This is a genomic window from Herbaspirillum sp. CF444, assembly GCF_000282135.1.
GTDB lineage: Bacteria > Pseudomonadota > Gammaproteobacteria > Burkholderiales > Burkholderiaceae_D > Herbaspirillum.
On sequence record NZ_AKJW01000009.1, the window covers coordinates 1 to 48,011 of the forward strand.

Here is a 48,011-nt window from a genome sequence, read left to right on the forward strand (position 1 = left end):
AGGCTGGCGCAGCCGCCAGCACACGTGGCGTACTGGCCAGTTTACGCACCGTGATGGCGGAGTCGGGTTCGAATTCGCGCGTGCGGATGGCGATGTCGATGCCGCTTTCAATCAGGTCGAAGTAACGATTGGCGGCGACAATCTGGACCTCGATGTCGGGATAGCGCTGCGTGAATTCCGGCAGCAAGGGGGTGATGTGTTTCAGGCAGAACGATAGCGAGGCGGTAATGCGCAAGGTGCCGCTGGCGGCAACCGTGTTGGCGTTGACGGCGGCTTCGGCGTCGCTGATCTCGGCCAGCACGGCCTTGCAACTGCGGCAAAAATGTTCGCCTGCTTCGGTCAACAGGAGACGACGCGTATTGCGTTCGATCAGCCGCGCGCCCAGGCGCTGCTCCAGCGAAGCGAGATAACGGCTGGCCGTGGCGTTGGAAATGTCCATCTGCTCGGCGGCCTTGGAGAGGCTGCCGAGTTCAGCGGTATTGACGAACAATTCGTATTCGGTCCAGCGATCCATGATGAGGTCTTTGTGCTCGTGGTTGGCGAATTTAGTTTTTCATATTCAGTTTTTCATAAAATGAAAATAAGAATTTCAAACAAGGCATTCTTTTTCATTATTTGATCAACTATATTACCCAAAAACCATGAGGCCCATGAGGCAATAATGAAAGTGAGACACATCGTGATGTGGGACGTCGCCGGTACGCGCGGCAGCCCCGAACACGCGGCCAACCTGGCCGCCCTGAAGCAGGCCTTCGAGCCGCTCGCCGCAAGCGGCGTGATTCCCGGTTTGCTCAAGCTGGAAATCGGTATCGACTACAGCGCAGTGGACTACGCGTGCGACGTCGTCTTGCTGAGCGAATTCGACAGCGCCGAGGCGCTCGCCGTCTATCAGACGCATCCAGCCCACGCCGCCGCCAAACAACAGATAGGCGACATCCGCATCGCGCGGCACCAAGTGGACTATTACTTCAACTGATCCGATGGCGCCCATCTGGAGTAGCGCACCATCGGATTGCTCCCTGAACGGACAGCATCATGACCCAGACCTTTACCTATAGCGCCGCACCGGCGCGCATCCTGTTCGGCGCCGGCCGTGCGGCGGAAATCGCCGACGAGCTGCGCCGCCTCGGATGCCGGCGTGCACTGATTTTGTCGACGCCGGCACAGCAGCAGCTGGCCGAACAAATCGCGCAACAATTGGGCGAGCTCTACGGCGGCAGCTTCACCGAAGCGGTCATGCATACGCCGGTCGCCGTCACTGAAAAAGCCCTGGCCTACCTGCAAGCGCAGCAGTGCGACAGCATCGTGGCGTTGGGCGGCGGCTCCACCATCGGCCTGGGCAAGGCGCTGGCCTTGCGCACCGATTTGCCGCAAGTCGTGTTGCCAACCACTTACGCGGGCTCGGAAGTAACCGCCATCCTCGGCCAGACCGACAATGGCGTCAAAACCACGCAACGCTCGCCGCGCATCTTGCCGGAAGTAGTGATTTACGACGTCAACCTGACGCTGACGCTACCGCCCGCCTTGTCCGCCACGAGCGGCATGAACGCATTGGCGCATGCGGTCGAAGCACTGTACGCCAAAGACGCCAACCCCATCGTCTCGCTGATGGCCGCCGAAGGCATACGGGCGTTGGCGCGCAGCTTGCCGCGCGTGGTCGCGCAACCCGACGACCTTGCCGCCCGCAGCGATGCGCAATACGGCGCCTGGCTATGCGGCACCTGCCTGGGCGCGGTCGGCATGGCCTTGCATCACAAGATTTGCCACGTGCTCGGCGGCACCTTCGATTTGCCGCATGCGCCGACCCACACCATCATGCTGCCGCATGCGCTGGCCTACAACGCGCCGGCGGCGCCGCAAGCGATGCGCGTGATTGCCGATGCGCTCGGCGTGGACGATGCCGTGAGCGGCATGCATGCGCTGGCGCAGAACCTGGACACGCCGCTGGCCTTGCGCGATATAGGCATGCCTGAAGGCGGGATCTTGCGCGCAGCGGAGCTGGTCATGCAAGACGCCTACTGGAACCCGCGCCCGCTGGAACAGCAAGCCATCGCCGCCATGCTGGCGCGCGCCTGGGCCGGCGAGACGCCGGCCAGCTGAGCTGAGTTGAGTTGACAGGAAAAGACCATGCGAAATTTTGATGAAAACAATATCACCCGCGCCGTGCTGGAGCGCCTGCAAAACGCTGCCTCGCCGCGCATGCGCCAGATCAGCGAAGCAGTGGTGCGCCATCTGCACGCACTGATCCAGGAGGTCGAACCGAACCAGCAAGAGTGGCTGGCGGCGATCGAATTTCTCACCGCGACCGGACAGATGTGCAGCGACACGCGCCAGGAATTCATCCTGCTGTCCGATACGCTGGGCGCCTCGATGCTGGTCGACGCCATCAACCACCGCCATCCCGGGGACGCCACGCAAACCACGGTGCTGGGCCCGTTCTACGTCGAGAATCCAAAGCAACATGCACTGGGCGACATGATCTCGCACGATGCCGACGGCGCACCGTTGCTGGTCGAAGGCAGCGTCGCCGCGCTCGACGGGACGCCCATCGCCGGCGCCGTGGTCGATGTCTGGCATTCGGACAGCGACGGCTACTACGATGTACAGCGCCAAGATGGTTTGCAGCACCTGAGCGACCGCGCGCGCTTCGTTACCGATCGCGAAGGTCGTTTCTGGTTTCGCTCGATCGTGCCGGCGTTTTATCCGATTCCCAACGACGGCCCGGTCGGCAAGATGCTCGATGCGCAAGGACGCCATCCTTACCGTCCGGCGCACGTGCATTTCATGATCAGCGCACCGGCCTGCGATACGCTGGTGACGCACCTGTTCCTGGCCGACGATCCTTACCTCGACTCGGACGTTGTGTTCGGCGTCAAAGACGCCTTGATCTGCAAGCTCGAAACACAAGCCGCGGGCGTCACCGCGCGCGGCAACACAATTGCGGCGCCAATGGCCGCCTTGCGTTACGACTTCATGCTGGCGCCGGCTTGACCGGCACTTGACTCATTGCCGCTGATGATGCGTCCCTGCATCGCCTGAACGAAAAAACGCCCTTCAACGAAGGGCGTTTTTTTACATCGAACGATTCAGACAACAGGCAGACGGCTTATACCAGTGTCAGTGTGACGTTGATGTTGCCGCGTGTCGCGTTCGAGTAAGGGCAAACCTGGTGTGCCTTGTCGATCACCGATTGGGCAACGGCGCGGTCCAGGCCCGGCAGGGAAATATTCAGCGCCACTTCGATGCCGAAGCCGCCTGGAATGGTGCCGATGCCGACAGTGCCGGTGATGCTGGTGTCGGCAGGGATGGCGATCTTTTCCTGGCCGCCGACGAACTTCATCGCACCGAGGAAGCAGGCCGAATAACCGGCTGCGAACAGTTGTTCAGGATTGGTGCCGTTGCCGCCTGCGCCGCCCAGTTCCTTCGGCGTGGTCAGCTTGACGTCCAGGATGCCGTCGGACGACTTGGCGGAACCTTCGCGGCCGCCGGTTGCAGTTGCAGTCGCTTGGTAGAGTGCTTTTTCGATTTTCATTTTGATTCCTTTCGAGTGGTATGAAGAATGATGCAGGGGATGCATCGATTAAAAAACATAAGGATAAATAAATTTTAAACAATAAAATTGCTAACAATATAAATAATATGCGGTGAAACTCACTTCTGCTGCTTAACGAACTGCTGTCACTTATGCAACTGCGACAGCGACAAAAACCGTGGCATTACTCGTCTGCATCATCCAGCAAACCCTTGCGCAACTCTTTGAGCTGTTCTCGCAGATTAGCAACCTGTTCCAGCGGTGGCAAGGAGCACATCAGTCGCTCCGGGACGGCCATTGCCCGCTTGCGCAAGGCACGGCCTTCCTGGCTCAGGCGCACCACCACGCGGCGTTCGTCTTCCACGTCACGGGCGCGATGCAGCAGACCCATCGTTTCCATGCGCTTGAGCAAAGGCGTCAGGGTGCCCGAATCGAGGAACAGCTTGCCGCCCAGGTCGGAAACCGTGACTTCGTCCTTTTCCCACAAGACCAGCATCACGAGATATTGCGGATACGTCAGATCGATGTCCTTCAGTATCTTCTTGTACACCTTGGTCATCGCCAGCGACGCCGAGTACATGGCGAAGCACAATTGATTTTCAAGCATGAGGGCCTGATCAATCGCTGCTGCCGGTGTCTTCGATGTGTTTGCGTTTGCCATGGACGAATAATACATAGCCAAAAATTAAATTGCAAGCAATTTAAATAAAAATCCGCATTGATTTAAAAATACAACGAACTTGCGAATAGTTGCTTATTTACAAAATCACCTGCCGATCCACCAGCCTCAACGCTCGAAACGCTGCTCCACCATCTCTTTGCCCCACTGCGCGCCCGGCCATTCTTCCTTGAGCCGGAATCCGCTGCCCTCATACAGACGGCGCGCCGCATCCAGTCCCCGAAAAGTCCACAACTGTACCGATGCAAATCCCTGTGCATCGCAGAATGCCATCGCCGCATCCATCAGGCGGCGCCCCACGCCCGCGCCGCGCAGGCCGTCGTCGACGATGAACCAGCGCAGGTGCGCCTTGTTGTCGCCCAGATCCTGGCCGTCGATGGCCACCGATCCGACGATGCGCTGACCTTGCACGGCCAGCCACAAACCATTGCGCGAATGCTCCAGGCGCGGCACGAATTCCGCCAATCCCGCCGCCACCTTGCTCTCGAAAAAACTGCCGAAGCCGACGCTGCGCGCATAAAACATTGCATGCATCTGGACCATGCGGCCGATCACGCCAGCCTGATAACCGGCGACGATGCGAATCTCGTCGGCCGGCACCATTGCCTTGCCCGACCGGCGCGCTTCCAGCGCCTGCGCATAGACGCTCAGCCCTTGCGCCACGGCGTCCTGCTGATCCACGCTCAATTGTTCGAGCGCGCCGACAACCTGCTTGCGGCCGAACGCCTGGACGGCAGTCAGCGTGCGCCGGCCTTGCGGCGTCAACGCCAGCCATTTGACACGGCCGTCGAGGTCGCTGGCCTGCTCCTGCAACTCACCGGCTTCGATCAGCTTGCGCACCATACGACTGACGCTGGATTTTTCAAGATCGAGGAATTCGGCAAGCTGCGCGGCGCTCATCGATTTGCGCGCGCCGATCTCGATGATGGCGTGTACCGCGGATGGCGGATAGTCGGTTGCCGCCAGCGTGGATTGCATGAAGCCCAGCTCGCGCACCATCCGGCGCGAAGCGGTACGGATGCCGTCGACAAAAGAAAAATCCGGCGAAGAGCCTGCTTTTTGCATATTTTCCATCCCTCTTTTCATATAGTTGTATTATACAACTATAAATCGCGGAGACATCCATTACGACGAACATGCTTCCCTCAGGAGAAACACCATGGAAACGATGCCCGAAAAGGAATGCAAGGCCAGCCCATACGACATGACCGGACAGGTCGCATTGGTGACCGGAGGCGGCAGCGGCATCGGTCGCGCCGCGGCGATTCGCATGGCGCGCGCGGGCGCCAGCGCCGTGGTGATTGCTGGCCGGCGTCAATCGGAAGGAGAAGCCGTAGCCGCCGAATGCCGCGCCGCCGGCGCACAGAGCCTTTATGTACAAACCGATGTCACGCAGGAAAGCGACGTCCAACGCCTGATCGACACCATACTGGCGCAATTCGGACGCCTGGATGCCGCCTTCAACAACGCCGGCCGCCAGGAACGGCGGGCATCCCTGCATGCACAGGAACCGGGCGTTTACGACGCCATCTTCGATGCCAATGTCCGCGCCGTGTTTCTGTGCATGAAATACCAATTGCCGCCCATGCTGGCTCGCGGCAATGGCAGCATCGTCATCAATACGTCCGTCAGCGGCGTGCGCAATCCCAATCCCGGGCTTGCGCTCTACTCGGCCTCCAAGGCCGCCGCCATTTCACTGATGCGGTCGGCTGCCATGGAATACGCGCCCCGCGGCATTCGCATCAACGCGATTGCCCCGGGCAGGGTGGTCACCGACATGATGCTCTCGTCGGGCATCGCCGACATGTCCGCGGTGGCCGCGGGCCTGCCCCTCAAACGCATGGGGCAACCCGAGGAAGTCGCCGAAGCCGTGCTATGGCTCCTGTCAGGCGCAGCATCTTACGTAGTCGGTCACGTGCTGGCCGCAGATGGCGGATTCCTCGCTTCATGAGTTCATCGGCCCGGTCCGCAACGGTATTCGCGAGCCATCGCTCGCCGCCGCGAATCCCCTGTATCATGCGGACCAGCATGATTGCGGCTGCAAAAATGCAGCTTATTTCTTGCCATCCAACATCCCGAACATTCTGGAAATGCATTCGACAACATCCTCGCAGGCGTCCCACGCCATCTCGCTCGCCCTGTTCTGCAAGGTGGTCGACAACTACGGCGATATCGGCATCTGCTGGCGGCTGGCGCGGCAATTGCAAAAGGAACACGGCGTCATCGTCACCTTATGGGTCGACGACCTGAAGAGTTTCCGGCGGATCTGCCCGGAAGTCGCGACCGATAGCGAGACGCAGGAAATCCAGGGCGTCATCGTCCGGCACTGGCGCGATCAGGAAGGCATATTCCGCGCCGCCGACATGCCGAACATCGTCATCGAATTCTTCGCCTGCGACATCCCGCCCGGCTACATCAAGGCCATGTCGGAATGCACCCCGCGTCCGGTGTGGCTGAATCTGGAAGGCCTGACGGCCGAAACCTGGGTGGAAGGCTGCCATACGCTGCCTTCGCCGCATCCGCAACTGCCGTTGACGAAGTACTTCTTCTTTCCGGGATTCAACCAGCGCACCGGCGGCCTGCAAGTCGAATCCGACCTGGCTGCGCGACGCGAAGCTTTCCTCGCCGATCCGCGCGCCGCCGCCGATTTCCTGGCGCAGTTCGGCGTGACCGAAGCCGGGATGGACGCGCTCAAGGTATCGCTCTTCTGCTACCCGCAAGCACCGATCACCGCCTTGTTCTCGGCATGGCAAGCAAGCGGGCACGCCGTCATCTGCCTGGCGCCGGAAGGCGTCGGCGGCGATGCCGTGACGGACTTTCTCGGCCAGCCCTCAATCGCAGGGGCGCATGCCACGCGCGGCAGCCTGACCGTGCGCGTCATTCCCTTTGTGCCGCAACCCGACTACGACAAATTGCTATGGGCCTGCGACGTCAATTTCGTGCGCGGCGAAGACTCCTTCGTGCGCGCGCAATGGGCCGCCAAACCCTTCATCTGGCATATCTATCCGCAAGACGAGAACCTGCACCACGTCAAACTGAAGGCATTCCTGCACACCTGCCCGGCGGCAACGGAGAGCCTGACGGCGCTGGCGCTGGCCTGGAACGGCGCTGCCGGTGATGCAATCGACGTCGCCGCGCTATGGCGCGACATGCAAGCCGACCTGCCGAACATTGCCAGGCTGTCCATGGATTGGGAGCAAGTGTTGCTGGCAAACGGCGATTTGGCGACGAATTTGCTGAAGTTTGCAGAAACAGTTCCGCCGAGAGTCTGAAGCGGCAAAAAATTAGGTTAAAATATAGGGCTAATTTTTACGCATCAATGCATCAACAATTTAATCGTACGTGGGCTTGCGGTGTTTTTTTGCCAGTAGGCTACAGAAGATTTTTACGCAACCTACTTTTTACGTATATTCGCTATGAAATTTGCAAAAGAAATTCGCGTCGGCAACATCATTATGGTTGACAGCAAGCCGATGATCGTCCTGCGCTCCGACGTCAACGGTTCGAGCCGCACCGGCTTCACTTACAAGTGGAAGATGAAGAACCTGCTGACCAACAGCCCGCAAGAAAACGTGTTCCGCGGCGACGACAAGTTCGACGTGGTCGTGCTGGACAAGAAGGAAGTGACTTACTCCTACTTCGCCGATCCGCTGTACGTGTTCATGGACTCCGAATACAACCAGTACGAAATCGAAGGCGAAAACCTGGGCGACGCACTGGGTTACCTGAAGGACGGCATGGAATGCGAAGCAGTGTTCTATGACGGCAAGGCAATTTCCGTCGAACTGCCGACCACCATCGTGCGCCAGGTCGTGTACTCGGAACCGGCAGTCAAGGGCAACACTTCGGGCAACGTCCTGAAGGAAGCCAAGATCGAAAACGCGATTGAAGCGAATCAGATCGTCGTGATGGTCCCGCTGTTCGTCAGCCAGGACGACCAGATCGAAATCGACACACGCACCAACGAATACAAGAAAGTCGTTCGCAACTGATTTCAGTTATCCGGAAGTGCAAATAAAAACGCCGCGTTCTTCGCGGCGTTTTTTTTCGTCCCGGTATTTCAAGAGCATGTACGACGCCGGCTATTTGAGTTCCCCGGCCTGCGCCAGATGACGCGCAGCCTTTCCGCCCTCGCTGGCCCAGAAAGCCGTATCGGCCGCCTGGATGCGCACTGCCGAGTTTTCCATGTGCCGCAGCGCCGCCGCACGCGCCGCATCGGCGTCGCCATCGGTGATCGCCTGCGCAATCACGGCATGCTCATCGCGCACCTGCTGGCGAAAATCTTCGCGTCGCGCTTCGTTGATACGCGCCACCCGGATCGCCGCCTGCAAGAACTGGCTCAGGAATTGCAACAACGACGTATAGAGAGGATTGTGCGCCGCCTCCGAAATCGCGGCATGGAAAGCAAAATCTTCCTGCACGCCATCCCTGCCCTCCTGCACTGCCTTGTCGATGTTTTTCAAGGCCTGCCGGATGCGCTGGTTCTGCGTCTTGGTGCGCCGCTGCGCCGCCAATGCCGCCATTTCGCCTTCCACACCGCGACGCAGCTCGATCACGCGCAGCACCGCCTGAATCGAATCCTGCACGTCGATGTCGAGACGGAACGGCGTGGCGTTGTTCGGCGCCAGGACCACGGTGCCGCTGCCTCTGCGCGAACCGACCAGGCCTTCCGATTTGAGCCGCGAAATGGCTTCGCGAATGACGGTGCGGCTGACCTGAAAGCGTTCGGTCAGTTCGTTCTCCGACGGCATGCGCTCGCCGGGTGCAAAGTCGCCCTGGCGAATCTGGTCGTACAAGGTCGTGGTGACGCGATCGGCCAGCGTGCCCTTGGCCGAATCAGGTGCGGCAGGCTGCGGCGCGCCGGCATTGTTTTTGGAAAGCTGAGAATTTTTCATGTTGGTTGACATGATACCGCTTTCTTTTTACACTGGCCGCAAAGTTGTATGACAACTTATCGAATTTGCCCGTAACATCCAAACAATTCAGGAGCATAAATGCATATCGTCATCACCGGCGGCGCCGGTTTTCTGGGTAGCCGTCTGGCGCGTCAATTGCTCAAGCGCGGTCAACTGACCGGCAGCGACGGCAAGCAGCAAGCCATCAGCCGCATCACCCTGCTCGACGTGGTCGCCGCACAAGGCTTCGACGACGCACGCATTGAATCGGTCGTCGGCGATATCGCCGATGCCGCCGTGATCGAGCGCGTCATCGACAAGGACACGCAATCGATTTTCCATCTCGCCGCCATCGTCAGCGGCCACGCCGAGGCCGACTTCGAGCTCGGCATGAAGATCAATTTCGACGCCACCCGCATCATCCTGGAACGCGCCCGCGCGCTCGGCACCAGGCCGCGCGTGGTGTTCACCAGCTCGGTCGCGGTGTTCGGCGGCGAGCTGCCGGCGCAAGTCCCGGACAATGCGCTGCTGATGCCGCAAAGCTCCTACGGCGCGCAAAAAGTCATGGGCGAATTGCTGGTCAACGACTACAGCCGCAAAGGCTTCATCGACGGCCGCGCGCTGCGCATGCCAACCATTTCCGTGCGTCCCGGCGCGCCGAACAAGGCGGCGTCGAGCTTCGCCAGCGGCATCATCCGCGAACCGCTCAACGGCCAGCCCTCGGTATGCCCGGTCAGCCCGGAGACACGCATGTGGCTGATGTCGCCGCGCAAGGCGATCGACAATCTGATCCACGGCCATGAAATCAACGGCGCCGACCTCGGCCTGGCACGCTTCCTCAGCATCGACGGCCTGTCGGTCACCGTGCGCCAGATGGTCGATGCGCTGGAACAGGTCGCCGGCGCCGACGTCGTCAAGCTGATCGAATGGAAGGAAGACGAAGCCATCAAGCGCATCGTCAACTCCTGGCCGGGCAACTTTGAAGCGAAACGCGCAAAGGTGCTGGGCTTCACTGCCGACAGCGATTTCGCCGGCATCGTGAAGGCGCATATCGAGGATGAAGTGAAGAAGTAATTCTCTCCTTACTCCTCATGCAAAACGAAACGACGCTGAGTGAAATTGTCGTCCCAGCGAAGGCTGGGACCCAGTGTCGTTGCGGCCGTCTTTACGCCACTGGGTCCTGACTTTCGTCAGGACGACGGCTTGTGGGATCACTTGCAAAGACTTTTCGCGATCAACTCGACTGCCTCTTGCGCAGATAAAAAAGCGCGGATATCCCCAAGGACATCCGCGCCAGGTCTGATACCAACGGAGACCGCGCAACCATACCGACTCCCCGCACGGCGGCAACCAGACAGCAACTGCCGACTACCACTCCCTGTTACTTCGCTTTCGCCAGCATGTTGAACACGCTGGAAAAATCCAGGCCGCCGGCGCCGGCCTTGCTGTGGATGTCGTACAGGTTGCGCGCCAGCGCGCCCATCGGCACGCTGCTGCCCGTGGCCAATGCATTCTCCACCGCCAGCCCGAGGTCCTTGAGCATCAGGTCGACGCCGAAACCGCCGGCGTAGCCCTTCGATGCCGGCGCGTTTTCCATCACGCCGGGGCAAGGGTTGTAGACTTCCAGCGTCCAGTTGCGGCCCGAGCTCTTGGACATTACTTCCGACAGGACCTTGGGGTCCATGCCGTTGGCGATGCCGAGGCGGATCGCTTCCGAGGTGCCGATCATCAGGATGCCCAGCAGCATGTTGTTGCAGACCTTGACGGTCTGGCCGCTGCCGCTGGCGCCGGCGTGGTAGATCGCCTTGCCCATCTTTTCCAGATAAGGCCTGGCGAGACCGAAGCCGTCGTCGGTGCCGCCCACCATGAAGGTCAGCGTACCGGCCGTGGCGCCGCCGGTGCCGCCGGAGACCGGCGCATCCAGCATCGTGAAGCCCTTCTCCAGCGCGGCTGCGGCGACCTTGCGGGCGCTCTCCGGTGCGATCGTGGAACAGTCGATCAGCAAGGTGCCCGGCTTGATGTTGGCCAGGATGCCCTTGTCGCCGAGATAGATGGATTCCACGTGCTTGCTGGCCGGCAGCATGGTGATCACGACCTTGGCCTTGGCGACCGCCGCCATGGCGTCGGCTTCAGTCACGCCGCCGGTTTCGACCAGCTTGTCGACGCTGGCTTTGACGAGGTCGTGGCCGCTGACCGAGTATCCCGCCTTGACGAGATTTTGCGCCATCGGCAAACCCATGTTGCCCAGACCAATGAAAGCGATATCGGCGCTCATGTTGTTCTCCTTTTTCTCTGAGTGGATGCGGATTACTTCAGCGAAATCGTGGTATTGACCTGACCGGCCTCTTCGTCGGGTGCATACCAGCGCGCCGTGACCGTCTTGGTCTGCGTCCAGAACAGCACCGCCTGCTTGCCGTTCGGGCCCAGATCGCCGAGCTTGGAAGCACGCGAACCGGTGAAACTGAAGTAGGCCACAGGCACTGGAATCGGCACGTTGATGCCAACCTGGCCGACGTCGATTTCGTTCTGGAACTTGCGCGCCGCCCAGCCGGACGACGTGAAGATTGACGTGCCGTTGCCGTTCGGGTTGGCGTTGATGAAAGCGATCGCTTCGTCCAGGGTTTCGACTTCGACGATGCACATCGCCGGTCCGAAGATTTCCTGTTCGTAGATGTCCATGCCTGCCTTGACGCCGGTGAACACGGTCGGGCCGACGAAGTTGCCGTCTTCATGACCGGCCACCTTGCAGTTGCGGCCGTCGAGCAGCAGCTTGGCGCCCTGCTCCACGCCGACGCCGATCAGACGCTCGACGCGCTGCTTGGCGGCCTTGGAAACCAGCGGGCCGACATCGGCCTTGCGGTCGCTGCCCGGACCGACCTTCATGGCCTTGGAGCGCTCGACGATTTCCGGAATCCATTCCTTGGTCTTGCCCACCAGCACCACCACCGAGTTCGCCATGCAACGCTGGCCGGCGGCGCCGAATGCCGCGCCCAGCAGATTGTTGATGGCCTGATCCTTGGGCGCGTCGGGCAGCACGATGCAGTGGTTCTTCGCGCCCATCATGCACTGCGCGCGCTTGCCTGCTTCGCTGGCGCGGCGGTAGATGTGGGTGCCGACGTTGGTCGAGCCGATGAAGGACACGGCCTTGATGTCAGGATGGTCGCAGATCATGTTGGCCACGTCAGGGCCGCCATGCACCACGTTCAATACGCCCGGCGGCAGGCCGGCCTTGTTGGCCAGCTCGACCAGGAACAGCGACGAGGTCGGGTCCTGTTCGGAAGGCTTGAGCACGAAGGTGTTGCCGCAGGCGACCGAGATCGGGAACATGAAGCAAGGGAGCATCACCGGGAAGTTGAACGCCGTGATGCCGGCACCCACGCCGATCGGCTGATGGATGGTGTAGACGTCGACGCCGCCGGCCACGTTCTCGGCCAGTTCGCCCAGTTGCAGCGAGGTGATCGAGCAGGCGTGCTCGACGACTTCGAGGCCGCGCATGACTTCGCCTTCGGCGTCCGGCAGGGTCTTGCCGTGTTCGCGCGTGATCAGCTCGGCCAGCGGGCCGATATTGTCGCGCAGCAGTTGCTGGAACTTGAGCATGATGCGCATGCGTTGCGCCAGCGAGGTATTGCGCCAGGTCTTGAAGGCTTCCTTGGCATTGGCGACGGCGCGGTCGACTTCTTCTTTTGTCGCAAACGGCACGCGCGCCACGACTTCCTGCGTGGCCGGATTGAGCACGTCGCGCCATTCTTTCGAAGTCGACTGGACGTGTTCGCCGTTGATGTAGAGGGGAACGTTAGGAATGTTGGCTTGGCTCATGATGCATTTTCCATAGTGATGAAGAAGAAACCGGGAGGTGAATAAAATTCGCGGGTCGGAGATGACTGGCAATGTCGACACCCGACTCCCGGGAAAACTTATTTGACCAGCGGGCAAGCGGCATCCATAGGACGGAAAGCCTGCTGTGCCGGAATGGTCGACAACAATTTCAGATAATCCCAAGGCGCCTTGGATTCGGCCGGCGACTTGACCTGGTACAAATACATGTCGTGAATCACGCGACCGTCGGGACGGATGGAGGCATTGCGCATGACGACGTCGCTGATCGGAATCTCGCGCATCTTTTGCGAGACGACTTTCCAGTCCGAGGTCTTGGCAGCAGCGCGCGCCTTCAGGAAGTGATACACGCTGGAATACACGCCGGCCTGCACCATGGTCGGCTTGTTGTTCTTGAATTGCGCTTCGAAGCGCCTGGAGAAACCGCGCGTCTGCTCGTCGTAATCCCAGTAGAAGCCGTCGGTGTAGACCAGGCCCTGAGCCGCATCGAGGCCGAGCGCATGGACGTCGGACAGGAACACCAGCAGCGCCACCAGGCGTTGATCCTTGCCGCCCACGGCGAACGAACGCGCCTGCTTGATCGCATTGACGACGTCGGTGCCGCCATCGGCCAGGCCGATCACCTGGGCCTTGGATGCCTGCGCCTGCAGCAGGAAAGATGAAAAGTCGGAAGCGTTCAACGGATGGCGCACCGAACCCAGCACGGTGCCGCCGTTGGCCTTGACGACGTCGGCGGCATCTTTCTCCAGCGAGTGGCCGAAGGCATAATCGACGGTCACGAAATACCACGATTTGTTGCCCAGCTTGGTCAGCGCAGCAGCCGCGCCGGCCGCTTGCGAATAGGTGTCGAACATCCAGTGGAAACCGTTGCCGGCGCATTCGGTAGTCGTCAGCGCGCCGGTGGCCGGGCCGCTGTACATGGCGATGCCGCCCTTTTCCTTGATCAGCTTCTGCACCGCCAGCGCCACCGAGGAATTGGTCAGGTCGGCGATCGCCTCGACCTTGTCGCGGTCCAGCCATTCACGGGCGCGGGTGACGCCGACGTCGGGCTTGTTCTGGTTGTCGGCCGAGAGCACTTCAATTTTCATGCCCTTGCATTCGGCCTTGAGGCAATCCTCGATCGCCAGCCTGGCCGCGACTACCGAACCCTGGCCACCCATGGCGGAGTACGGGCCGGACATGTCGGTCAGGATGCCGATTTTGACGGTGTCGGAGTTTTGCGCCTGGACGGCGGCGGAAATACAGGTCAGGGAAAGCGCAGCCATTGCCAAGGCGGCACGGACGTTTTTTTGCATGGAGTCTCCTCGTTATATGTCTTATTTGCGTTCTGCTGAAATTGCTCTGCGGCGATCTCGAGACTCATTTTGCATGTGCGTTAATATCGTTACAATAACCAATAATTCAAAAGCCTTTTGCATAATTGCAAAGCACGACTAAAAGCACCGAATGGAGACGACATGCTGGATTGGGACAACCTCCGCGTATTTCTGGAACTCACGCGCAGTCAGGGATTGGTCGATGCCGCCAAGAAACTGGGCATCGATCACTCGACCGTATCGCGCCGCATCAAACGCTTCGAGGAACAGGTCGGCAGCCAGCTGTTCGACCGCAACAACCACGGTTACAGCCTGACCGCCGATGGCTATCGCCTGGTCGAATACGCCGAAAAGATCGAAAGCACCGTCTACGCCGCCGCCGAAGAGCTTGGCGGCCACAACCGCCTGCTGTCGGGCCAGGTGCGGCTGGGGGCGACGGAAGGCTTCGGCACCTTCGTGCTGGCGCCGCACATCGCCCACTTCTGCGCGCGCAATCCGCATATCTCGGTCGACATGCTGCCGATGCCGCGCTTCGTCAATTTGTCCAAACGCGAAGCCGACATCAGCGTTACCATCGAACGGCCGGTCAGCGGTAATTACGTTGTCACGAAACTGGCGGACTATGCCTTGAAGCTGTATGCCACGCCGGGATATCTGGAGAATCGCCCCGTCATCGGCAAGGTAGAAGATCTGGAACATCACAACTTCATCGGCTACATCGACGATCTGGTCTTCAGCGAAGAGCTGCGCTACAAGGAAAACATCGCGCCTGAGGCTTTTCGTGTCTTCCGCAGCACCAGCGTGATCGCGCAATACACGGCAGCGCGCAGCGGCCAGGCGCTGGCAATTTTGCCGTGTTTCCTGGCGCAGCAATCGGATGAGTTGGTGCCGGTGCTGCCGGATGAAGTGGAAATCATGCGTTCGTTCTGGCTGGTCGCGGCGAGCGAGCAACGCCATGTCGCAAGGGTGTCGGCGTTGTGGAGTTATCTGCGCGATTGCATGGAGCCGAACAAGGAATTTTTAATGGGAAAGTCGCGTCAAATGACGTGGATGAAATAAAAAACAGAAAGCGCAACCAGCGTGCATGTCAGGAAAGTGAAATACCCCCAACCGGGCCGTCCGGCCCGCAACCAAGGAGATCAGCATGGCAGCAAAGAAGATTTTATTGTTGACCGGCGACTTTGCCGAAGATTACGAAACCATGGTGCCTTTCCAGGCGCTGCAAATGGTCGGTCATACCGTGCACGCCGTCTGCCCCGGCAAGAAGGCCGGCGACAAGATCAAGACCGCCATCCATGACTTTGAAGGCGACCAGACGTATACCGAAAAGCCCGGCCATCAGTTTGCCCTCAACGCCAGCTTCGACGACGTCGATCCGGCCAAGTACGACGCCGTCGTCATCGCCGGCGGCCGCGCGCCCGAGTATCTGCGCCTGGACGCCAAGGTGATCGCCATCGTGCGCCATTTCGCCGAAGCCAAAAAACCGATCGCCGCCGTGTGCCACGGTGCGCAGTTGCTGGCCGCAGCGGGCGTGATCGAAGGCAAGAAGATCTCGGCCTATCCGGCTTGCGCACCGGAGGTCAAACTGGCCGGCGGCCACTATGCCGAGATCCCGGTCGACAGCGCCGTCACCGATGGTAATTTCGTGACATCGCCTGCATGGCCGGGACATCCGGAATGGCTGGCGCAATTCCTCAAAGTGCTGGGCACGGAGATCAAGCTGTAGTCGATTTCCTTGTCATGAAAAAAAGCCGCCGTCTGCAATGGACGGCGGCTTTTTCTTTTTGATGCCGGCAAAGATGCCGGGTCAGTGTCTGGCAATCCAGCCGGGTTGCGTCTTTTCGAGGAAGGCGCGCAAGCCTTCCTTGCCCTCTTCCGAAGCGCGCAGGTCGGCGATCACGCCCGTGGTGTAGTCGCGCAGCGCCGGCGTGCACGGCAGCGGATTCTCCACCTGCGCCAGTTCCTTGGCGCGGCGCATGGCCTGCGGGCCGTTTGCCAGCAGCGTGACGACGATCTGTTCGGTCTTGGCGTCGAGTTCGGTCGCCAGCACCACTTCATGCACGAGATCGATGGCGGCGGCGCGAATGGCCGAGAAACGTTCTGCCGAGACGAAATAACGTCGCGCCTGCGAGACGCCGATCTTGGCGATCACATACGGGCTGATGACGGCGGGAGCAAGGCCGAGCTTGACTTCCGATAAAGCAAAGAACGCGTTGTCGCTGGCGATGGCGATATCGCAGCAGGCCACCAGGCCGACGCCGCCGCCCATGACCGTGCCCTGAATTTTAGCGACTGTCGGACAGGGAAAGTTGTTCAGGTTTTCCATCAGGGCCGACAACTGGTGCGCGTCCTTGATGTTGTCTTCGCGCGAAGCGTCGGCCATGCGGCGCATCCAGCCAAGGTCGGCACCGGCGGAAAAGGATTTGCCGGTGGAAGCCAGCACCAGGACTTTGACTTGTGCGTTATTCCTCGCCTGCGCGATCAAGTCGATCAGATGGGCGATCAGCAGGTCATCGAAGGCGTTGTGGACCTCGGGACGGTTCAGGGTGATGGTTGCTACCCCGCGCGCGTCGATGGCGAGATCTGCGGCTTGGCTCATGGTGGGCTCCTTCGGTGTTGGTTCTGCGCTTTGGGCGTCTGGTTTTGGTTGGGCTATCGGGAGATAGTAAAAGAAAAATGGAGTGGGTGGAATTTGAGGAGGGAGATTAACGGGAAATGGGGGGATGGGTTGTCTTTGGGAGGACAAAGTTTAAGTATTGAGGGAGATGCGCTGAAAAATTCCGTCTTGTCGTTCTCGCGAACGCGAGAATCCAGTGGCATTGCTGGTGGTGCATGCTCGCCATGCTAAGTCGTGGCGCGTGTGGGACGATGATGTTTTTTGTCTGACGGCGTTGACTGGCTGCCGCGTTTTATCGAACGGCGGGTTCGCCCGCTTTGCGGGCGCGCTGCTGGTTCCGGCTTTGCCGGAACTTCGCTGCTGTTCTTTGGCAATTTGATGACTGTGTTGGGTCGGAGTCAGCTTCGTCCGCTTTGCGGACGTGCTGCTGGTTTCGGCTTTGCCGAAACTTCGCTGCTTTTCTTTGATTGTTTGATGACTGCGTTGGATTTTGCGTCAGCTTCGTCCGCTTTGCGGACGTGCTCGTTTCGGCTTTGCCGAAACATTGCTGGTTGTTCTTGGGATAGCTTTTTTCGGCGTTGGCTCGACGGTTGGTTAACGAACGCTGCGCGTCCGCGGGATTCGCCTACCTTCGGCAGGCCGCGGTTTCGCCTGCAGGCGAAACCCTTCGAATCCCCCGCGTGATGTGCGCAGGCACATCACTTGGTGACGGCAAAAAAAATGCCCGCAAAGCGGGCATTTTTATTTTGGCGTCCCCAGGGGGATTCGAACCCCCGTACTCACCGTGAAAGGGTGATGTCCTAGGCCTCTAGACGATGGGGACAATTGTCCGTTTGCAGCAATTCAAATAATACCCGTAAAGCTGGCGTCCCCAGGGGGATTCGAACCCCCGTACTCACCGTGAAAGGGTGATGTCCTAGGCCTCTAGACGATGGGGACATCGCATACATCTGTCCCGCAGCTGTTACCGTATTACCGACTGTGTGGCATCACAGTTTATTACTCGCATTTACTGCTTTACTTCTACTACTCAGTTACTACTGAGTCGCTGGTGGAGGTAAGCGGGATCGAACCGCTGACCTCTTGCATGCCATGCAAGCGCTCTCCCAGCTGAGCTATACCCCCTTGCGAAGAAGCGAGATTATGCAACATGCATTGGTAAATAGCAAGAGGGTTTTCTGAAAAACCCTCTTCTTTATTACAAATAGTTTTGCAAACGCGCCAGCACGACTTCGCGGCCAAACAATTCCAGCACCGCATCAATCGCCGGCGTCTGCAACTGACCAGCAACGATCAGGCGCAAGGGCATCGCCAACAGCGGCATCTTCAACGTGTGGGCGGCGAGCACTTCCTTGATCATCGCGCCCAATGCGGCCTTGTTCCATTCCACCGTCGCGCAGCGCGCGGCGAAATCCTGCAGCGCCGGCTTGATGGCGTCGGTGATGTGTTGCGTCACCAATGCCGCATCCGGCGCGGGCTGGCGATAGAACATCATGACCGCCGGCCCCAGTTCGTTGACGGTGTTGGCGCGCTCTTTGAGCAGCGCGATGGTGTGCGCCAGTGCCGGTGCGCCGTCGAACCGTGCGCCCTCTTTTTCCAGCTGCGGACGCACCAGTGTCGCCAGACGCTCGTTGTCGGCCAGCTTGATGTAGTGGTTGTTGAGCCAAGCCAGCTTTTCCGGATTGAACTGCGCCGGCGACTTCGACAGGTGGTCGAGGTCGAACCATTCACAGAATTGTTCCATCGAGAAAATTTCTTCGTCGCCGTGACTCCAGCCCAGGCGCGCCAGATAGTTGAGCATGGCTTCCGGCAAGAAACCTTGCGCCGGATAGTCCATCACGCTGACCGCGCCGTGACGCTTGGACAGCTTCTCGCCGTCGGCGCCGAGGATCATCGGCACGTGGCCGTACAGCGGCAGCGTGCCGCCGAGCGCCTTCAGGATATTGATCTGGCGCGGCGTGTTGTTGACGTGGTCGTCGCCGCGGATGACGTGGGTGATCTTCATGTCCCAGTCATCGACCACGACGCAGAAGTTGTAGGTCGGCGTGCCGTCCGGACGCGCAATCACCAGGTCGTCCAGCTCGCGGTTGGAAATCGTGATCGGGCCCTTGACCACGTCGTCCCAGGTCACGTCGCCTTCGAGCGGATTGCGGAAACGCACGACCGGCTTGCGGCCTTCGGGAATCGCTGGCAAGGTCTTGCCGCGCTCAGGACGCCAGGTGCCGTCGTAACGCGGCTTCTCGCCGGCGGCGCGTTGGCGCTCGCGCATGGCTTCGACTTCTTCCGGCGAGGAATAGCAATGGTAGGCAGTGCCCTGCTGCAGCATTTCCGCCACCACTTCGCGATAACGGTCCATGCGCCTCATCTGGTAGAACGGACCTTCGTCATGTTCCAGCCCCAGCCACTGCATGCCGTCGATGATGGCCTGCACCGCTTCCGGCGTGGAGCGCTCCAGGTCGGTGTCTTCGATGCGCAGGATGAAAGTGCCGCCGAAACGGCGCGCATAGGCCCACGAAAACAAGGCCGTACGCGCGCCGCCGAGATGGAGATAACCGGTCGGGCTGGGCGCAAAACGGGTACGGACGGGAGTAGTAGGAGCTGTGGATGTCATGATAAATAAAAACGGCCTTGGAACGCCAAAGCCGTTGTCAGTCTGATCGGAAAGCCGTCATTTTACCGCGTCGGCCGCCGTCGTGGAATCCGGCGGCAGACCGACACTTACTTGACGGTGATGTTGATGGTCTTGCTCATCGCCGGGCCGTAGGACTGGTGAGCGCCGTCGCCGAACTGCATGGTCAGCGCGTACTTGCCGGGCGGCAGCGTGATCTTGGCTTCGGTCTGCCCCTTGCCGTAATGCAGGTGCGTGTCGTCCATCGGAATCGGCGCACCCTTGGGGATGGGGCCTGCGTTGATCAGCAAATGGTGATGACCGGTGTTGGGCGTCATGTCGCCGAGCGGCTTGATTTCCATGCCGGAAACGGCGAACTTGACGTCGAACGGACTGGTGACGGTTGCCCCATCCATCGGCGCAGTGAAAGACACGGAAGGCTCCGCCGCGCGGGCCGCCGAAGTCACCGATGCCGCCGAAGCCAGCAGCACGGCCGAACAGAACAAGGTTTGAATCAAACGCGATGCCAGGGGTGTCATTACATATCTCCTCGATACACTACATTGGTCAAAAATACAGCTGTGACGAAAAAGGCAAGATACGTCGGCGAGACCCGCAGGCGACGTCGGCATTGTCAGTCGCGTCAGTCGTTCTGGATCACGATGCTCGGGAACTTGCTGGTCATGTCCTTGGCTTTTTCCGCCACTTTGACAGCAACCTTGCGCGCAATGTTCTTGTAAATTTCCGCGACCGGTCCATTCGGCTCGGCCACCACGGTCGGACGGCCCGAATCGGTCTGCTCGCGGATCGCCATCGTCAGCGGCAAGGCGCCCAGGAAGTCGACGCCGAAGTCGGCGCACATCTTCTCGCCGCCGCCGCTGCCGAAGATCGCTTCGGCGTGACCGCAATTGGAGCAGATGTGGGTACTCATATTCTCGACGATGCCGAGGATGGGGATGCCGACCTTCTCGAACATCTTCAGGCCCTTGCGCGCGTCCAGCAGGGCGATGTCCTGCGGCGTCGTGACGATCACCGCGCCGGTGACCGGCACCTTTTGCGACAGCGTCAACTGTACGTCGCCGGTACCCGGCGGCATGTCGACGATCAGGTAGTCCAGATCGCGCCAGTTGGTCTGGTCGAGCAGCTGCTGCAAGGCCTGCGTGACGATCGGGCCGCGCCACACCATCGGTTCGTCCGGGTCGATCATGAAACCGATCGACGACACCTGCAAGCCGTGGTTCTCCAGCGGCTCCATGGTCTTGCCGTCCTTGGTTTCAGGCTTGGCATCGATTCCCAGCATCATCGGTTGCGACGGGCCGTAGATGTCGGCGTCGAGGATGCCGACACGCGCACCTTCAGCGGCCAGCGCCAGCGCCAGGTTGGCGGCGGTGGTCGATTTGCCGACGCCGCCCTTGCCGGAAGCCACGGCGATGATGTTCTTGACGTTGGACTTGAGCTTGATGCCGCGCTGCACGGCATGCGCGACGATCTTGAAATAGACGTTGGCCTTGACCGAGCCGACACCGGCCACGCCCTGCACGGCGGCCTCGGCGGCGCTGCGGATCGATTCGATCTGGCTGTTGGCGGGATAGCCCAATTCGACGTCGAAGGCGACGTTGGCGCCGTCGAGCTGGATGTTCCTGACCGATTTTCCCGCGACCAGATCCTTGCCGGTGTTGGGATCGATGACTTGGGAAAGCGCTGTTTTGACTGATTCGGTGGTGATGCTCATTACCTCTCCTTGATAGACATGCGCAAGTCTAAACTAATCGGGCCGCCCCCACCGGCGGATCGGAAAAGCCTCTGCAGCAAAAAATTACCATTCAGACATCAAAGTCCGGCCCTGAGGAGCCGCGTTTGCGCCTTGTTTGTCCATCAACCCTGCGCCAAAGGCCCCGCGACTGCTAAAATGACCCTCTTTTCTCCATTACCCACCCAGCAAGCATTGCCAATGAGCACTTCATCGCCACGCCAACTTTTCGTTACCACCGCCCTCCCCTACGCCAACGGCGCGTTCCACATCGGCCACATCATGGAATACATCCAGGCCGACATCTGGGTCCGGTTCCAACGAATGCAGGGCCATGAAGTCCATTTCGTCGGCGCCGACGATGCGCACGGCGCACCGATCATGATTGCAGCTGAAAAAGCCGGCGTGACGCCGCAGCAGTTCGTCGCCGACATCGCGGCCGGCCGCAAGCAATACCTGGACGGCTTCCATATCGCCTTCGACAACTGGAGTTCGACCGACAGCCAGGAAAACCACCAGCTGTCGCAAGACATCTACCGCGCGCTGCGCGACGACGCCAGGCTGATCACGACCAAGACCATCGACCAGTTCTTCGACCCGGTCAAGAGCATGTTCCTGCCGGACCGCTACATCAAGGGCGAATGCCCGAAGTGCGGCACCAAGGACCAATACGGCGACTCCTGTGAGAACTGCAGCGCCGTGTATGCGCCGACCGACCTGAAGAATCCGTACTCGACCCTGTCCGGCGCGACGCCGGTGATGAAGTCGTCGGAACACTTCTTCTTCAAGCTGTCCGATCCGAAGTGCGTGGCCTTCCTGCGCGAATGGGCGCTCGACAACAACCGCCTGCAACCGGAAGTGGCCAACAAGTGCCGCGAATGGCTGGACGGTGAAAGTGGCCTGGGCGACTGGGACATCAGCCGCGACGCCCCCTATTTCGGCATCGAAATCCCGGATGCACCGGGCAAGTACTTCTACGTCTGGCTGGATGCGCCGATCGGCTACCTGGCTTCGCTGAAAAACTACTTCGGTAAAACCGGTCGCGACTTCGACGCCTTCATGGCCGACGACAAGACCGAGCAGTATCATTTCATCGGCAAGGACATCACCTATTTCCATACGCTGTTCTGGCCCGCCATGCTCAAGTTCGCCGGTCGCAAGACGCCGACCAACGTGTTCGCGCACGGCTTCATCACGGTCAGCGGTGAAAAAATGTCGAAGTCCCGCGGCACCGGCATCTCGCCGCTGCGCTACCTCGACATCGGCATGAACCCGGAATGGCTGCGCTACTACATCGCCGCCAAGCTCAACGCCAAGGTGGAAGACGTCGACTTCAACCCGGACGATTTCGTCGCGCGCGTCAATGCCGACCTGATCGGCAAATACGTCAACATCGCCAGCCGCGCCGCCGGTTTCATCGCCAAGCGTTTCGACGGCAAACTGTCGACCTCATGGGCAACCGACGACGACGCTTTCCTCGCCAAGTTGCGCGGCATCGCGCCGGAAATCCTGGCGCTCTACGAGCAACGCGAATACGGCAAGGCCCTGCGCGCCATCATGGAGCAAGCCGACGTCATCAACGCCTACGTCGACGCCAACAAGCCGTGGGAACTGGCCAAGGACACGGCCAAGGACGCGCAACTGCACGAAGTCTGCAGCCGCCTGCTGGAAGCCTTCCGCATCCTGACCGTCTACCTGAAGCCGGTGTTGCCGCAACTGGCCGCGCAAGTGGAAGGCTTCCTCAAGGTCGCGCCGTTCGCCTGGGCCGACGTGCAAACAGCGCTGCCCGACGGTCACATCATCAACGCTTACGCCCACCTGATGCAACGCGTCGATCCGAAGATGCTGGACGCGCTGTTCGATGCGCCTGAAGCCGCCGCTGCTCCTGCAGAAACAGCGGACGCCGGCATCGAAGAACTGGCGCCTGAAATCAGCATCGACGATTTCGCCAAGATCGATCTGCGCATCGCCAAAATCGTGAACTGCGAAGCCGTCGAAGGTTCGACCAAGCTGCTGCGCCTGACGCTGGACGCCGGCGAAGGCCGCATGCGCAACGTGTTCTCCGGCATCGCTTCGGCCTACAAGCCGGAAGAGCTGGTCGGCAAACTGACGGTGATGGTCGCCAACCTGGCGCCGCGCAAGATGAAGTTCGGCATCTCCGAAGGCATGGTGCTGGCGGCTTCGGCCAAGGACGAAAAAGCCAAGCCGGGCATCTACGTACTGAATCCGTGGCCGGGCGCCGAGCCGGGCATGCGGGTTCGTTAATCCATTACGGTCAATACGGCGCACTCCATGTCAGACATCGATCTCCTGATCCGCGAAGCCACCGTCGACGATGCCGAACTCATCGCCGAACTGACGCGCGGCAGCTGGGCCAACAAGGTGGCGCCCAGCTCCAGCGGCCACCGCGAAGACCCGAAACGCGTGGCCGAAGACCTGCAGCGCGGCGGCGGCTTCGTGCTGCTGCGCGACAACGTGCCGGCCGGATCGGTGCGCTGGTTGCCGCTGGATACCGAACTCGGCGTCTGGGAAATCCTGCGCATGGGCATCCTGCCGCCCCATCGCGGCGAACGCCTGTCGCAGCATCTGATGGAGGCCCTGATCCATCGCGCGCTGGCCGCCGACATCGGCGAACTGCGACTGGCGGTCAGGACCGATCAGGAACAACTGCTCGACGTCTACGCCGCCTTCGGTTTCGAAATCGCGCCGGAGCTGGAATACACCCGCGCCAATCCGATGGAGCCGGCGCCGATCGTGATGCGCCGCTGGCTGCGCAACTAAACAAACACTCTTATTTGAAGCCGTTGTCCGCCCGCACCTGCCGGCGTACAGCGGCTTTTTTTACGCCCGGACATCTTCGAGCGGCCTGCGGCGGACAAAGCCACACAAGCCGGACGCCGCGCTTGATTTATCCGGCCGACTGCATTATTGTACAAACGTTCAACACAAAAGATCATTTGTTCATACAAAAACATGGCAACAGCAGATCGCCACAGCGTCGCGCATTCGGCCGTCCGCGTCGCGCGCCTGTATTATTTCCAGAACATGACCACCGCCGCCATCGCGGAAGAGATCGGCACCTCGCGCGCCACCGTCTCGCGACTGCTGTCCTACGCCATGGAAAACGGCCTGGTCGAGATCCGCGTGCATGATCCGCTGGAACTGTCCGGCAATCTCGAAGCCACCATCAGGAAGCACCATCCGCTGCGCTCGATCCAGGTCGTGCCGGTGCCGGCATCGGCCAACGAGCGAGAAAGCAGGCAGCGCGTCGCCGCACATACCGCGGCCTACCTGAACTCGCTGGTGCTGCCCTCCACCGTCATCGGTCTGGCCTGGGGCAATATGGTCGCCGCCGTCGCCGACAACCTGGTGCCCAAACACGTCCATGGCGTCGCCGTGGTCCAGCTCAACGGCTCCGGCGCCGGCGCCAACATCGGCAACACCTTCGGCGAGTCCATCGTTTCGCGCTTCGCGCAGAATTACGGCGCGCAGGCGCACAGCTTTCCGGTGCCGGCCTTTTTCGACTATGCCGACACGCGCGACGCGCTCTGGCGCGAACGCAGCGTCAAAGCCATCCGCACCTTGCAGAGCAATGCCTCCATCCTGCTGTTCAGCATCGGCGCGGCGGAAACCGGCAGCCACGTCCATACCGGCGGCTACCTTGACAAGCATGACCGGCAAGACCTCCTCAAAGACGGCGTGGTCGGCGACATCGCCACGGTGTTCTTCCGCGAAGACGGCAGCTGGCGCGACGTCGCGTTGAACGCGCGCAGCAGCGGCCCGGACCTGGATCGCTTCCAGAGCGCGGCGCATGCGATCTGCGTGGTCAGCGGCAAGGGCAAGATTCCGGGCCTGCGCGCGGCGCTGCTGGGCGGCTACATCAACGAACTGGTGATCGACGAACCGACCGCCAGGTTGCTGGTGGAAGAGCTGGAACAACAGGAACAGCAAGAAGAAGCAACTGCGGCAACAGATACCGCAACCAACAATAAAACCCATCGCAAGCGAACAAAGCAATGACCTCAGCGACTCCTGCAATCAATCCTGACATCTACGACCTCCTGATCATCGGCGGCGGCATCAACGGCGCCGGCGTGGCGCGCGACGCGGCCGGGCGCGGCCTCAAGGTGGCCCTGTGCGAACAAAACGACTTCGCCGGCGCCACCTCGTCGGCCAGCACCAAGCTTATCCATGGCGGCCTGCGTTATCTCGAATATTACGAATTCCGCCTGGTCGCCGAAGCGCTGGCGGAGCGCGAACATCTGCTCAATATCGCGCCGCACATCGCCTGGCCGCTGCGCTTCGTCATGCCGCATGTCCAGGGCCTGCGCCCGCGCTGGATGATCCGCCTCGGCTTGTGGCTGTATGACCATATCGGCGGCCGCATCACGCTGCCGCATTCGCAAGCCATCGCACTCGACCGCATGGGCGCGCCCAGCGGCCTGCGCGCCGACATCACGCGCGGCTTCGCCTATTCCGACGCCTGGGTCGACGATGCACGGCTGGTCATCCTGAACTTGCTGAGCGCACAGGAACATGGCGCCGACATCCTTGCCCGCACCCGTCTCGTCGACGCCAAACGCCACAACGGCATGTGGCAATGCGAACTGGAAAACACCATCACCGGCGCGCGCCGGAACCTTACCGCACGCGCCGTCGTCAATAGCGCCGGCCCCTGGGTCGCGAAGATGGACCTGCTGCTCAATCCGACCGAGCAAGGCAGCAAGCATGCCGCCGTCAAGCTGGTGCGCGGCAGCCATATCGTCGTGCCGCGCCTGTTTGAAGGCGAACATGCCTACATCCTGCAAAACGACGACAAGCGCATCGTCTTCATGATCCCTTACGAAGACAAGTTCACATTGATCGGCACCACCGACGTCCCGCAAGAAAACATGGACAACGGCGCCAAGATCAGCACGAAAGAGGAAGCCTACCTGTTGCGTGCGGTCAATCAGTATCTTGCCCTGCCCATCGCCCACTCGGATATCGTCTGGCGCTACGCCGGCGTGCGCCCCTTGTTCGACGACGAATCCGACGATCCGTCCGCCGTCACGCGCGACTACACGCTGGTACTGCAGGATGCGGAAAACATCCCCTGCGTGTCGGTCTATGGCGGCAAGATCACTACCTACCGCCGTCTGGCGGAATCGGTGCTGGACAAACTCGCGCCGTGGACGACAACGCGCCGCGGTTCGTGGAGCAACCAGGAAGCCTTGCCCGGCGGCCAATTCAAGCGCGCCGACCGCGCCCGGGAACTGGATTACCTGAAAAAGAAATACGCGCAGCTCGACGCGCATTTCCTGACGCGCCTGTTCGGCCGCCATGGCCGCAATGCGCACGAGATCCTGAAAGAGGCACAGACGCCGGCCGAACTGGGCCGCGATTTCGGCGGCGGACTGGTGCAACGCGAAGTCGACTACCTGATCACCCACGAATGGGCTTGTCAGCCGGACGACATCCTGTGGCGCCGCACCAAGTGCGGCCTGCACATGAGCCAACAGCAGCGCGCCGATTTTGCCATCTGGTTCAACGAACGCTGTCCACGACGGAGTTGACATGAAACCCTTGAGCCAACTGCCGGAACAACACATCCGTTCCCGGAATAGCGGGCGCCTTGCTGTACGCGAAAAAACCATGCACGAAGTTCCTGGCTGCACGATTGCTTCAAAGCAGTTCTGCCGCCGGTATGACCTGGCGATTGATTTCTGCGAAAATCTCCCTGTTTTTGAATTTTATGTAATCGATTACATCTCAAGAATGATGGAAGATGCAGACATGACCGCCAGGATCAGCTTGAGCCATGTCAGCGGCCGGTGCGGCAACGCCGGCAAAATTTTGCCGGCCGGCTCTCGCATTCGCCCAGTTTCATCGCGTACCGGCCTGGTGTAACTGCGTCGGATTCGTCGAGCTGACTCAACATTTTTCGGAGCCATGACCACTTTACTCAACCTGCTCTCTGCATTGGCCCTTTTAGTCTGGGGCACCCACATCGTGCGCACCGACGTGCTGCGCGTGTACGGGGCGCAGCTGCGTCGTATTCTGAGCACCAGCATCAGGCGTCGCAGTCTCGCTTTCCTTGCCGGCGTCGGCGTCACCAGCCTGGTCCAGAGCAGCAACGCCACCGCCGTCATCGTCTGCTCCTTTGTGGCGCAAGGCCTGGTCAGCCTGACGCCGGCGCTGACCATCATGCTCGGCGCCGATGTCGGCACGGCGCTGATGACGGGCGTGCTGAGTTTCGATTTGTCGTGGATTTCTCCCCTGCTCATTTTCGGCGGCGTGGTGGTTTACCTGTCGCGTCGACATACCTCGGTCGGTCGCATCGCGCGCGCGGTGATCGGCCTCGGCCTGATCCTGCTGGCGCTGGAAATGATCACCGCCGCCACGCGTCCGATGATCCAGGGCGCGGGCATCAAGGTGCTGTTCTCGACGCTGACCGGCGACATCGTCCTTGATGCGCTGATCGGCGCCATATTCGCGATGCTGACCTATTCCAGTCTCGCGGCCGTCCTGCTGGCGGCGACGCTGGCGACGTCCGGCATCATTTCGCTGAAGGTGGCCTTGTGCCTCGTGATCGGCGCCAATCTGGGCAGCGGCATCCTGGCCTTGCTGACGGCCGCCAGCCAGAATGTCGCCGGACGGCGCGTGGCGCTGGGCAGCATGCTGTTCCGGCTATCCGGTGCGATCGTCGTGCTGCCCTTCATCAACTATCTGGAAGTGTGGATCGCGCTGCTGACCAAGGATTTGCGCTTCGGCGTGGTGGCCTTCCACGTGCTGTACAACACCGTGCGCTGCGGCCTGCTGCTGCCGCTGGTCGATCCGATGGCCCGGCTGTGCACGCGCCTGCTGCCGGAATCCCAAAAGGACGACGACGCCGCCATCGTGGCGCGCCATCTCGATCCGGCCGCCATCGATACGCCGTCGCTCGCGCTGGCCAATGCCTCGCGCGAAGTACTGCGTATCGGCGACCTGATCGAAAAGATGCTGCTGAGCCTGCTGCCGGTGATCCGCGACAACGACCAGTTGCGCGCGCAACAGATACGCAAACTCGACGACGTCGTCGACAAACTCTACACGGCGGTGAAGATGTACCTTGCGCGCGTGTCGCGCGAAGAACTGAATGCAAAAGAAGTACGCCGCTGGACCGACATCGTCACGCTGACCATCAACCTGGAACAGGCCGGCGACATCATCGAACGCATCGTCAAGGGAATCGAGAACAAGAAGATTGCGCCGCAACGCAGCTTCTCCGACGCCGGCATGACCGAAGTCTGCGAAATGCATGCGCGCCTGGTGGCCAGTTTGCAGCTGGGATTGTCGGTGTTCCTCGACGGCGACCTGAAGAGCGCGCAAAAACTGCTGGCCGAGAAAGAAGCCTTCCGCGATCTCGAACGCGCCTATTCCAAGACGCATCTGATCCGCCTCGCCGGCGAAACACAGCAAAGCATTGAAACCAGCTCGCTGCATCTGGACCTGATCAGCGACATGCGCCGCATGCATTCGCTGTTCTGCTCGACGGCTTATTCGGTGCTGGACGACGCCGGCATGCTGCGCAAGAGCCGCATGAACATCGGCGACGATCCCGTGGTGGTGCAAGCGCGGCAGGAATTCGGCGACTACTCGCACCCGCCCTGATTTCCCGGGCGCCTGATATCGATCAATGCGCTCAGTGCCCTGAAATCTCCGAAATCGACATGCGCACGACCTTGCCGGTCTGCATGTCGAAATGCACGTTGAACAGGCGTTCTTCGTGGACGTGCTGGTACTTCCAGTCCCACACTTCTTCCTGCTTGCGCGCAAACGGCACCACCGTGCGCGGGCGACCGAGCATGTTGCGCACTTCGTCGCGCGTCATGCCCTTTTGCACCTTGTCGAAGTTTTCGTCCGTCAGCACTTGTTGATAGTCCGTCAATTTCCCGTCCGGTCCGATGCGAAACATCCAGGTGCGCACGCCCTGCGGCCCCTTCGGGTATTCCAGAATGCGTTCTCCGCTCTCCTCGCGCACGCTGTCGGGCTGCCCCATGACGCCGCGCACGTCGGCCTCGGTCGAGACGCCTTTATTCAACTTGTCCAAGCCAAACTCCTGTATGGGGTTGCCGTCACGGTCGCATCCCGGCGCCAGCACTGTCGCGCAAGCAGCCATGCACCACGCCGCCACCCTGTTTCTCATCGTTGCCATCTTTGCGCCTGTCATCCTATTCGGGCTTCAAGACAGGGTAGAATAGCGTCTATTAGCCAGTTAACAAGAATTTCCAGGAAAAATCATGTTCTTCAGCAAACTTTTCACCTCGTACGAATCGGAAGCCACCAAGTTCATCGCCGAACTCAAGGAAAAGAATCCGAAACTGGAAGAACAACAACGCGCCGGCCGCGCCCTGCTGTGGGACAAGGCGCCTCTGAATCTGGACACGACCGCACGCGACAAGGACTCCCGCGTCAAGCAACAACCCTACGTCTACCAAAACCATTAATTCGCCAGCATGATCGAAAACGCCGGGAATCAATCCTCCGACGCTGCTGAACTGACGCTGGCAGGCCAGCCGGACACGACGCCGGATGTGGTCGATGGCGTCGCTTTCGCCAAACTGTACGGTGAGCCGCTGTTCAAGCTGCCGACCGACCTGTACATCCCCCCGGACGCACTCGAAGTGTTCCTGGAAGCCTTCCAGGGTCCGCTGGATCTGTTGCTGTACCTGATCCGCAAGCAAAACTTCAATATCCTCGATATCCCGATGGCGCAGGTCACCCTGCAGTATCTGGAATACGTCGATCAGATCCGCCAGCACAACCTTGAGCTGGCTGCCGAATATCTGCTCATGGCCGCGATGCTCATCGAGATCAAGTCGCGCATGCTGTTGCCGGTCAAGAAAGCCGACACCGGCGAAGAGGCCGAAGATCCCCGCGCCGAGCTGGTGCGCCGCCTGCTGGAGTACGAGCAGATGAAACTGGCCGCGCAGGAACTCGATTCGCTGCCGCAAGTCGGCCGCGACTACGTGCGCACGCAAGTGTACGTCGAGCAAACCGTGGTCACCCGCTGGCCCGACGTCAATCTCGACGATCTGCAATCGGTGTGGAGCGACATCATGCGTCGCGCCAAGCTCACCGCCCACCACCACATCAGCCGTGAAGAGCTGTCGGTGCGCGAACACATGACCGGCATCCTGCGCCGCCTGCAATCGGCGCGCTTCGTCGAATTCGCCGACCTGTTCGATCCGATGCGCGGCGTGCCGGTAGTGGTGGTCAACTTCATCGCCCTGCTCGAACTGGCCAAGGAAACCCTGATCGAGATCACCCAGGCCGAAGCCTTTGCCCCGATTTACGTGCGGCTGTCGTACTCGCCGAGCTGATTTTTCAGCTCGCCGTATTTGCTCAGTCTTTGCTCAGCCCGCCTTCGTACTCCACTCAAAGAAACACAACATGAAAATCATCTCGTCCATCGAAGAACTGCGCGACCAACTGCGCGGTCAGCTGCGCACCGCCTTCGTCCCGACCATGGGCAATCTGCACGAAGGCCATCTGTCGCTGATGCGCCTGGCCCGCACGCACGGCGATCCGGTGGTGGCGTCGATTTTCGTGAACCGCCTGCAGTTCGGACCGAACGAGGATTTCGACAAGTATCCGCGCACCTTCCAGGCCGACGTCGAAAAGCTGGAAAAAGAAGGCGTCTACGTCCTGTTTGCGCCGACCGAAAAAGATCTCTATCCGGAACCCCAGGAATACCGCGTGCAGCCGCCGGACGACCTCGGCAACATCCTGGAAGGCGAATTCCGCCCCGGCTTTTTCACCGGCGTCACGACGGTGGTGCTCAAGCTGTTCTCCTGCGTGCAGCCGCGCGTGGCCGTGTTCGGCAAGAAGGATTACCAGCAGTTGATGATCGTGCGCAACATGGCGCGCCAGTTTGCCCTGCCGACCGAAATCATCGCCGCCGAAACCTGGCGCGCCGACGACGGCCTGGCACTGTCGTCGCGCAACGGCTATCTGTCCACCGATGAACGCGCCGAAGCGCCGGCGCTCTACAAGGCGCTCAATCAGGTCGCCGATGAAGTGCGTGGCGGCCACCTGGATGTTTCCCAACTTGAGCGCAAGGCCATGGATGCATTGGCGCAGCGCGGCTGGCAACCGGATTACATCTCGATCCGCAAACGCATGGACCTGCAACCGCCGTCGGCCGGCGACCTGGCGCAAGGCGAAAAGCTGGTCGTGGTCGCCGCTGCAAAACTCGGCAAGACGCGCCTGATCGACAATCTGGAAATCTGATGCGGCATGGCCTGACGGCGTTGCTGCCGATCCTGCTCTGCTCCGGCAACGTGGCGGCAGGCGTCGCCGTCAAGGATGATCTCGGCAACGACATCCGCCTGGAGCGCCCGGCGCACCGCATCGTCAGCCTGTCGCCGCATACGACCGAACTCCTCTACGCAGCAGGTGCCGGGGCTTATGTGATCGGCGTCAGCAACTACAGCAACTATCCTCCCGCTGCGCAGCAAATCGCTTCCATCGGCCGCATCGGCGCGGTCGACATCGAAAAAATCCTCACCCTCAAACCCGACCTGATCGTTGCCTGGCATAGCGGCAATTCGGCGGTGCAATTGCAGAAGCTGCGTTCTTTCGGCATACCGGTATTTGAAAGCCAGCCGGCCGACTACGCGACGATCGCGACCTCGCTGGAACGGCTGGCGGCGCTGAGCGGCACCGACAACGAAGGCAACAGGGCCGCAGCCGATTTCCGCGCACGCTGGCAAGCCTTAAGCCGGACTTATCGCGATCGCAAACCGGTCAGCGTGTTCTATCAGGTCTGGGGACAGCCGCTGATGACGCTCAACGGCAAGCACATGGTCTCGGATGTGTTGCGCACCTGCGGCGGCAATAATATCTTCGCCGGATTGCCGCAGCTGGCGCCCACCGTCAGCATCGAAGCCGTCATCGCCGCCGATCCCGACGCCATCCTCGCGCCCGATGACGTCAAGGATCATCCGCTGGACAACTGGCGGCATTTCGGCAAGCTGAAGGCGGTCGCGGCGGACACGCTATTCACCGTCAATGCAGACTGGCTCAATCGTCCGGGACCGCGCATCCTCGATGCCACCGAAGAAGTCTGCAAAATCCTCGACACCGTGCGAACCCGTCGTCAGCTCAGGTAGCGATCCGCTTGCGCCGGTGACGAAGCAGGCATCAGCCATCTTCCGGCCGCGGATTCCACGATGTCGAAATCACAGCCATAGACGGCTTTCAATATTTCAGGACGCAGCATATCTGCCACCGTCCCCTGCCAAACACGTTTTTCCGCAATCAATAAGACGTGCGTGGCAAACCGCGCCGCCAGATTGATGTCGTGCATGCTCGCAACGACGGCATGGCGCTCGTCGGCCAGCGCGCGCAGGATGCGCATCACCCGCTGCTGCGCGGCGACGTCCTGATGCGAGGCCGGCTCATCGAGCAGATACAGTTGCGGCGCCTGCAGCAGCAAGGTCGCCATCTCGATGCGCTGACGCTCGCCGCCGGACAAACGCATCACGTCCGCATCGGCATGCGCTTCCATCCCCAGTCGGAAGAGCGCGCGCAACGCCGCTTCGCGGTCGGCGGCAGAAGGCCATCCCCAACCCGTGCGGTAAGGGTGCAAACCCGCCATGACGCAGTCGAGCACGCTGCAGGAAAATGCATCGACCTGCTGTTGCGCCTGCAGGCCGCGCCATCGCGCCAGTTGCCTTGGCGTCGCTTGCGCAATGTCGCCCTCCGGCGAACGCACGCACCCGCCTGCCGGCGGCAACAAACCTGCAATGGCATGCAACAAGGTGCTTTTACCGATGCCGTTCTTGCCCAGCACGCACCAGAATTCACCGGCATGAACCTGCCAGTCGAGCTGTTCCAGCAAGCTTGTACCGCCCGCGCGCAGTGTCAGTTTGTCGGTGCTGAGCAAGACGTCCGTCGGCATCGCAACCATCATGCGCGGCTCCGCCCCAGCAACCAGAGAAACAGCGGCACGCCGATCAGTGCGGTAATCACGCCGACCGGCAATTGCGTCGGCGCGACGATCGTGCGCGCCGCCAGATCGGCCAGGGCAAGACCGCCGCCACCCGCCAATGCGGCCGCCGGCAGCAACACGCGCTGGTCGTTGCCGATCAGCAGGCGCAAGCCGTGCGGCACCACCAGACCGACAAAACCGATCGTGCCCGCCATCGTCACGGCGGCAGCCGTCGCCAGCGACGCCGCGCACAAGCTTGCCACGCGCAGGCGCACGACCGATACGCCCAGCAGTTGCGCGAAGCTCTCGCCGCGCGCCAGCAGGTTCAGACGCGGCGCATTCCACATCGACCACAGCAAAACGACCAGCGCGACCAGCGCGGCAACCGGCAGGAAGCGGCTGTCTTCCAGATCGCCCATGAGCCAGAACACCATGCCGCGCAATTGCGCATCCGCCGCCAGCGTCAGCACCAGCGTAATCACGGCGCCGAACCCGGCGGCGAGCATCACGCCGGTCAACAACAAACGATGACCGGCGGCCATCGGCGACAAAGGAAGGCGACGCAAGGATTTGCCGACCAGGCCGAACAGCAGCATGATCGCGAGACCCGCGCCAAGCGCCGCGCCGACGGCGGCAATATTCTGGCGCGGCACGCTGATGGAAGCGGCCAGCAGCATCGCCAGCAACGCTCCCGCAGCCGAGCCGCCCGAAACACCGAGCACATAAGGTTCCGCCAGAGGATTGCGCAACAGGACCTGCATCAGCGCCCCCGCCATCGCCAGCAAGGCACCGACCGTGAACGCCGTCAGCGCGCGCGGCACGCGCAGTTGCAGCAACATCGCGATGTTGTCCGGATCGCCGTTCAGACGCAGGCAACCGCTGCTGCCGCACAGGGCGGACAGGACGAGCGCCAGCCCGGCGAGCAGCGCCAGGCAGGAAAGCAGCAAGATTGCTCGGCGCATGAAGTCCTTGGAAGTCGACGTCGGAAGTTGTAACGGGCGGTGAATTTTACTGCACGACCGCTATCCGGACAGATGCTGTCGGCGTACGGCTGGTATCCGGATTGCTAGCCGGCAAAAAATGGCCGAAAAAACAACAAGCCTGCCGGCTGCCATGCCTTCCCGTGCGCCCTTGCTTGCAACAAGCCCGGGCAAATTGACCGCCGATGCGAATGCGCCGGCGAACACCAAAACGGCGCAATTGTATGCGGCAACGCCACGCCCGGCAATCTGTGGTGACAAACGAAGCGCCCTTGCAGTAAGATTGTCCGCAAACCAACAACATTGGTCATAACGTCATTGAAATGGGGAATTTTCATCGCTTTTTAGCCGATGGAGCAGCTTGACAGGGACTTATAATCCGTTCAACAAATAGCGGAAGTCCGCCTTGACCGAGGCGTGACGTGGGGAATTCAGCAACAGAAGACATCCAATACAGCAAGCGAATGCAGCGTCCGGGTTGCCTACAGGTTTGTTTTTCCCGGCCGATATGCATTGACGACATGAATTGCCTGAGCCATCCGTCTGAACAGGAGCTTCTATCACCGAACCATCTCGTCGAACCCCCATGTAATTCAGTTGTGACAGATTGTCTGCATCTGCGACAGAAGCAAATAACGCATCAAATTTGTATGGAGAAAAGAAGATCATGAGTGACGATGTTGATTTAGAGGCACTATTCGACGAGATTTCGGCGCAATCGCTGCCTGCTGCGACTGCAGCAGCGGCCCCCGCCTCCGCCTCGTCCGCGAGCCCGGCTGCATCGCTGGAAGATCAGTCCGACAAACCCATGTACGAACGTCTGGGCGGCATCGTCCGCCTGCTGCACGACTCCATGCGCGAACTCGGCTACGACCGCTCGCTGTCGGATGTCGCGTCGCAGATCGGCGACGCTCAGGGCCGCCTGGAGCACGTTGCGACACTGACCGAACAAGCCGCCAACAAGGTGCTCAATTCGATCGATGCCGGCATGCCAGCCCAGGACGCGCTAGCCAGCAAGGCCAAGGACATCGACGATCGCTGGAGCCGCCTGTTTGCAGGCCAGATGACCATCGACGAATTCAAGAACCTGGCAAACGACTCCAAAAAATTCTCCACCGCCGTGATCGAAGCCACCGAGGTCGAAAAGGCCCGCATGCTGGAAATCATGATGGCGCAGGACTTCCAGGACATCACAGGCCAGTTGATCAAGAAGATCGTCAGCATCACCGCCGTGGCGGAACGCGAACTGGCGCAGCTGCTGCGCGACAACGCGCCGCCGGAAGTCAAGGCGGCGATTGAAAAGCCGGTAGAGTTGCTGAACGGCCCTTCCTCGCCAGGCTCGGCCATGGTGCAGAATGATGTGGATGACTTACTCGCTAACCTGGGGTTCTAATGGATGACGAAATGCTCAAGGATTTTGTCGTTGAGGCCTTGGACCTCGCGACTAACGTTGAAGAGCATCTGCTGACTCTTGAACGGCATCCTGACGACCTGGAAATTCTCAACGCGGTTTTCCGCGCCTTCCATACCATCAAGGGTGGTGCGGGCTTCGTCAATCTGCCGGCCATGGTATCGGCCTGTCACTTGACGGAAAACCTGTTCGACGCCCTGCGTACCGGCAAAGCGTCGGTCACGCCGCTGGCGATCGAAGCGGCGTTGCAGGCCAGCGGTTTTGTCGCCGATCAGCTCAATGAGCTGTCCAACGGCGCCGATCCTGCCAGCCTGGCTTCCATGCCGCAAGATCTGGAAGACATTCTGACGCAAGCCATTGAAGGCAATGCGGCGGCACCTGCAGCTGCGCCTGCCGCGGCTCCGGTTGCTGTTGCTGCTGCTCCGGCAGTGGCTGCGGCCCCTTCCGCCGTCTCCACGCCTTCCGCCAACGGCGGCGCCAGCGTTCTCGGCGCAGATGGTTCGCTCGACTGGAATGCGCTCTATCAGGCAGTTTCCGGCGGCGCGGGCGATGTGCCGGCAAGTGCATCCGCTGTCGCCGCTGCGCCTGTTGAAGCTGACGCAGCGCCTGAAGAAAGCCCGGCTGCCTCCAGCCATCCCAAATCGCTGCCGTCGGCCACGCCGAAACCTGCCGCGCCCGCAGCAGCACAGGGCCGCCGCGCTACCGACAACCAACCCGGCGGCGGCAAGGAAGAAAGCATCCGTATCGATGCCGGCAAGCTCGACGCACTGCTGGAAGTGGCAGGCGAATCGGTGCAAGCCGCCAACCAGGCGGCCGTGCTGCTGGAAAAGCTGCAACAGTTCAAGTTCGAAGGCACCGCCGCTTCGCTGATGTCGACGCTGGCCGAAACCCTGGGCCGCGCTTCGCGCTACTCCAGCGAACTGCAGCGCGCCACGTTGTCGACGCGCATGCAACCGGTCGGCCGCCTGTTCCAGAAGTTCCCGCGACTGGTGCGCGAACTGGCCAAGGACCTGGGCAAGGACGTCGACCTGGCGATCTCCGGTGCCGAAACCGAAGTCGACCGCGTCGTCGTGGACAGTCTCTACGATCCGCTGGTCCACATGCTGCGCAACTCGCTCGACCACGGTATCGAAACCGATCGCGGCGCTGCCGGCAAGCCGAACAAGGCAACCATTTCGCTCAAGGCATGGCAGGAAGCCAGCAGCGTCATGATTGAAATCTTCGACGACGGCAAGGGCATGGATCCCGATTTCCTGCGCAAGAAGGCAATCGGCAAGGGACTGATCGGCGAACACGAAGCGCAAAGCCACGACGAAGCACTGCAACTGGTGTTCCTGCCGGGCTTCTCGACCAAGGAAGTGGCGTCGAGCGTATCCGGCCGCGGCGTCGGCATGGATGTGGTGAAGACTGCGGTGGAAAAACACCGCGGCACGATCCGCATCGATTCGACGCTGGGCGTCGGCACCCGCTTCTCGATCCGTTTGCCGATCGAATTGTCGATCATCCCGACCATGCTGGTGCGCACCGCCGGTGCGGCGCTGGCCTTGCCGATGGCAGTCGTGGAACGCGTGGTGGAATTGCCGGCCGACTTCGACGAAGTCGGCGGCGCGCCGGTGTTGCGCGATCAGGGTCGTCCGTTGCCGGTGCATTCGCTGGCCGGCGTGCTCGGCTATGAACCGGGCAGCGAACGCGTCGGCATCGTCATGGCCGTGCCGCATCCGTACATCCTCGGCGTCGAAGCGGTGGAAGGCACCGCCGACCTGGTGATCAAACCGCTGACCGCGATCCAGACCAACGGCATCACCGGTACCGCGCGCTCTGCAGAGGGCGAACTGGTGCTGGTGGTCGGCCTGTCCTTCCTGCTGGAAGGCTGCCGCTCCTCCGTCAAGGCTGTCGCACAAGTCTGAGCAGGAAGCCGGGAAACAAACTGAAAAAGCCGGGGCCGTTCGCGGTCTCGGCTTTTTTACGACCAGACGCAATGCTCAGTTGAGGCAATCCTCAATGATGCGGCTGTGCGTAGCGTTCAGAGAGCGCCTCATACAACGGCGGCGCGAAGAAGCGCGACACGCGGCTGGCCAGCAAGGCTGTCGCCATCAATGAGATCACCAGGGCATGGCCGTTGATCATTTCCATCACGATCACGAAGGCGGTGATCGGCGATTGCGTCACCGCCGCCAGGTACCCCACCATCGCCAGCGCAATCAGCATCGACAGCGAGGTGTGATCGAACACCATGTGCAGCAAGTTGCCGAAGCCGGCGCCGATCGACAGCGACGGCGCAAAAATGCCGCCTGGAATACCCGGCAGGTAAGAGCCCACCATCGACGCCATCTTGGCCAGCGGATACCACGCCGACAATTGCGTCTGCTCGGTCAGCAAGCCCTTGGCTTCGGCATAGCCGCTGCCGAAGGTCACGCCGCCGGCGCACACGCCGACGATCGCCACGATCAGCCCGCACAATGCGCCGAACACGACCGGACGCTCCGCGCGCAAGGTGCGCAACGGCGCGGGAATCCATTTGTGCGTGTTGAGCAGCAGCCAGCAAAAGATGCCGCCGGCCACGCCCATCAGGACGCCGCTGACGACCACGGCGACGATCAGCTCGCGCGCGCTGTCATTGCCGGCATTGATCGTGCCGAAATAGGTGTAGTTGCCGTTCAGCCCGAGGGCGACGACACCTGCAAAAATGATGGTGGTGATGACGATGCCGCTGGCGCGCTGCTCGAAGTTGCGCGACAGCTCTTCGATCGCAAAGACGATGCCGGCCAACGGCGTGTTGAAGGCGGCCGACAGACCGGCGGCGGCGCCGGCCAGGATCAGGCGTTTTTCCAGCAAGGCGCTGGGACGCGGGTAAAAACGCCGCATCTGGAACATCAACGCCGCCCCCACCTGCACCGTCGGCCCTTCACGTCCGATGGTGAAGCCGCCGAGAATGCCGAGGAAGGACACGCCGATCTTGCCGGCAAGGATCTTCAAGGACAGCAGCTTGGGCGCGCGCTTGGCGTGCAACTCGCCCTCTTCGCCGAGCGAAGCGATGACCTGCGGAATGCCGCTGCCCTCGGCGCCCTGAAAGAAACGCCGCGTCAACCACACGCACAAGGCGCTCATGGCCGGCGTCAGGATCAGCGGCAACCATTCGTGGCCGCGCTGCATCATGCGGAACATCGCAAAGCCGAAATCGATCAGCCAGGCATACATTACCGCCACCAGACCGACCAGCACCGCGCCCGTCCAGAGTATCCCGTATTGCAACCAGAGCCGGCGCACACGGCGCAAGGTGTGGCCGTGCAGGCCGGCAAGCATTCGCATCATTGCATCAGTTCCGGATCATCGGCCTGCATTGCTGCAAGCCGACGCAGTCAAAATTCGTCACAGTTCGTACATGTCCTTCTCGCCTTCCATGACCTGTGCGATCAACTTGCGATTCAGGGTCGGGGCGAGCAATTCGATGAAGGTGTAGACGTAGCTGCGCAGGTAGGCGCCCTGCTTCAAAGCCACGCGCGAGACATTGGTGCCGAACAGATGACCGGCGGGAATCGAGCGCAACCCGCGGTCGCGGTCGCCGTCGAAAGCCATGCCGGCGATGATGCCCACGCCCATGCCGAGCTCGACATAGGTCTTGATGACGTCGGCGTCGATGGCTTCCAGCACGATATCCGGTTTCAGGTCGCGCAGGCTGAAGGCGTGGTCGATCTTGCTGCGGCCGCTGAAGGCGGCGTCGTAAGTGATCAACGGATAGCCGGCGATTTCTTCCAGCGACAGGTTCTTGGACTTGAGCAAGGGATGCTCGGGCGGCACCACGACCACATGCTCCCATTGATAACATGGCAAAGAGACAAGTCCCTCGCCCGAGGCCAGCGCTTCGGTGGCGATGGCGATGTCGGCCTGGTCGTTGCGCACCATCTCGGTAATCTGTTTTGGATTGCCTTGCAGCAACGACAACCTGACCTTTGGATACTTCTGCGTGAAGGCCTGCACCACCTTCGGCAGCGAATAGCGCGCCTGGGTGTGCGTGGTGGCGATGGTGAAGCTGCCGCTGTCGTGGGCGGCGAATTCCTTGCCGATGCGTTTCAAGCCGTCGACTTCCTGCATGATCAGTTCGACCGAGCGCAACACCGCGCGCCCCGGTTCGGTCAAGCCGCGGATACGCTTGCCGTGACGCGTGAAGATGTCGACGCCGAGTTCTTCTTCCAGCTCAATGATTGCCTTGGAGACACCCGGCTGCGAGGTGTACAACGCCTTGGCGGCTTCGGTGAGGTTGTAGTTTTGCCTTACCGCCTCCCTGACGAAGCGGAATTGATGCAGATTCATGACCTGTCCTTCTGTATGTTCAGAACCTGTTCAACGTCTGTAGCGAGAGGTCTCATGGCCTCGCAGCAAGACTTTCAACAGGTTTTTCAGCGACTGTATTTGCATATGCCGAATGTGCATATAAGCAAATAAATAGTAAGTAGTTTGGTTTGGAGCCTAAGTTTATTACGATTCGACCTGTTATAGACGAGGTGTTATGACTGTTTCTTATGTAGTCAGCGGATTTGCTGTGGGATTGCTGGTCGGATTGACCGGGGTCGGCGGCGGCTCGCTGATGACCCCCTTACTGACGCTGCTGTTCGGCATCCACCCCAGCGTGGCGGTCGGCACGGACCTGGCCTTTGCTTCGGCGACGAAGACGGCCGGGACGTTTGCGCATCGTTTCAAAGGCACCGTGCGCTGGGATATCGTGCGCCGCCTGTCCTACGGCGCGCTGCCTGCGGCCGTTGTCGCCACCCTGCTGCTCAAGCATTTCGGCGCCGTCAGCGACGGCATCAGCCAGGTCATCCGCTATTCCATCGCGGTGTCGGTTTTCCTGACCGTGATTGCCTTGCTGTTTAAGAGTAAACTTCAGGCATGGCTGAATGCCCATCCGGAGCGCCACCTGCAAGGCCGGCAACTGGCAAATGCCACCATCGCCGCAGGCGCGGTACTCGGCATCCTGGTAACGATTTCGTCGATCGGCGCGGGTGCCGTCGGCGCTACCTTGCTGGTGCTGCTCTACCCGCGTTTGTCGCCCGCCGAGATCGCCGGCACCGATATCGCTTATGCGGTGCCGCTGACGGCCATCGCCGCATTCGGCCACTGGTGGCTGGGCTCGATCGACTGGAACCTGCTGGGCGCCTTGTTGCTGGGTTCCGTGCCGGGCATCACCATCGGTTCGCTCGCTGCGCGGGCGGTGCCGGAGAAGTTTTTGCGCGGCCTGCTGGCAGTTACGCTGACGAGCGTTGCCCTTAAGCTGGTTTTTTGAGTTTCAGGCCTTTATTTTTTAATCACACGGAGTCTCGACTGCAAGATTCCGACAAGACGTTAACAGGGACCACAAGATGTACCGCTATGACCAATACGATCACCTGATCGTCAAAGAGCGAGTTGCACAGTATCGAGACCAAGTGCGCCGCCGCCTCTCCGATGAACTGATCGAAGACGAATTCCGCATCCTGCGTCTGCAAAACGGTCTGTACCTGCAGCGCCACGCCTACATGCTGCGCATCGCGGTGCCATACGGTCTGCTGGCATCGCGCCAGGTCCGCATGTTCGCTCACATCGCGCGCAAATACGACCGCGGCTACGGTCACTTCACCACCCGCCAGAACATCCAGTTCAACTGGATCAAGCTGGAAGAATCACCGGACATCCTGGCCGAACTCGCCACGGTCGAAATGCACGCCATCCAGACCTCCGGCAACTGCATCCGCAACACCACTTCTGACGAACTGGCCGGCGTCGCCGCCGACGAAATCGTCGATCCTCGTCCTTACGCCGAACTGATCCGCGAGTGGAGCACCTTCCACCCAGAGTTCGCTTACCTGCCGCGCAAATTCAAGATCGCCATCAGCGGTTCCGAGCAAGACCGCGCCGCGACTGCCGTGCATGACATCGGTTTGCACGTGATCAAGAATGAAGCCGGCGAAGTCGGTTTCCGCGTGCTGGTCGGCGGCGGCATGGGCCGTACGCCCATCCTCGGCAGCCAGATCCGCGACTTCCTGCCATGGAAGCACGCGATGTCGTATCTGGAAGCGATCCTGCGCGTGTACAACCAGTACGGTCGCCGCGACAACATCTACAAGGCCCGCATCAAGATTTTGGTCAAGGCCATCGGCCCTGAAGAATTCGCCCGCCAGGTCGAAGAAGAGTGGCAACACATCAAGGATGGTCCTTCGACCCTGACCGAAGAAGAACTGCAACGCGTGGCGAATTACTTCACCGAGCCGGCCTACGAAACGCTGCCGGCGACTGACGCCGAGTACGAGCGTCTGAAGGCCGAAGACAAGGGCTTCGCCAACTGGATCAAACGCAACGTCAAGGAACACAAGGTCCCCGGCTACGCCGCCGCGATCCTGTCGCTGAAGAAAACCGGCGTGCCGCCGGGCGACATCACCGCCGACCAGCTGGACTTCGTCGCCGACCTGGCCGACCGCTACAGCTTCTCGGAGCTGCGCGTCACGCACGAACAGAACCTGGTGCTGGCCGACGTCAAGCAAAGCGAACTGTACGCGCTGTGGAAAGAAGCCAAGGCGCACGGTCTGGCCACGCCGAACATCGGCCTGCTGACCGACATCATCTGCTGCCCGGGCGGCGACTTCTGCTCGCTGGCCAACGCCAAGTCGATCCCGATTGCGCAAGCGATTGCCGAGCGTTTCGACAACATCGACTTCCAGCATGACATCGGCGACATCGAACTGAACATTTCGGGCTGCATCAATGCCTGCGGCCACCATCATGTCGGCAACATCGGCATCCTGGGCGTCGACAAGGATGGCGCCGAGTGGTACCAGGTGTCGCTGGGCGGCGCGCAGGGCAATACCTCGAGCATCGGCAAGATCATCGGCCCGTCGTTCTCGGCGCACCAGATGCCGACCGTGATCGACCGCCTGCTGCAGGTCTATGTCAAACAACGCATTGAAGACGAACGCTTCATCGATACCGTGCGCCGCGTCGGCATCACGCCGTTCAAGGACTTCGTCTATGCAAGTCCGATCAAAACCGATCAAGTTACCGGAGAAGACGCCTGTGTCTAATACCGCTCTCATCATCAAAGACAAAGTCGTTGTCGGCGACGACTGGACCGTACTGCGCCTGGCCGAAGGCGAAACGCCGGAAGGCGTGGCCGTCCCCGAAGGCAAGATCATCGTGCCGTTGAAGGTATGGCAGGCGCAACGGGCCGCATTGCAAGGCCGCAAGGAACTCGGCGTCTGGTTCGCCAGCGACGAGCGTCCGGAAGAACTGAAGGACGAATTGAAAAATGACCCGGCGCCGTTCCAGGTCATCGCCGTGGACTTCCCCAAGTTCGCCGACGGCCGCGGTTACTCCATCGCCTACAACCTGCGCGCCCGCCTCGGCTACGCCGGCGAACTGCGTGCCGTCGGCGACGTGCTGCGCGACCAGTTGTTCTACATGCAGCGCGTCGGCTTCAACGCCTTCGCCGTGCGCGCCGACAAGAACATCCACGATGCATTGAAGGGCCTGACCGATTTTTCGGAAAAGTACCAGACCTCGTGGGACGAGAAGAACCCGCTGTTCCGTCGCGCCAAACGCGAGACGGTTGCCACCCGCGATTGATCAATTGATCGAAAATCGGGATCAAGGGAAGAGAGAGTAAGACCATGTCCGAACAAGCTTTGCAAGACCTCATTGCAGCCACCCGCGTCACGCTGGAAAAGATCGCCGCCGAATACACGCCGGCCGTGTTCGCCTCCAGCATGGCGGCGGAGGACATGGTGCTGACCGACATGATCCTGCGCGGCAAGCTGCAAAACAAGATAGCCATCTTCACGCTGGAAACCGGCCGCCTGCACAAAGAGACGCTGGGCATGCTCGACCGCATCAAGGAAACCTACGACTACGACGTCACGCCGTATCCTCCGGAACCCGCGGCCGTCGAACAATATGTCAGCCGGAACGGCCTCAACGCTTTCTACGACAGCGTCGAGATGCGCAAGGAATGCTGCCGCATCCGCAAGATTGAGCCGCTCAACCGCGCGCTGGCCGGCAACAAATCCTGGATCACCGGACAACGCCGCGCGCAGTCGGTCACGCGCGCCGCGCTCGACGTGCAGGAAGACGATCCGGCGCACGGCATGGCCAAGTTCAATCCGCTGGCCGACTGGTCGGAAGAAGACGTCTGGCAGTACATCCGCGACAACAAGGTGCCGTACAACCCGCTGCACGATCAGGGTTATCCGTCGATCGGCTGCGAACCCTGTACCCGCGCCATCCAGCCGGGCGAAGACGTGCGCGCCGGCCGCTGGTGGTGGGAAAACCCCGACTCCAAGGAATGCGGCCTGCACGTGGTGGACGGCAAGCTGATCCGCATCAAGTCGCAGACCGCTCCCGCCTGATTTCGCTTACCGGCCTGCCACCAACAACACCATCCCGATGTGCGGCGCCGCTGCCATCGCAGCATTCGATTTGAAATTCGACTTGAACCAAAGGTCATCGTATGAACACAGCAGTTGAACAACTTTTCCTGGACAACGCCAGCAGCCGCCATCTGGACTGGCTGGAATCGGAAGCCATCCACATCATGCGCGAAGTCGCAGCCGAGTGCAGCAACCCTGCCCTGCTGTTTTCCGGCGGCAAGGATTCCGTGGTGCTGCTGCGCATCGCCGAGAAGGCTTTCCGCCCCGGCAAGTTTCCATTCCCGCTGGTGCACATCGACACCGGCCACAACTTCCCGGAAGTGATCGCCTTCCGCGACCAGCGCGCCGCCGAACTGGGCGAAAAACTGGTGGTGCGCTCGGTCGAAGATTCGATCAAGCGCGGTACCGTGCGCCTGCGCAATCCGCTGACCGATTCGCGCAATGCCGCGCAAGCCGTGACGCTGCTGGAAACGATTGAAGAATTCAAGTTCGACGCCTGTATCGGCGGCGCACGCCGCGACGAAGAAAAGGCCCGTGCCAAGGAACGCATCTTTTCCTTCCGCGACGAGTTCGGCCAATGGAATCCGAAAGCGCAACGTCCGGAACTCTGGGATCTGTACAACACCCGCGTGCATCCGGGCGAAAACATGCGCGTGTTCCCGATCTCCAACTGGACCGAGCTCGACGTCTGGCAATACATCGCCCGCGAAAAACTGGCGCTGCCGCCGATCTACTTTGCGCATGAGCGCCAGGTGATCCCGCGCAACGGCCTGCTGGTGCCGCTGACCGATCTGACGCCGGCCAAGGACGGCGAAACCGTCGAGAACCGCATCGTACGCTTCCGCACCGTGGGCGACATTTCCTGCACCTGCCCGGTGGCATCCGATGCGGCTTCGGTGGAAGCCATCATCGCCGAAACTGCCGTCACCCAGATCACCGAACGCGGTGCGACGCGCATGGACGACCAGACCTCCGAAGCGTCGATGGAAAAACGTAAAAAAGAAGGATATTTCTGATGAATGCCGCTGTTGCCGAAAAAGACTTGAATACAAATTCCGACGCCAACGCGCACGAACGCGGCCTGCTGCGCTTCATCACCGCCGGTTCGGTGGATGACGGCAAGAGCACGCTGATCGGCCGCCTGCTGTTCGACAGCAAGGGCATCTTCGCCGACCAGCTCGACGCCATTTCGCGCGCCAAGCACAAGCGCACCGTGGGCGACACCATCGACCTGTCGCTGCTGACCGACGGCCTGGAAGCCGAGCGCGAACAAGGCATCACCATCGATGTGGCCTACCGCTATTTCGCCACGCCGAAGCGCAAGTTCATCATCGCCGACACACCCGGCCACGAGCAATATACGCGCAACATGGTCACCGGCGCCTCGACTGCGGACGCGGTGATCATCTTGATCGACGTGTCCAAGGTCAAGCTCGGTGACGATGGCAGCGTCGAATTGCTCACGCAAACCAAGCGCCACTCGACCATCGCCCACCTGCTGCAAATCCAGCACGTCGTGGTCGCGGTCAACAAGATGGATCTGGTGAACTACGACCAGACCGTCTACGACCGCATCGTCGGCGCCTATCAGGAATTCGCGGCGCAGCTGGGCCTCAAGGACGTGCGTCCCATCCCCTTGTCGGCACTGGCCGGCGACAACGTCGTGACCGCCGGCGACAATCTGTCGTGGTACAAAGGCCCGACGCTGATCGAGCTGCTGGAGTCGCTGTCGGTGTACGAAGACGCACACGAAGAGCCGTTCCGCTTCCCGGTGCAGCTGGTGGCGCGCCACAACGGCCACGAAGCCAACGACTTCCGCGGTTACATGGGCCGTATCGAAGCCGGCAAAGTCAGCAAGGGCGACAAGCTGCTGGTGCAACCGAGCGGTCAGACCGCAACCGTCAGGGACATCCTGACGCTGGACGGTTCGCTGCCATCGGCATCGGCCGGCCAGTCGGTGACGATCCTGCTGGACGAATACCTGGACATTTCGCGCGGCGACATGCTGGCTTCGGCGGAAAGCGCGCCGACGCTGCTCAAGACCGTCAACGCCGATCTGTGCTGGCTGTCGGAAGACGCACTCGACCCGCGCCGCAAGTACTGGCTCAAGCACACCACCAAGCAAGTGGCGGCGCGCGTGACCAAGGTCGATACCTTGCTCGACATCAATACGCAGGAACGCCATCCGGCCGAGTCGCTGAAATTGAACGATATTGCCCGCGTATCGATCAACGTGCAGCAAGCCATCGCTGCCGACAGCTACGACGCCATCCGCGCCACCGGTGCCTTCATCCTGATCGATGAAGTCACGCATCAGACCGTTGCCGCTGGCATGATCCGCCTGGATGCCTGATAATCGCTGCTGTGGCGTTTCACCCGCTCAGGCGGGCTGAAACGCACGGCAGCCGGTATGTGCCGGGCTGCGATCTTTATCATTTTCAGCATGAGCTCAGCCCCAACCAATTCGCCAACGCCTCCTGATTCCGACAACGCAGTTGCGTCCACCACCGGCAAGGTCTACCTGATCGGCGCCGGTCCCGGCGCGGCCGATCTGATCACCGTGCGCGGGGCGCGTCTTCTGGCCCAGGCGGATGTCGTTTTGCACGATGCGCTGGTCACCGAAGAAATGCTGGAATTGTGCCCGCAAGCCGTCAAGATTTCCGTCGGCAAACGCAGCGGCCAACGCTCCACCGCACAGCAAGTCATCAACGAACGCCTGATCGAATGTGCATACCAGTACCGTCTGGTGGTGCGCCTGAAAGGCGGCGACCCGATGCTGTTCGGCCGCGCCGATGAAGAATTGCGCGCGCTTGACAGCCGGAACATTTCCTACGAAATCGTTCCCGGCATCACCGCCGCGCTGGCGGCTGCATCGTCGGCACAGCGCCCGCTGACCAAACGCGGCATCGCGCGCAGCGTGTCGCTGTTCACCTCCAGCACCGCGCCCGACGAACCGAGCGAATTCATCATGCCCAACGGCGACACCCTGGTGCAGTACATGGGTGGGCGCGAAGCAACGGCCACGGCGCAACGGCTGCTGTCGCTCGGTTATGCCCGGACGACGCCGGTGGTGGTGGTGGAAAATTGCAGCCGCGACAACGAACGCATCCTCGATCTGGAGCTCGGCACGCTGGAACAAGGCCTGACCCAGTGCAGCGGCCCGGTGCTCGTCATGATCGGCGAAGCGCTGGCGAACCGCAACTGAACAGCGGCTGAACCGCCTTGCAACGACGCTTGTTTTTCTGAGTACATCCCATGCACCTGCTACACGATTCCAGCGCCCCGGCGGCAGCGCCAATCGGCTTCGACGACTTCCTCAAGGTGGATATATCGGCACGATCGTCTCCGCCGAAGCCTTCCCGGAAGCCCGCAAACCGGCCTGCAAGCTGAAAATCGACTTCGGTCCGACCATCGGCATCAAGCAAAGCAGCGCGCAGATCACGACGCACTATCAGCCGGATCAACTGGTGGGCAGGCAAGTGGCGGCCGTGATCAACTTTCCGCCGCGGCAGATCGGCAAGTTCATGTCGGAAGTGTTGACGCTGGGATTCCCCGATGCAGAGGGAGAAGTGGTGTTGTTCGCGCCCGATCAGACGGTGCCGGACGGTTCGCGCCTGTTCTGAATCAGACTGAGGGATTGACCTTGGCGATGCAGTAGTTCGCCAAAGCCTGCAACACGCCGGCATCTTCGCCGGCCGCTTCCGCGATCTGAAATTGAATATCCGGATGCGCCTGCTGCAACTGCGCCATTAGCACCGGCAAATCGCGCCGGACATGTCCTCCCTGCCCCAGAAACACCGGGACGATCGTCACCTGCTGCGCGCCGTCGGCGATCTGCTGCGCCGCCAGCTGCGGCAAATCCGGCGCCATCAACTCCAGGAACGCCAGTTCCACCGCCACGTCCGGCAGGCTCGCCTGCGTCAGCGCGCGCAAGCGGCGAAACGGTTCCGCCCAACTGGGATCGCGGGCGCCGTGTGCAAACAGGATTAGCGATTTTTTCATGAGAACGTGTGATGACCTAGTGTACTGTCCCGTAAATT

At 60.9% G+C, this 48,011-nt stretch carries 46 protein-coding genes, 3 tRNA genes and 1 pseudogene; 29 read left to right on the forward strand and 21 right to left on the reverse strand.

Annotated elements, in window-relative coordinates; genetic code table 11:
• The coding region (locus tag PMI16_RS01355; RefSeq protein ID WP_007875616.1) for a LysR family transcriptional regulator at positions 1-514 on the reverse strand (514 nt) is incomplete at its 3' end.
• 147 nt (positions 515-661) lie between these two features.
• Here PMI16_RS01355 and PMI16_RS01360 point away from each other — a divergent pair.
• Genes PMI16_RS01360 through PMI16_RS01370 form a run of 3 tightly spaced genes read left to right on the forward strand, consistent with a single transcriptional unit; the run spans position 662 to position 2,991 of the window.
• Positions 662-976 (forward strand): Dabb family protein, encoded by a 315-nt coding sequence (locus tag PMI16_RS01360; protein ID WP_007875618.1) that lies wholly within the window; start codon positions 662-664, stop codon positions 974-976.
• A 59-nt stretch (positions 977-1,035) separates the two neighbouring features.
• Positions 1,036-2,100: a maleylacetate reductase gene (locus PMI16_RS01365; protein ID WP_007875620.1), complete on the forward strand. Its 1,065-nt coding sequence runs from the start codon at positions 1,036-1,038 to the stop codon at positions 2,098-2,100.
• Between the two features lie 27 nt (positions 2,101-2,127).
• A complete protein-coding gene (locus PMI16_RS01370; RefSeq protein ID WP_007875622.1) occupies positions 2,128-2,991 on the forward strand; it encodes a dioxygenase family protein in 864 nt (287 codons plus the stop codon).
• A 115-nt stretch (positions 2,992-3,106) separates the two neighbouring features.
• Here PMI16_RS01370 and PMI16_RS01375 read toward each other — a convergent pair whose 3' ends face one another.
• The 3 genes from PMI16_RS01375 to PMI16_RS01385 all read right to left on the reverse strand — a co-directional run bounded on the left by PMI16_RS01375 (position 3,107) and on the right by PMI16_RS01385 (position 5,276).
• Complete coding sequence (locus tag PMI16_RS01375; RefSeq protein ID WP_007875624.1) at positions 3,107-3,532, reverse strand: organic hydroperoxide resistance protein; 426 nt, start codon at positions 3,530-3,532, stop codon at positions 3,107-3,109.
• A gap of 184 nt (positions 3,533-3,716) precedes the next feature.
• On the reverse strand, positions 3,717-4,139 hold the full coding sequence (locus tag PMI16_RS01380) for a MarR family winged helix-turn-helix transcriptional regulator (protein WP_007875626.1): 423 nt from the start codon (positions 4,137-4,139) through the stop codon (positions 3,717-3,719).
• Between the two features lie 180 nt (positions 4,140-4,319).
• Complete coding sequence (locus PMI16_RS01385) at positions 4,320-5,276, reverse strand: bifunctional helix-turn-helix transcriptional regulator/GNAT family N-acetyltransferase (RefSeq protein ID WP_007875628.1); 957 nt, start codon at positions 5,274-5,276, stop codon at positions 4,320-4,322.
• Between the two features lie 94 nt (positions 5,277-5,370).
• Between PMI16_RS01385 and PMI16_RS01390 the strand changes: the two genes are divergently transcribed.
• The 3 genes from PMI16_RS01390 (at position 5,371) to PMI16_RS01400 (ending at position 8,203) form a co-directional block, all read left to right on the forward strand.
• Entirely contained in the window at positions 5,371-6,162 is a 792-nt protein-coding gene (locus PMI16_RS01390) for an SDR family NAD(P)-dependent oxidoreductase (protein ID WP_007875630.1), read from the forward strand.
• Between the two features lie 139 nt (positions 6,163-6,301).
• Positions 6,302-7,483, forward strand: a complete 1,182-nt coding sequence (gene earP, locus PMI16_RS01395; RefSeq protein ID WP_034378809.1) for an elongation factor P maturation arginine rhamnosyltransferase EarP — start codon at positions 6,302-6,304, stop codon at positions 7,481-7,483.
• Between the two features lie 144 nt (positions 7,484-7,627).
• Entirely contained in the window at positions 7,628-8,203 is a 576-nt protein-coding gene (locus tag PMI16_RS01400) for an elongation factor P (RefSeq protein WP_007875641.1), read from the forward strand.
• Between the two features lie 90 nt (positions 8,204-8,293).
• Here the strand turns inward: PMI16_RS01400 and PMI16_RS01405 are convergent, their stop codons facing one another.
• Positions 8,294-9,118 carry a FadR/GntR family transcriptional regulator gene (locus tag PMI16_RS01405; protein ID WP_007875643.1) on the reverse strand — a complete coding sequence of 275 codons (825 nt, stop codon included), beginning with the start codon at positions 9,116-9,118 and terminating at the stop codon, positions 8,294-8,296.
• An 87-nt stretch (positions 9,119-9,205) separates the two neighbouring features.
• On the opposite strand from PMI16_RS01405, the gene denD reads away from it, so the two are divergent.
• Positions 9,206-10,180 carry a D-erythronate dehydrogenase gene (denD, locus tag PMI16_RS01410; RefSeq protein ID WP_007875645.1) on the forward strand — a complete coding sequence of 325 codons (975 nt, stop codon included), beginning with the start codon at positions 9,206-9,208 and terminating at the stop codon, positions 10,178-10,180.
• 307 nt (positions 10,181-10,487) lie between these two features.
• On the opposite strand, the gene mmsB is transcribed toward denD, so the two are convergent.
• From mmsB to PMI16_RS01425, 3 genes are all read right to left on the reverse strand, one after another.
• Complete coding sequence (mmsB, locus tag PMI16_RS01415) at positions 10,488-11,381, reverse strand: 3-hydroxyisobutyrate dehydrogenase (RefSeq protein ID WP_007875647.1); 894 nt, start codon at positions 11,379-11,381, stop codon at positions 10,488-10,490.
• Between the two features lie 32 nt (positions 11,382-11,413).
• The gene (locus tag PMI16_RS01420) at positions 11,414-12,922 is read right to left on the reverse strand and encodes a CoA-acylating methylmalonate-semialdehyde dehydrogenase (RefSeq protein WP_007875648.1); all 1,509 of its coding nucleotides are present in this window, start codon (positions 12,920-12,922) and stop codon (positions 11,414-11,416) included.
• Between the two features lie 98 nt (positions 12,923-13,020).
• On the reverse strand, positions 13,021-14,235 hold the full coding sequence (locus tag PMI16_RS01425) for an ABC transporter substrate-binding protein (RefSeq protein ID WP_007875649.1): 1,215 nt from the start codon (positions 14,233-14,235) through the stop codon (positions 13,021-13,023).
• 162 nt (positions 14,236-14,397) lie between these two features.
• Here PMI16_RS01425 and PMI16_RS01430 point away from each other — a divergent pair, with 162 nt between their 5' ends.
• Positions 14,398-15,315, forward strand: coding sequence for a LysR family transcriptional regulator (locus tag PMI16_RS01430; RefSeq protein ID WP_007875650.1), 918 nt, complete (start codon positions 14,398-14,400; stop codon positions 15,313-15,315).
• An 85-nt stretch (positions 15,316-15,400) separates the two neighbouring features.
• Entirely contained in the window at positions 15,401-15,982 is a 582-nt protein-coding gene (locus PMI16_RS01435) for a DJ-1/PfpI family protein (protein ID WP_007875651.1), read from the forward strand.
• Between the two features lie 81 nt (positions 15,983-16,063).
• Here the strand turns inward: PMI16_RS01435 and PMI16_RS01440 are convergent, their stop codons facing one another.
• From PMI16_RS01440 to apbC, 7 genes are all read right to left on the reverse strand, one after another.
• Entirely contained in the window at positions 16,064-16,855 is a 792-nt protein-coding gene (locus PMI16_RS01440) for an enoyl-CoA hydratase-related protein (RefSeq protein ID WP_007875654.1), read from the reverse strand.
• A 765-nt stretch (positions 16,856-17,620) separates the two neighbouring features.
• Positions 17,621-17,696: transfer RNA gene (locus PMI16_RS01445), tRNA-Glu, on the reverse strand.
• A 40-nt stretch (positions 17,697-17,736) separates the two neighbouring features.
• Positions 17,737-17,812 (reverse strand) — tRNA-Glu (locus tag PMI16_RS01450).
• Positions 17,813-17,922: 110 nt separating this feature from the next.
• Positions 17,923-17,998: transfer RNA gene (locus PMI16_RS01455), tRNA-Ala, on the reverse strand.
• 73 nt (positions 17,999-18,071) lie between these two features.
• On the reverse strand, positions 18,072-19,484 hold the full coding sequence (gltX, locus tag PMI16_RS01460) for a glutamate--tRNA ligase (protein ID WP_007875656.1): 1,413 nt from the start codon (positions 19,482-19,484) through the stop codon (positions 18,072-18,074).
• 107 nt (positions 19,485-19,591) lie between these two features.
• Positions 19,592-20,020 (reverse strand): DUF4399 domain-containing protein, encoded by a 429-nt coding sequence (locus PMI16_RS01465; RefSeq protein WP_007875657.1) that lies wholly within the window; start codon positions 20,018-20,020, stop codon positions 19,592-19,594.
• 104 nt (positions 20,021-20,124) lie between these two features.
• Positions 20,125-21,213: an iron-sulfur cluster carrier protein ApbC gene (apbC, locus tag PMI16_RS01470; RefSeq protein WP_007875658.1), complete on the reverse strand. Its 1,089-nt coding sequence runs from the start codon at positions 21,211-21,213 to the stop codon at positions 20,125-20,127.
• Between the two features lie 219 nt (positions 21,214-21,432).
• On the opposite strand from apbC, the gene metG reads away from it, so the two are divergent.
• The 6 genes from metG to PMI16_RS01495 all read left to right on the forward strand — a co-directional run bounded on the left by metG (position 21,433) and on the right by PMI16_RS01495 (position 28,863).
• Positions 21,433-23,496 (forward strand): methionine--tRNA ligase, encoded by a 2,064-nt coding sequence (gene metG / locus PMI16_RS01475; protein ID WP_007875659.1) that lies wholly within the window; start codon positions 21,433-21,435, stop codon positions 23,494-23,496.
• Positions 23,497-23,532: 36 nt separating this feature from the next.
• Positions 23,533-24,012: a GNAT family N-acetyltransferase gene (locus PMI16_RS01480; RefSeq protein WP_034378813.1), complete on the forward strand. Its 480-nt coding sequence runs from the start codon at positions 23,533-23,535 to the stop codon at positions 24,010-24,012.
• Between the two features lie 192 nt (positions 24,013-24,204).
• Positions 24,205-25,251 carry a sugar-binding transcriptional regulator gene (locus PMI16_RS01485; RefSeq protein ID WP_007875661.1) on the forward strand — a complete coding sequence of 349 codons (1,047 nt, stop codon included), beginning with the start codon at positions 24,205-24,207 and terminating at the stop codon, positions 25,249-25,251.
• Positions 25,248-26,786, forward strand: a complete 1,539-nt coding sequence (gene glpD / locus PMI16_RS01490; RefSeq protein ID WP_007875663.1) for a glycerol-3-phosphate dehydrogenase — start codon at positions 25,248-25,250, stop codon at positions 26,784-26,786. The genes PMI16_RS01485 and glpD overlap by 4 nt, the downstream gene beginning before the upstream one ends.
• Before the next feature lies 1 nt (position 26,787).
• The gene (locus PMI16_RS25625) at positions 26,788-27,120 is read left to right on the forward strand and encodes a hypothetical protein (RefSeq protein ID WP_007875665.1); all 333 of its coding nucleotides are present in this window, start codon (positions 26,788-26,790) and stop codon (positions 27,118-27,120) included.
• Between the two features lie 42 nt (positions 27,121-27,162).
• A complete protein-coding gene (locus PMI16_RS01495) occupies positions 27,163-28,863 on the forward strand; it encodes a Na/Pi cotransporter family protein (protein WP_007875667.1) in 1,701 nt (566 codons plus the stop codon).
• 31 nt (positions 28,864-28,894) lie between these two features.
• Here the strand turns inward: PMI16_RS01495 and PMI16_RS01500 are convergent, their stop codons facing one another.
• Entirely contained in the window at positions 28,895-29,407 is a 513-nt protein-coding gene (locus PMI16_RS01500) for an outer membrane protein assembly factor BamE (RefSeq protein WP_007875669.1), read from the reverse strand.
• 85 nt (positions 29,408-29,492) lie between these two features.
• On the opposite strand from PMI16_RS01500, the gene PMI16_RS01505 reads away from it, so the two are divergent.
• From PMI16_RS01505 to PMI16_RS01520, 4 genes are all read left to right on the forward strand, one after another.
• Positions 29,493-29,699: a DUF3460 family protein gene (locus tag PMI16_RS01505; protein ID WP_007875671.1), complete on the forward strand. Its 207-nt coding sequence runs from the start codon at positions 29,493-29,495 to the stop codon at positions 29,697-29,699.
• Between the two features lie 9 nt (positions 29,700-29,708).
• Positions 29,709-30,575, forward strand: a complete 867-nt coding sequence (locus PMI16_RS01510) for a segregation and condensation protein A (RefSeq protein WP_007875673.1) — start codon at positions 29,709-29,711, stop codon at positions 30,573-30,575.
• 70 nt (positions 30,576-30,645) lie between these two features.
• On the forward strand, positions 30,646-31,485 hold the full coding sequence (panC, locus tag PMI16_RS01515) for a pantoate--beta-alanine ligase (RefSeq protein ID WP_007875674.1): 840 nt from the start codon (positions 30,646-30,648) through the stop codon (positions 31,483-31,485).
• Positions 31,485-32,366, forward strand: a complete 882-nt coding sequence (locus tag PMI16_RS01520; RefSeq protein WP_007875675.1) for a cobalamin-binding protein — start codon at positions 31,485-31,487, stop codon at positions 32,364-32,366. Before panC ends, PMI16_RS01520 begins: the two co-directional genes overlap by 1 nt.
• Here the strand turns inward: PMI16_RS01520 and PMI16_RS01525 are convergent.
• Both PMI16_RS01525 and PMI16_RS01530 read right to left on the reverse strand, forming a co-directional pair.
• Positions 32,354-33,169, reverse strand: coding sequence for an ABC transporter ATP-binding protein (locus tag PMI16_RS01525; protein ID WP_007875677.1), 816 nt, complete (start codon positions 33,167-33,169; stop codon positions 32,354-32,356). The two genes, PMI16_RS01520 and PMI16_RS01525, sit on opposite strands and share 13 nt — an antisense overlap.
• Entirely contained in the window at positions 33,166-34,149 is a 984-nt protein-coding gene (locus PMI16_RS01530) for a FecCD family ABC transporter permease (RefSeq protein WP_007875679.1), read from the reverse strand. The genes PMI16_RS01525 and PMI16_RS01530 overlap by 4 nt, the downstream gene beginning before the upstream one ends.
• 685 nt (positions 34,150-34,834) lie before the next feature.
• Between PMI16_RS01530 and PMI16_RS01535 the strand changes: the two genes are divergently transcribed.
• Complete coding sequence (locus PMI16_RS01535; RefSeq protein WP_007875680.1) at positions 34,835-35,560, forward strand: protein phosphatase CheZ; 726 nt, start codon at positions 34,835-34,837, stop codon at positions 35,558-35,560.
• The gene (locus PMI16_RS01540) at positions 35,560-37,485 is read left to right on the forward strand and encodes a chemotaxis protein CheA (protein WP_034378799.1); all 1,926 of its coding nucleotides are present in this window, start codon (positions 35,560-35,562) and stop codon (positions 37,483-37,485) included. Before PMI16_RS01535 ends, PMI16_RS01540 begins: the two co-directional genes overlap by 1 nt.
• Positions 37,486-37,576: 91 nt before the next feature.
• On the opposite strand, the gene PMI16_RS01545 is transcribed toward PMI16_RS01540, so the two are convergent.
• Positions 37,577-38,890 (reverse strand): chloride channel protein, encoded by a 1,314-nt coding sequence (locus tag PMI16_RS01545; protein WP_007875682.1) that lies wholly within the window; start codon positions 38,888-38,890, stop codon positions 37,577-37,579.
• A gap of 57 nt (positions 38,891-38,947) precedes the next feature.
• Positions 38,948-39,889 carry a CysB family HTH-type transcriptional regulator gene (locus PMI16_RS01550; protein ID WP_007875683.1) on the reverse strand — a complete coding sequence of 314 codons (942 nt, stop codon included), beginning with the start codon at positions 39,887-39,889 and terminating at the stop codon, positions 38,948-38,950.
• A gap of 196 nt (positions 39,890-40,085) precedes the next feature.
• On the opposite strand from PMI16_RS01550, the gene PMI16_RS01555 reads away from it, so the two are divergent.
• From PMI16_RS01555 to PMI16_RS01590, 8 genes and pseudogenes are all read left to right on the forward strand, one after another.
• A complete protein-coding gene (locus tag PMI16_RS01555; RefSeq protein ID WP_007875685.1) occupies positions 40,086-40,859 on the forward strand; it encodes a sulfite exporter TauE/SafE family protein in 774 nt (257 codons plus the stop codon).
• Positions 40,860-40,935: 76 nt separating this feature from the next.
• Entirely contained in the window at positions 40,936-42,630 is a 1,695-nt protein-coding gene (locus PMI16_RS01560) for a nitrite/sulfite reductase (RefSeq protein ID WP_007875702.1), read from the forward strand.
• Entirely contained in the window at positions 42,623-43,171 is a 549-nt protein-coding gene (locus PMI16_RS01565) for a DUF934 domain-containing protein (protein WP_007875704.1), read from the forward strand. Before PMI16_RS01560 ends, PMI16_RS01565 begins: the two co-directional genes overlap by 8 nt.
• Positions 43,172-43,215: 44 nt before the next feature.
• Positions 43,216-43,950: a phosphoadenylyl-sulfate reductase gene (locus PMI16_RS01570; protein ID WP_007875706.1), complete on the forward strand. Its 735-nt coding sequence runs from the start codon at positions 43,216-43,218 to the stop codon at positions 43,948-43,950.
• A gap of 101 nt (positions 43,951-44,051) precedes the next feature.
• The gene (gene cysD / locus PMI16_RS01575) at positions 44,052-44,987 is read left to right on the forward strand and encodes a sulfate adenylyltransferase subunit CysD (protein WP_007875708.1); all 936 of its coding nucleotides are present in this window, start codon (positions 44,052-44,054) and stop codon (positions 44,985-44,987) included.
• A complete protein-coding gene (locus PMI16_RS01580; protein ID WP_007875710.1) occupies positions 44,987-46,324 on the forward strand; it encodes a sulfate adenylyltransferase subunit 1 in 1,338 nt (445 codons plus the stop codon). The genes cysD and PMI16_RS01580 overlap by 1 nt, the downstream gene beginning before the upstream one ends.
• 90 nt (positions 46,325-46,414) lie before the next feature.
• Positions 46,415-47,176 carry a uroporphyrinogen-III C-methyltransferase gene (cobA, locus tag PMI16_RS01585; protein ID WP_157212492.1) on the forward strand — a complete coding sequence of 254 codons (762 nt, stop codon included), beginning with the start codon at positions 46,415-46,417 and terminating at the stop codon, positions 47,174-47,176.
• A gap of 50 nt (positions 47,177-47,226) precedes the next feature.
• Positions 47,227-47,594 (forward strand): annotated as a pseudogene (locus tag PMI16_RS01590) (tRNA-binding protein).
• Position 47,595: 1 nt separating this feature from the next.
• Here PMI16_RS01590 and PMI16_RS01595 read toward each other — a convergent pair.
• Positions 47,596-47,973: a sirohydrochlorin chelatase gene (locus PMI16_RS01595; RefSeq protein ID WP_034378804.1), complete on the reverse strand. Its 378-nt coding sequence runs from the start codon at positions 47,971-47,973 to the stop codon at positions 47,596-47,598.
• Between the last annotated feature and the right edge of the window lie 38 nt (positions 47,974-48,011).

What these genes read in the sequence shown, in the direction of transcription:
- PMI16_RS01360 (WP_007875618.1), top strand. Translation starts at nt 662, where the DNA reads ATGAAAGTGAGACACATCGTGATGTGGGACGTCGCCGGTACGCGCGGC.
- PMI16_RS01505 (WP_007875671.1), top strand. Translation starts at nt 29,493, where the DNA reads ATGTTCTTCAGCAAACTTTTCACCTCGTACGAATCGGAAGCCACCAAG.
- earP (WP_034378809.1), top strand. Translation starts at nt 6,302, where the DNA reads ATGCATTCGACAACATCCTCGCAGGCGTCCCACGCCATCTCGCTCGCC.
- PMI16_RS01420 (WP_007875648.1), bottom strand. Translation starts at nt 12,922, where the DNA reads ATGAGCCAAGCCAACATTCCTAACGTTCCCCTCTACATCAACGGCGAA.
- PMI16_RS01390 (WP_007875630.1), top strand. Translation starts at nt 5,371, where the DNA reads ATGGAAACGATGCCCGAAAAGGAATGCAAGGCCAGCCCATACGACATG.
- PMI16_RS01500 (WP_007875669.1), bottom strand. Translation starts at nt 29,407, where the DNA reads ATGGCAACGATGAGAAACAGGGTGGCGGCGTGGTGCATGGCTGCTTGC.
- PMI16_RS01555 (WP_007875685.1), top strand. Translation starts at nt 40,086, where the DNA reads ATGACTGTTTCTTATGTAGTCAGCGGATTTGCTGTGGGATTGCTGGTC.
- PMI16_RS01375 (WP_007875624.1), bottom strand. Translation starts at nt 3,532, where the DNA reads ATGAAAATCGAAAAAGCACTCTACCAAGCGACTGCAACTGCAACCGGC.
- PMI16_RS01485 (WP_007875661.1), top strand. Translation starts at nt 24,205, where the DNA reads ATGGCAACAGCAGATCGCCACAGCGTCGCGCATTCGGCCGTCCGCGTC.
- PMI16_RS01365 (WP_007875620.1), top strand. Translation starts at nt 1,036, where the DNA reads ATGACCCAGACCTTTACCTATAGCGCCGCACCGGCGCGCATCCTGTTC.
- PMI16_RS01525 (WP_007875677.1), bottom strand. Translation starts at nt 33,169, where the DNA reads ATGATGGTTGCGATGCCGACGGACGTCTTGCTCAGCACCGACAAACTG.
- PMI16_RS01535 (WP_007875680.1), top strand. Translation starts at nt 34,835, where the DNA reads ATGAGTGACGATGTTGATTTAGAGGCACTATTCGACGAGATTTCGGCG.
- mmsB (WP_007875647.1), bottom strand. Translation starts at nt 11,381, where the DNA reads ATGAGCGCCGATATCGCTTTCATTGGTCTGGGCAACATGGGTTTGCCG.
- apbC (WP_007875658.1), bottom strand. Translation starts at nt 21,213, where the DNA reads ATGAGCATCACCACCGAATCAGTCAAAACAGCGCTTTCCCAAGTCATC.
- PMI16_RS01540 (WP_034378799.1), top strand. Translation starts at nt 35,560, where the DNA reads ATGGATGACGAAATGCTCAAGGATTTTGTCGTTGAGGCCTTGGACCTC.
- PMI16_RS01430 (WP_007875650.1), top strand. Translation starts at nt 14,398, where the DNA reads ATGCTGGATTGGGACAACCTCCGCGTATTTCTGGAACTCACGCGCAGT.
- PMI16_RS01405 (WP_007875643.1), bottom strand. Translation starts at nt 9,118, where the DNA reads ATGTCAACCAACATGAAAAATTCTCAGCTTTCCAAAAACAATGCCGGC.
- PMI16_RS01530 (WP_007875679.1), bottom strand. Translation starts at nt 34,149, where the DNA reads ATGCGCCGAGCAATCTTGCTGCTTTCCTGCCTGGCGCTGCTCGCCGGG.
- PMI16_RS01370 (WP_007875622.1), top strand. Translation starts at nt 2,128, where the DNA reads ATGCGAAATTTTGATGAAAACAATATCACCCGCGCCGTGCTGGAGCGC.
- cysD (WP_007875708.1), top strand. Translation starts at nt 44,052, where the DNA reads ATGAACACAGCAGTTGAACAACTTTTCCTGGACAACGCCAGCAGCCGC.
- PMI16_RS01595 (WP_034378804.1), bottom strand. Translation starts at nt 47,973, where the DNA reads ATGAAAAAATCGCTAATCCTGTTTGCACACGGCGCCCGCGATCCCAGT.
- PMI16_RS01385 (WP_007875628.1), bottom strand. Translation starts at nt 5,276, where the DNA reads ATGCAAAAAGCAGGCTCTTCGCCGGATTTTTCTTTTGTCGACGGCATC.
- PMI16_RS25625 (WP_007875665.1), top strand. Translation starts at nt 26,788, where the DNA reads ATGAAACCCTTGAGCCAACTGCCGGAACAACACATCCGTTCCCGGAAT.
- PMI16_RS01580 (WP_007875710.1), top strand. Translation starts at nt 44,987, where the DNA reads ATGAATGCCGCTGTTGCCGAAAAAGACTTGAATACAAATTCCGACGCC.
- PMI16_RS01380 (WP_007875626.1), bottom strand. Translation starts at nt 4,139, where the DNA reads ATGCTTGAAAATCAATTGTGCTTCGCCATGTACTCGGCGTCGCTGGCG.
- PMI16_RS01545 (WP_007875682.1), bottom strand. Translation starts at nt 38,890, where the DNA reads ATGATGCGAATGCTTGCCGGCCTGCACGGCCACACCTTGCGCCGTGTG.
- PMI16_RS01440 (WP_007875654.1), bottom strand. Translation starts at nt 16,855, where the DNA reads ATGAGCCAAGCCGCAGATCTCGCCATCGACGCGCGCGGGGTAGCAACC.
- denD (WP_007875645.1), top strand. Translation starts at nt 9,206, where the DNA reads ATGCATATCGTCATCACCGGCGGCGCCGGTTTTCTGGGTAGCCGTCTG.
- PMI16_RS01510 (WP_007875673.1), top strand. Translation starts at nt 29,709, where the DNA reads ATGATCGAAAACGCCGGGAATCAATCCTCCGACGCTGCTGAACTGACG.
- panC (WP_007875674.1), top strand. Translation starts at nt 30,646, where the DNA reads ATGAAAATCATCTCGTCCATCGAAGAACTGCGCGACCAACTGCGCGGT.
- gltX (WP_007875656.1), bottom strand. Translation starts at nt 19,484, where the DNA reads ATGACATCCACAGCTCCTACTACTCCCGTCCGTACCCGTTTTGCGCCC.
- PMI16_RS01495 (WP_007875667.1), top strand. Translation starts at nt 27,163, where the DNA reads ATGACCACTTTACTCAACCTGCTCTCTGCATTGGCCCTTTTAGTCTGG.
- PMI16_RS01570 (WP_007875706.1), top strand. Translation starts at nt 43,216, where the DNA reads ATGTCCGAACAAGCTTTGCAAGACCTCATTGCAGCCACCCGCGTCACG.
- cobA (WP_157212492.1), top strand. Translation starts at nt 46,415, where the DNA reads ATGAGCTCAGCCCCAACCAATTCGCCAACGCCTCCTGATTCCGACAAC.
- PMI16_RS01435 (WP_007875651.1), top strand. Translation starts at nt 15,401, where the DNA reads ATGGCAGCAAAGAAGATTTTATTGTTGACCGGCGACTTTGCCGAAGAT.
- metG (WP_007875659.1), top strand. Translation starts at nt 21,433, where the DNA reads ATGAGCACTTCATCGCCACGCCAACTTTTCGTTACCACCGCCCTCCCC.
- PMI16_RS01550 (WP_007875683.1), bottom strand. Translation starts at nt 39,889, where the DNA reads ATGAATCTGCATCAATTCCGCTTCGTCAGGGAGGCGGTAAGGCAAAAC.
- PMI16_RS01520 (WP_007875675.1), top strand. Translation starts at nt 31,485, where the DNA reads ATGCGGCATGGCCTGACGGCGTTGCTGCCGATCCTGCTCTGCTCCGGC.
- PMI16_RS01400 (WP_007875641.1), top strand. Translation starts at nt 7,628, where the DNA reads ATGAAATTTGCAAAAGAAATTCGCGTCGGCAACATCATTATGGTTGAC.
- glpD (WP_007875663.1), top strand. Translation starts at nt 25,248, where the DNA reads ATGACCTCAGCGACTCCTGCAATCAATCCTGACATCTACGACCTCCTG.
- PMI16_RS01425 (WP_007875649.1), bottom strand. Translation starts at nt 14,235, where the DNA reads ATGCAAAAAAACGTCCGTGCCGCCTTGGCAATGGCTGCGCTTTCCCTG.
- PMI16_RS01560 (WP_007875702.1), top strand. Translation starts at nt 40,936, where the DNA reads ATGTACCGCTATGACCAATACGATCACCTGATCGTCAAAGAGCGAGTT.
- PMI16_RS01465 (WP_007875657.1), bottom strand. Translation starts at nt 20,020, where the DNA reads ATGACACCCCTGGCATCGCGTTTGATTCAAACCTTGTTCTGTTCGGCC.